This is a genomic window from Anaerococcus hydrogenalis, assembly GCF_002871895.1.
In the GTDB taxonomy this organism is placed as follows: domain Bacteria; phylum Bacillota; class Clostridia; order Tissierellales; family Peptoniphilaceae; genus Anaerococcus; species Anaerococcus hydrogenalis.
Map to the genome: position 1 here is coordinate 1 of NZ_PNHP01000005.1, position 57,671 is coordinate 57,671.

General features: G+C 31.1%; 50 protein-coding genes and 1 rRNA gene (1 of these 51 running past the window's edge). 29 read left to right on the forward strand and 22 right to left on the reverse strand.

The genetic code is table 11. The annotated features are described in order from the left end of the window. The 4 genes from CJ192_RS07160 to CJ192_RS07175 all read right to left on the reverse strand — a co-directional run. A 16S ribosomal RNA gene (locus CJ192_RS07160) occupies window positions 1-244 on the reverse strand; the annotation flags it as partial. A gap of 451 nt (window positions 245-695) precedes the next feature. Next, window positions 696-2,480, reverse strand: coding sequence for an oligoendopeptidase F (gene pepF / locus CJ192_RS07165; RefSeq protein WP_102198309.1), 1,785 nt, complete (start codon window positions 2,478-2,480; stop codon window positions 696-698). A 15-nt stretch (window positions 2,481-2,495) separates the two neighbouring features. Further along, entirely contained in the window at window positions 2,496-3,161 is a 666-nt protein-coding gene (locus CJ192_RS07170; RefSeq protein ID WP_102198310.1) for a rhomboid family intramembrane serine protease, read from the reverse strand. A 17-nt stretch (window positions 3,162-3,178) separates the two neighbouring features. Beyond that, window positions 3,179-4,285 carry a glycerate kinase gene (locus CJ192_RS07175; protein ID WP_102198311.1) on the reverse strand — a complete coding sequence of 369 codons (1,107 nt, stop codon included), beginning with the start codon at window positions 4,283-4,285 and terminating at the stop codon, window positions 3,179-3,181. A 330-nt stretch (window positions 4,286-4,615) separates the two neighbouring features. Here CJ192_RS07175 and ahpC point away from each other — a divergent pair, with 330 nt between their 5' ends. Both ahpC and ahpF read left to right on the forward strand, forming a co-directional pair. Then, window positions 4,616-5,185 (forward strand): alkyl hydroperoxide reductase subunit C, encoded by a 570-nt coding sequence (gene ahpC, locus CJ192_RS07180; RefSeq protein WP_102198312.1) that lies wholly within the window; start codon window positions 4,616-4,618, stop codon window positions 5,183-5,185. Next, window positions 5,185-6,711 carry an alkyl hydroperoxide reductase subunit F gene (ahpF, locus tag CJ192_RS07185; protein ID WP_102198313.1) on the forward strand — a complete coding sequence of 509 codons (1,527 nt, stop codon included), beginning with the start codon at window positions 5,185-5,187 and terminating at the stop codon, window positions 6,709-6,711. The genes ahpC and ahpF overlap by 1 nt, the downstream gene beginning before the upstream one ends. A 70-nt stretch (window positions 6,712-6,781) precedes the next feature. On the opposite strand, the gene CJ192_RS07190 is transcribed toward ahpF, so the two are convergent. Further along, window positions 6,782-7,285, reverse strand: coding sequence for a helix-turn-helix domain-containing protein (locus CJ192_RS07190; RefSeq protein ID WP_102198314.1), 504 nt, complete (start codon window positions 7,283-7,285; stop codon window positions 6,782-6,784). A 137-nt stretch (window positions 7,286-7,422) separates the two neighbouring features. Here CJ192_RS07190 and CJ192_RS07195 point away from each other — a divergent pair, with 137 nt between their 5' ends. Further along, on the forward strand, window positions 7,423-7,965 hold the full coding sequence (locus CJ192_RS07195; protein ID WP_102198315.1) for a TM2 domain-containing protein: 543 nt from the start codon (window positions 7,423-7,425) through the stop codon (window positions 7,963-7,965). A gap of 656 nt (window positions 7,966-8,621) precedes the next feature. On the opposite strand, the gene CJ192_RS07200 is transcribed toward CJ192_RS07195, so the two are convergent. The 8 genes from CJ192_RS07200 to CJ192_RS07235 all read right to left on the reverse strand — a co-directional run bounded on the left by CJ192_RS07200 (window position 8,622) and on the right by CJ192_RS07235 (window position 18,057). After that, complete coding sequence (locus CJ192_RS07200; RefSeq protein WP_102198316.1) at window positions 8,622-9,005, reverse strand: hypothetical protein; 384 nt, start codon at window positions 9,003-9,005, stop codon at window positions 8,622-8,624. A gap of 47 nt (window positions 9,006-9,052) precedes the next feature. Beyond that, window positions 9,053-9,298 (reverse strand): glutaredoxin family protein, encoded by a 246-nt coding sequence (locus CJ192_RS07205; RefSeq protein ID WP_004815703.1) that lies wholly within the window; start codon window positions 9,296-9,298, stop codon window positions 9,053-9,055. A gap of 58 nt (window positions 9,299-9,356) precedes the next feature. Then, window positions 9,357-9,545, reverse strand: a complete 189-nt coding sequence (locus tag CJ192_RS07210; RefSeq protein ID WP_004815704.1) for a hypothetical protein — start codon at window positions 9,543-9,545, stop codon at window positions 9,357-9,359. Next, a complete protein-coding gene (locus tag CJ192_RS07215) occupies window positions 9,542-11,158 on the reverse strand; it encodes an oligopeptide/dipeptide ABC transporter ATP-binding protein (RefSeq protein WP_102198317.1) in 1,617 nt (538 codons plus the stop codon). The genes CJ192_RS07210 and CJ192_RS07215 overlap by 4 nt, the downstream gene beginning before the upstream one ends. Next, entirely contained in the window at window positions 11,145-12,149 is a 1,005-nt protein-coding gene (locus CJ192_RS07220; protein WP_004815710.1) for an ABC transporter ATP-binding protein, read from the reverse strand. Before CJ192_RS07220 ends, CJ192_RS07215 begins: the two co-directional genes overlap by 14 nt. 8 nt (window positions 12,150-12,157) lie before the next feature. Further along, the gene (locus CJ192_RS07225; protein WP_102198318.1) at window positions 12,158-14,104 is read right to left on the reverse strand and encodes an ABC transporter permease subunit; all 1,947 of its coding nucleotides are present in this window, start codon (window positions 14,102-14,104) and stop codon (window positions 12,158-12,160) included. Window position 14,105: 1 nt separating this feature from the next. Next, window positions 14,106-15,068: an ABC transporter permease gene (locus CJ192_RS07230; protein WP_004816863.1), complete on the reverse strand. Its 963-nt coding sequence runs from the start codon at window positions 15,066-15,068 to the stop codon at window positions 14,106-14,108. An 862-nt stretch (window positions 15,069-15,930) separates the two neighbouring features. After that, window positions 15,931-18,057 (reverse strand): ABC transporter substrate-binding protein, encoded by a 2,127-nt coding sequence (locus tag CJ192_RS07235; protein ID WP_004816860.1) that lies wholly within the window; start codon window positions 18,055-18,057, stop codon window positions 15,931-15,933. Window positions 18,058-18,422: 365 nt separating this feature from the next. Here CJ192_RS07235 and CJ192_RS07240 point away from each other — a divergent pair, with 365 nt between their 5' ends. Further along, window positions 18,423-19,403 (forward strand): hypothetical protein, encoded by a 981-nt coding sequence (locus CJ192_RS07240; protein ID WP_004816874.1) that lies wholly within the window; start codon window positions 18,423-18,425, stop codon window positions 19,401-19,403. Between the two features lie 970 nt (window positions 19,404-20,373). Here the strand turns inward: CJ192_RS07240 and CJ192_RS07250 are convergent. The 9 genes from CJ192_RS07250 to dnaA all read right to left on the reverse strand — a co-directional run bounded on the left by CJ192_RS07250 (window position 20,374) and on the right by dnaA (window position 30,170). Next, window positions 20,374-21,144: a SigB/SigF/SigG family RNA polymerase sigma factor gene (locus tag CJ192_RS07250; protein WP_004816867.1), complete on the reverse strand. Its 771-nt coding sequence runs from the start codon at window positions 21,142-21,144 to the stop codon at window positions 20,374-20,376. A gap of 2 nt (window positions 21,145-21,146) precedes the next feature. After that, the gene (locus tag CJ192_RS07255) at window positions 21,147-21,479 is read right to left on the reverse strand and encodes an ATP-binding protein (protein ID WP_102198320.1); all 333 of its coding nucleotides are present in this window, start codon (window positions 21,477-21,479) and stop codon (window positions 21,147-21,149) included. Further along, a complete protein-coding gene (locus tag CJ192_RS07260; protein ID WP_004816363.1) occupies window positions 21,479-21,787 on the reverse strand; it encodes an STAS domain-containing protein in 309 nt (102 codons plus the stop codon). The genes CJ192_RS07255 and CJ192_RS07260 overlap by 1 nt, the downstream gene beginning before the upstream one ends. A 1-nt stretch (window position 21,788) precedes the next feature. Then, the gene (gyrA, locus tag CJ192_RS07265; RefSeq protein ID WP_102198321.1) at window positions 21,789-24,230 is read right to left on the reverse strand and encodes a DNA gyrase subunit A; all 2,442 of its coding nucleotides are present in this window, start codon (window positions 24,228-24,230) and stop codon (window positions 21,789-21,791) included. A gap of 8 nt (window positions 24,231-24,238) precedes the next feature. Beyond that, the gene (gyrB, locus tag CJ192_RS07270; RefSeq protein WP_102198322.1) at window positions 24,239-26,143 is read right to left on the reverse strand and encodes a DNA topoisomerase (ATP-hydrolyzing) subunit B; all 1,905 of its coding nucleotides are present in this window, start codon (window positions 26,141-26,143) and stop codon (window positions 24,239-24,241) included. Between the two features lie 14 nt (window positions 26,144-26,157). Continuing rightward, window positions 26,158-27,231 carry a DNA replication/repair protein RecF gene (gene recF, locus CJ192_RS07275; protein WP_102198323.1) on the reverse strand — a complete coding sequence of 358 codons (1,074 nt, stop codon included), beginning with the start codon at window positions 27,229-27,231 and terminating at the stop codon, window positions 26,158-26,160. Next, window positions 27,231-27,440, reverse strand: coding sequence for an RNA-binding S4 domain-containing protein (locus CJ192_RS07280; RefSeq protein WP_004816349.1), 210 nt, complete (start codon window positions 27,438-27,440; stop codon window positions 27,231-27,233). Before CJ192_RS07280 ends, recF begins: the two co-directional genes overlap by 1 nt. Before the next feature lie 8 nt (window positions 27,441-27,448). Next, window positions 27,449-28,561, reverse strand: coding sequence for a DNA polymerase III subunit beta (dnaN, locus tag CJ192_RS07285; RefSeq protein WP_004816347.1), 1,113 nt, complete (start codon window positions 28,559-28,561; stop codon window positions 27,449-27,451). Between the two features lie 232 nt (window positions 28,562-28,793). Continuing rightward, window positions 28,794-30,170 carry a chromosomal replication initiator protein DnaA gene (dnaA, locus tag CJ192_RS07290; RefSeq protein WP_004816343.1) on the reverse strand — a complete coding sequence of 459 codons (1,377 nt, stop codon included), beginning with the start codon at window positions 30,168-30,170 and terminating at the stop codon, window positions 28,794-28,796. Window positions 30,171-30,933: 763 nt separating this feature from the next. Here dnaA and rpmH point away from each other — a divergent pair. From rpmH to CJ192_RS07415, 25 genes are all read left to right on the forward strand, one after another. Then, window positions 30,934-31,068, forward strand: a complete 135-nt coding sequence (rpmH, locus tag CJ192_RS07295; protein WP_004815746.1) for a 50S ribosomal protein L34 — start codon at window positions 30,934-30,936, stop codon at window positions 31,066-31,068. Window positions 31,069-31,119: 51 nt separating this feature from the next. Next, the gene (gene rnpA / locus CJ192_RS07300; RefSeq protein ID WP_004815747.1) at window positions 31,120-31,470 is read left to right on the forward strand and encodes a ribonuclease P protein component; all 351 of its coding nucleotides are present in this window, start codon (window positions 31,120-31,122) and stop codon (window positions 31,468-31,470) included. Then, complete coding sequence (gene yidD / locus CJ192_RS07305) at window positions 31,460-31,672, forward strand: membrane protein insertion efficiency factor YidD (protein WP_004816342.1); 213 nt, start codon at window positions 31,460-31,462, stop codon at window positions 31,670-31,672. Before rnpA ends, yidD begins: the two co-directional genes overlap by 11 nt. A gap of 43 nt (window positions 31,673-31,715) precedes the next feature. Next, entirely contained in the window at window positions 31,716-32,474 is a 759-nt protein-coding gene (locus CJ192_RS07310; RefSeq protein ID WP_004816364.1) for a YidC/Oxa1 family membrane protein insertase, read from the forward strand. Continuing rightward, window positions 32,440-33,285: an RNA-binding cell elongation regulator Jag/EloR gene (jag, locus tag CJ192_RS07315; RefSeq protein WP_102198324.1), complete on the forward strand. Its 846-nt coding sequence runs from the start codon at window positions 32,440-32,442 to the stop codon at window positions 33,283-33,285. The genes CJ192_RS07310 and jag overlap by 35 nt, the downstream gene beginning before the upstream one ends. A gap of 104 nt (window positions 33,286-33,389) precedes the next feature. Beyond that, complete coding sequence (gene mnmE, locus CJ192_RS07320; protein ID WP_004816360.1) at window positions 33,390-34,754, forward strand: tRNA uridine-5-carboxymethylaminomethyl(34) synthesis GTPase MnmE; 1,365 nt, start codon at window positions 33,390-33,392, stop codon at window positions 34,752-34,754. Further along, a complete protein-coding gene (gene mnmG / locus CJ192_RS07325) occupies window positions 34,741-36,642 on the forward strand; it encodes a tRNA uridine-5-carboxymethylaminomethyl(34) synthesis enzyme MnmG (RefSeq protein WP_102198325.1) in 1,902 nt (633 codons plus the stop codon). Before mnmE ends, mnmG begins: the two co-directional genes overlap by 14 nt. Further along, window positions 36,635-37,264, forward strand: a complete 630-nt coding sequence (gene rsmG / locus CJ192_RS07330; protein ID WP_004815759.1) for a 16S rRNA (guanine(527)-N(7))-methyltransferase RsmG — start codon at window positions 36,635-36,637, stop codon at window positions 37,262-37,264. The genes mnmG and rsmG overlap by 8 nt, the downstream gene beginning before the upstream one ends. Window positions 37,265-37,315: 51 nt before the next feature. Next, a complete protein-coding gene (locus tag CJ192_RS07335; protein ID WP_102198326.1) occupies window positions 37,316-38,524 on the forward strand; it encodes a CinA family nicotinamide mononucleotide deamidase-related protein in 1,209 nt (402 codons plus the stop codon). Continuing rightward, window positions 38,502-39,545 (forward strand): ParA family protein, encoded by a 1,044-nt coding sequence (locus CJ192_RS07340; RefSeq protein ID WP_102198327.1) that lies wholly within the window; start codon window positions 38,502-38,504, stop codon window positions 39,543-39,545. Before CJ192_RS07335 ends, CJ192_RS07340 begins: the two co-directional genes overlap by 23 nt. A 2-nt stretch (window positions 39,546-39,547) precedes the next feature. After that, window positions 39,548-40,384, forward strand: a complete 837-nt coding sequence (locus CJ192_RS07345; RefSeq protein WP_102198328.1) for a ParB/RepB/Spo0J family partition protein — start codon at window positions 39,548-39,550, stop codon at window positions 40,382-40,384. Continuing rightward, on the forward strand, window positions 40,371-40,979 hold the full coding sequence (locus CJ192_RS07350; protein WP_102198329.1) for a cyclodeaminase/cyclohydrolase family protein: 609 nt from the start codon (window positions 40,371-40,373) through the stop codon (window positions 40,977-40,979). Before CJ192_RS07345 ends, CJ192_RS07350 begins: the two co-directional genes overlap by 14 nt. Continuing rightward, a complete protein-coding gene (locus CJ192_RS07355) occupies window positions 40,964-41,434 on the forward strand; it encodes a DUF4446 family protein (RefSeq protein WP_004815773.1) in 471 nt (156 codons plus the stop codon). The genes CJ192_RS07350 and CJ192_RS07355 overlap by 16 nt, the downstream gene beginning before the upstream one ends. 65 nt (window positions 41,435-41,499) lie before the next feature. Beyond that, on the forward strand, window positions 41,500-42,486 hold the full coding sequence (pta, locus tag CJ192_RS07360) for a phosphate acetyltransferase (RefSeq protein ID WP_102198330.1): 987 nt from the start codon (window positions 41,500-41,502) through the stop codon (window positions 42,484-42,486). Between the two features lie 94 nt (window positions 42,487-42,580). Continuing rightward, window positions 42,581-43,975: a DUF1538 domain-containing protein gene (locus tag CJ192_RS07365; protein WP_102198331.1), complete on the forward strand. Its 1,395-nt coding sequence runs from the start codon at window positions 42,581-42,583 to the stop codon at window positions 43,973-43,975. Continuing rightward, on the forward strand, window positions 43,975-44,571 hold the full coding sequence (locus CJ192_RS07370; protein ID WP_004816346.1) for a P-II family nitrogen regulator: 597 nt from the start codon (window positions 43,975-43,977) through the stop codon (window positions 44,569-44,571). The genes CJ192_RS07365 and CJ192_RS07370 overlap by 1 nt, the downstream gene beginning before the upstream one ends. 31 nt (window positions 44,572-44,602) lie before the next feature. After that, window positions 44,603-44,905 (forward strand): thioredoxin family protein, encoded by a 303-nt coding sequence (locus CJ192_RS07375; protein ID WP_102198332.1) that lies wholly within the window; start codon window positions 44,603-44,605, stop codon window positions 44,903-44,905. Further along, the gene (locus CJ192_RS07380) at window positions 44,905-45,744 is read left to right on the forward strand and encodes an NAD(P)/FAD-dependent oxidoreductase (protein ID WP_102198333.1); all 840 of its coding nucleotides are present in this window, start codon (window positions 44,905-44,907) and stop codon (window positions 45,742-45,744) included. The genes CJ192_RS07375 and CJ192_RS07380 overlap by 1 nt, the downstream gene beginning before the upstream one ends. A gap of 173 nt (window positions 45,745-45,917) precedes the next feature. After that, the gene (locus CJ192_RS07385) at window positions 45,918-46,385 is read left to right on the forward strand and encodes a MarR family winged helix-turn-helix transcriptional regulator (RefSeq protein WP_004816362.1); all 468 of its coding nucleotides are present in this window, start codon (window positions 45,918-45,920) and stop codon (window positions 46,383-46,385) included. After that, a complete protein-coding gene (gene ftsH, locus CJ192_RS07390) occupies window positions 46,386-48,419 on the forward strand; it encodes an ATP-dependent zinc metalloprotease FtsH (protein WP_102198334.1) in 2,034 nt (677 codons plus the stop codon). It abuts the gene before it with no gap. Window positions 48,420-48,684: 265 nt separating this feature from the next. Beyond that, window positions 48,685-49,686: a signal peptide peptidase SppA gene (gene sppA / locus CJ192_RS07395; protein WP_004816345.1), complete on the forward strand. Its 1,002-nt coding sequence runs from the start codon at window positions 48,685-48,687 to the stop codon at window positions 49,684-49,686. An 8-nt stretch (window positions 49,687-49,694) separates the two neighbouring features. Continuing rightward, the gene (locus tag CJ192_RS07400) at window positions 49,695-50,189 is read left to right on the forward strand and encodes an RDD family protein (RefSeq protein WP_004815800.1); all 495 of its coding nucleotides are present in this window, start codon (window positions 49,695-49,697) and stop codon (window positions 50,187-50,189) included. 203 nt (window positions 50,190-50,392) lie between these two features. Next, window positions 50,393-52,921 (forward strand): ribonucleoside-diphosphate reductase subunit alpha, encoded by a 2,529-nt coding sequence (locus CJ192_RS07405; protein ID WP_102198335.1) that lies wholly within the window; start codon window positions 50,393-50,395, stop codon window positions 52,919-52,921. Between the two features lie 356 nt (window positions 52,922-53,277). After that, window positions 53,278-54,336 (forward strand): ribonucleotide-diphosphate reductase subunit beta, encoded by a 1,059-nt coding sequence (locus tag CJ192_RS07410; protein ID WP_004815803.1) that lies wholly within the window; start codon window positions 53,278-53,280, stop codon window positions 54,334-54,336. Between the two features lie 596 nt (window positions 54,337-54,932). Further along, on the forward strand, window positions 54,933-57,671 hold part of the coding region annotated (locus CJ192_RS07415) for an FMN-binding protein (RefSeq protein ID WP_102198385.1) (this coding region is incomplete at its 3' end). 794 nt of the annotated region lie beyond the right edge of the window; 2,739 of 3,533 annotated nt are visible.

Consider the following 57,671-nt stretch of genomic DNA (forward strand, 5'->3'; position numbering starts at 1 on the left):
CATCTTACACCGATAAATCTTTGGTCTTTCCAGCATGTGCTGATTAGACTTTATAGGGTATTATTCTCCGTTTCCAGAGGCTATCCCCCTTGTGTAAGGCAGGTTACTCACGTGTTACTCACCCGTTCGCCACTAATCCACTTAAGTTCATTCCGAAGAAATCATCTAAGCTTCATCGTTCGACTTGCATGTGTTATGCACGCCGCCAGCGTTTATCCTGAGCCAGGATCAAACTCTCAATTAAAGTTTGATCTTGACTATTGTCATTTTTCGTTTTGGTTTACTCAAAGTAATTCACTTTACTTTTCTTGTAGTTTCTATATATTTTTTTGAGGTTCAATGTCGTTATCTCGTAACGACTATTATATAATACCACGCTCATTTTATCTTGTCAAGTATTTTTTTAATTTTTTTTATTAAATCTTTACTTTCGAGATGTTTTCTCTGAAGTGATATCATATACATTATATACTGTATTTTTTAGCTTGTCAAGTTTTTTTAAAAATTTTATTTTTTAATTTTTTTATCGCCTGACTGCTTCTTTAACAGTGCCTTTATATAATACTAGGATTTTTTATCTTTGTCAAATATTTTTTTAATTTTTTTAAAAATTTAAAAGAGCCCTTATTTTCAAGCTTTTCTTCTTTGTTTTTTTGCTTGATGGGCTCTTTTTTGTAATTTTTTATTTTATTTTTTTATTTTTCTAATGATTTTTTTAATTCTTCTAGTTTTTCTTTGCATACATCCATTGCTTTTTGGAGTGAGTCTTTTTTACTCATGTCTACTCCTGCCTCTTTTAATACTTCTAGTGGGTATTTGCTTTTTCCTGCTTTTAGGAAGTTAAGGTATTTTTCTAAGTCTTCTTTATTACCCTTTAATATTTTTTCTGATAGGCTTACTGCTGATGAAAAGCCTGTTGAGTATTGGAATACGTAGTAGAACATATAAAAGTGTGGGATTCTTGCCCATTCTGTTGATATATATTTATCTACTTCTATATCTTCTCCAAAATAGTCAACGTTTAGGTCGTGGTAGATTTGGTTTAATTTTTCTGCTGTTACTGGCATTGAATTTTCTACTAGCTTATTTGCCTCTAGTTCAAATTCTGCAAACATTGTTTGCCTAAAGACTGTTGATTTGAATGAATTTACGTAGTGATTTAGTAAATAGGCTTTTTCTTTTTCGTCTTTGGCTTTATCTATCATATAGTTTAATAATAGAAGTTCATTTGTTGTTGAGGCTATTTCTGCCAAAAATATTGAATAATCTCCGTAGATATATGGTTGGGTTTTTCTTGTGTAGTAGGAATGCATAGAATGACCCAATTCGTGAGCTGTTGTAAAAAGTGAGTCTAGGGAGTCGTTGTAGTTTAATAGAATGTATGGTTCTGTATCGTAGGATCCGGATGAATATCCTCCTGATCTTTTTCCATCATTTTCCATTACATCGAACCACCTATCGTCAAAGCCCTCTCTTGCTTTTTTGATGTAGTCTTCTCCAAGTGGGGCTAGGGCTTTTAGGATTAATTCTTTTGCCTCGTCGAATGTGTAAGTTTTGTTATAGTCTTCTACTAAAGGTAGGTAAATATCTTCAAATCCTAAATCATCTAGTCCCAAAACTTCTTTTCTTAGGCTAGTGTAGTCTCTGTGAATTTCTATATTGTCATGGATTACTTCTATTAGATTGTCATAAACTTTCTCGTCAATATTATTTGCAAATAGACTCATCTTTCTTGCCGAATCAAATTTTTTGAGTTTTGCTATGGTATTATTTGCTGTCATTTCTCCATCTAGGAGGGAGGCTGCTGTATTTTCAAATTGTTTATATACTGTGTAATATTTTTTGTAAACTTCTTTTCTAAATTCACGATTTGGATCTAGTTCTAGGTTTGTGAAGTTTGCGTCTGTGATTTGGATTTCTTCGTCGCCTTTTTTTACTTTTGGAAATTTAAGGTCAGCATTTGAAAAAATCATATAGGTATTTTGTGGATTTTGGGATAGTTTTGAAAATGATGCTATAATTTTTTCTTCGTTTTCTCCCAAGGTGTGATCTTTATTTCTAAATAAGTCCTCGAAATAATGCTCATAAATTTTTAATTCATCTTTTTCTTCTATATATGTTTGTACTTTTTTATAATCTTCTGACAATATTTCTGGTGTTATAAAGGAAAGTTCTTGGGCAAGGCTTGCAAATAAGTTGTCTGCAATTTTTGTCATTTCTTGGTATTTGGCAACTCTTGTATCTTCGTCAGATTTTAATGAAGCATAAACACCGAGTTTTGAAAATTTTCTTTCTAATTTTTCATCTGTCTTTAAAAAATCGTAAAGACTGTCGGCTGATTCTAAAATCCTTCCTTTATATGTCTTAGTTTTTTCTATTAGATTTTTTACTTCTTCTACGTCTTTGTAGAAATCATCGTCTGTCTTATAAATTTTTTCTGTGTCCCATTTTAGGGACTTGTCTATATCTTTTCTATCCATTTTTTTCTCCTTTTTTTATAAAACTTGTGCAACTGACCTATTTCCTATATATATAAAGCCCATAGCTATTAGGCCAAAGGCAACAATTGCTATAATTTTGGTACTTGTTGGTAGGGTCATGTTCATTATTGGGAAAAATCCTGCAAGGATAAAGCCTCCCAAAAGTCCGCCAATATGTCCTGTTATTCCAATTCCTGGAACCATAAAGGAATAAATAATATTTATAGCAACAATTCCTATAAAGCTTGAGCCAAATTGCCTTAGAAATTCATTGTCCCTATAGTTAAACATTATTCCAAGAGCAAGGCCAAACAAACCATAAAGGGATGTGGATGCCCCTGCTGAAACACTTGTAATTTCTCCAAAGGCATAGGTAAATAAATTTCCCATTACCCCTGTTAGTAAGTAAATAATTAGGAAATTTTTAGATCCGTACAAGGATTCAAAAGTATCTCCAACACTATTTAAAAAATACATATTCATCAAAAGATGAAAAACTCCAATGTGGATAAAAATCGGGCAAAATAATCTCCACCACTCTCCTTGGTATACATGGATTTTGCTCATAGCATTAAATCTTAAAAGATTTTCAATATTTTCGCTGCCGCCCGTTACAGTCATGAAAATAAACACTATGACATTAATCGCCATCAAAATTCTTGTCATTTTTCCCTTAGCCATAAATCCTCTTTCTTAAATTATTTTTTGGCAAAATTTTTATCAATAAAGTCCCTTGCCATAGACCTTATTTCCTTTTCGTAGTCACTTCTTTCAAGGATTGGATTTAATTTAAAATTATAGGTCTCATCTATATAAGAATTATCCTTCAATTTGGGATAATCTTCATCTTGTAAGAAAATTATTTTAATATCTTCCTTATATCTTTTGGCAAATCTTGCAAGATTAATAGAATTTTCTCCATTAAACTCATTAACATTTTCAGTAATAATCAAAAGATCCTTATCCTTAACCTGCTTTTCAAAATATACAAGAGATAAGATAAGCTCCATAGAATTAGAAATTTTCGCCTTAAAAAATATATACATAGCCCAAGAAACTCCACCGCCTGCGCCAAGGTATGGAAAATCAATTTCGCTAACCCCCAAAAACTCACTCACTTTTTTAGAAAAATGCTTGCAGGCTTTCTCAAGCTCTAAAATTTCCTCCTCGCTTGCTCCCTTTCTTATAGGCCTCTTATCCAAAAAAGAATTTTTTTGAAAAAGAGTAAGGGGAAGGCTAGTTGCGATTTCAATATTAGTATCCAAAATCCTCTTATCAAGACCACTCGCATCAATAGAATCAACCTTGATCATATTTTTGGCAACAGGATTTAAAGAATTAAGATTTTTATCAAAAAACCTCACTCCCAAGGCATAGAGCATGCCCATTCCCATATCATTAACAGCCGTATCTCCAATGCCTATAAAAAAATCCTCACAGCCGTTATTTAATCCATCGACAAGCATCTCTCCCATACCAATAGAAGATGATTCCATAACATTAAGCTTATCCTTATACATAAGCCTAAGTCCACAAGCCTGAGCCATCTCCATAATGCAGGAATTTTTTTTGATAATATATCTGGCAGTAGCCGCCTCTCCTATAGGATTATGTACATTAAGATAAGAAAAATCTCCACCTATTACTTCTTTCATAATCTCAACAGTTCCCATTCCCCCATCAATAAAGGGAAGAATAGAAGCCTTATTATTTTTATCTTTTTCTAACTCTTCTTTAAAATAATTTCCAATTTCAATAGAATTTTCAAAGTCTTTAATCGAATCTAAAGCTAGTAGTATATTCATAATTCACCTCAATTAAATTATACCCAAACTATGTGGATGAATTATTAAATATCTTTACCAATTGTAAATTCAATGATATAATTAAATGGAAAGTTTAGAAAATAAACTTTTACTGTTTAACTCATAGAAATCTTTAAAAAGATTTCGCCCATCAAAGAGCCAATTAAAACTTACAAGTGGCTTTTTAAAATGTCTTTTCAAAAATTTGGAAAGGCATTTTTTTTTATTTTATAATCTATGATATTGATTCAAATTTTATAATGAGTATAATTATCATATACTTTGTTTTTTATTTAAAATGAAGTAATTATTTAAATTATGGAGGATATTATGTCATTAATAGGAAAAAGATTACCTGAATTTAATTTGGATGCTTACGATCCAAAAACAAATGAATTTGTAAAGATAAGCGATAAGGACCTTGAGGGTGAATGGAAAGTTTTAATGTTTTATCCAGCAGACTTTACTTTCGTATGTCCTACAGAGCTTGAGGATTTACAAGAAAAATATGGGCAATTAAAAGAAATGGGAGCAGAAGTTTATTCTGTAAGCGTTGATACACATTTTGTGCACAAGGCTTGGCATGATGAAAGTGATGCAATCGGAAAAATCCAATACAAAATGATTGGTGATTCTAACAAAGAACTTACAAAAGCTTTAGATATTTTAACAGAAGATGGAAAAGCTGACAGAGCAACTTTTGTAATAGACCCTGATAATATCATTCAAACAGTAGAAATAAATGCGGGTGGAATAGGAAGAAAAGCAGAAAATAATATATACAAAGTTAAGGCTGGTCAATATGTAAGAAAACATCCAGATCAAGTATGTCCTGCAAAATGGAATTCTGAAGATGATGATACATTAACACCAGGTCTTGACCTTGTTGGAAAAATCTAATGTTAGACAGTAAATTAAAAGATCAGCTAAAGGCTTATCTTAAAATGCTAAAGTCCAATGTAACAATTGGACTTTCGCTAAATGAAGATGAAAATTCAAAAAAATTAAAATCTTTTATTGAGGATGTGAAGTCTTTATCTGATAAGATTAAAATAAGAGAAGAAAAATTAGATTTTACACCTGCTTTTAGCTTAAATGGAGAATTTGAACACGGGAAAATTGTTTTTGCAGGAATTCCTTTGGGACATGAATTTGAATCATTTGTCCTTGCACTTTTACAAGTTGGTGGAATCGAACCAAAAATATCCAAGGAAGAAAAAGAAAGAATAAAATCTATAAAGGAAAAAAGAAATTTTGAAACAATAGTTTCCCTTTCCTGCCACAACTGCCCAGAAGTTGTACAAGCTTTCAATATTATGGCAGTTTTGAACAAAAATATCTCTCACACTATGATTGAAGGTTCCATAAACCAAGATATATGTGAACAAAGAGATCTTATGGCAGTGCCAGCAATTTTTGAAAATGGAGAATTTCTTGACGGGGGCAAAAAAACTATGGCAAGTCTTTTAGACCTTGTAGCAGAAAAAGTCCAAAAAGATTTATCCAATTTCAAAAACTATGATATCTTGATAGTCGGAGCAGGGCCAAGTAGTGCTACATCTGCAATTTATGGAGCAAGAAAGGGTCTAAAAGTTGCAATAGTAGCAGACGAATTTGGTGGACAAGTAAACGAAACCCTCGATATAGAAAATATAACAGGAATCCCAAAAACAGAGGGGCCTAAATATATGTTATCAGTCAAAAAGCAAGTGGAAAATCTTGGAGTAGACATCATAGAGGGAGTAAAGGCTGTCGATTTTGAAAAAAATGACCATGAATTTAATTTAATCCTAGAAGATGGGGCAAAAATTAATAGTAAAACAATAATTCTTGCAACAGGAACAAGGTGGAGACTTCTGGGAATAGATGGAGAAGAAGAATTCAAAAACAAGGGAGTAGCTTTTTGCACCCACTGTGACGGTCCCCTATTTAAAGGAAAAGACGTAGCAGTTGTAGGAGGAGGAAATTCAGGAATAGAGGCGGCAATAGACCTTGCATCAATAGCAAAAACCGTTACAGTTCTCGAATTTTTACCAGAATTAAAGGCAGATAAAATATTACAAAAAAAATTAGAATCCCTTCAAAACGTAAAAGTTATAACATCTGCCCAAACAACAAAACTCCTTGGCGATACAAAACTAAGAGCTCTTGAATATATAGATAGAAATACAAAAGAAGAAAAAACAATAGATCTTGCCGGAGTTTTCATCCAAATCGGTCAAATTCCAAACACAGAGTGGCTGGAAGGTAAAATAAAACTCACAGATAGGGGCGAAATCGAAGTAGAAAAAGACGGTTCAACAAATATAGAAGGAATATTCGCAGCAGGCGATGCGACAAATTCTCTTTATAAACAAATAATAATAGCAGCAGGCTCAGGAGCAACAGCAGCCCTATCAGCCTTTAACTATTTAATAAGAAAATAAAAAGTAATGTGCAGAATAAAAATCTGCACATTTTTTTGCTTAAATTTACATAAACATCCTAAAATTATCATCATTCTTTTTTAAAAATATAATAAAAAACAATAAAGGGTGAAATTATAAAAATTATTGGCAAAACCAATTTTGAAAATGTAAAATAATCTATTTTCTCTAATCTATTTCCCATATTTTTAATAGCTTGGGGAAAGGCTATTACCGAAAAAGCTAGAAAAATTGTTAGTATTAAAAAGGGCATTTGTTTTGGGTCTTTATTTAAGGCCCCCTCCATTATGCCAAAATAATATATTAAATAAAAAACAAGGCCTATAGCTGCATATAAAAAATCCCAAAAAATTTTTGAAATAAAAGATTCATTTTCTTTCTCATCATTATTTTTAAAGTATTTTATATCTACCCCAAAAATTTCTGATAATTTCACAAGATTATCCATAGAAGGCTCACTAAGTCCCTTCTCCCACTTGGAGACAGCTTGCCTTGAAATATTTAATTCTTTTGCCAAATATTCTTGGGTTAAGTTTAATTCTTTTCTTTTATTTTTTATTTTTTCTCCAATCATAAATCCTCCTTTTTTATTATTGTAAGGAAATTTTTTAAAAAAGCTAGCAACTATAGGGCAACTTGGGGGAATTTTTCTTAATTTCTTTTATTTTTACTTACAAATAATGATATAATTATAAAAAATAAGGAGGAATTATGGGGGAAATTATTAAAATAGAAATTGACAGCATAGTTGTCGGTATGGACGATGGGTCTGTTGTTAGGGTTAACTTATCTGATGTAAATTTTCTTCCTCAAATTGGAGACAGGGTTAAGGTCTTTAAGGATGAAAAGGGAAATTTTGTAAAAAAAATAAAAGAGGACGAACTTGTTGAAAATAAAGAAAATATCTTACATAAAGAAGAAAATATTTTTCAAAAAGAGAAAACTTCTGATTACAATTTTGAGACAAACACAATTGATTACAGGAACAATGTTACCAACAATTACTATATAAATACTAGTATGCAAAATAAAAATAAGGTCAATAAGCTTTCTTATCTTCTTTTGGCACTTTTTTTGGGTAGCTTTGGTGGACACAAATTTTATTCTGGAAAAATCGGCAAGGGAATACTATATTTATTTTTTTCTTGGACTTTTATTCCTACCTTAATTTCTTTTGTAGAATTTTTAACAGCCCTTACAAAGCCTTCTGATGAAAATGGTAATATATATATATATATAAGGACTCAATTTTGAGTTCTTTTTTATTTAGAATAACTAAAATTTACTTAGATACGGGATTGTTCGGAAAAATATATTCATTCTAAAGTTAAATTATAATAATAAACAGCTAAGTTTAGAAATCTTTTCCTTTACTGTTTCTCTATATTTACTTAATCCATTAGATCTCTCCACCCATACTAAAACCCGTTTGCTAAGCAAACTTTCTCGTGCTTATGAAAACTCATTTGCTTTTCAAATTTTTCCGTGCTTTCGCACTAGTTTTCAGGATTTATAACCGAAATCAACAGTTATAAATCTGCACTTAGTTTTAGGGATGATTGTGCCAAATCAAGGCACAATCATCTGGTCGAGATGGGGAATTTTGGGATTGATTTTATCGCTGAAGTCTTTTTACATTTTTTTGTTTCATTATTTTTTATTAAGTCTGAGAAGGATAAGATGAAATTTTTTATGATATTTGATTTACAAATAATTTGTAATTTAAAAAATGAAGTTAAACCCATCTCGAGCCTGTCGAGAGATCTCTTTTTAATTTTAGAAATTAATTTTCTATATCCATCGAATTATCTACTTCTATTTTTTCTAAATACTTATTTTCCTATGAGATCTCTCCACTCATTTCATTCGCTCGAGATGGGTTTTATTGGATTAATTTTCTTTCTAAGGCCTTATTTTTCCCCTAATTTTTTTAAGGCAAAAAATATTGCCACAGCTAGACCCTCATCTTCATATATTTCCAGGGTGTTTTCTCCAAAGTTAAAGTTTGCTAGAAATTCATCCTCTTTTATTAGGGATAAGTTTTCTCCGTTTTCTATTAACCTTACTTGCCTGTTTATAATTTTAGCCTGGCTTATTGGCTCATCTTTCATTTTTTCTATTTTTAGATTTCCTATTACAGCTTGTTTTTTTCCTCTTAGGCTAAATAGGTTTTTTATTTTAAATCTTGCCACTAATTTTCCACTAGGACGTAATACATTGTACTTGCCTTCTAATTTGTAGGTCATTCTTTCGTTTTCAAAAATTTTTCCGTCTTTGTATTGTAATTTTTTCATTTTTTTCTCCAAATAAAAAGCCAGTAGGTAATCCCACTGGCATATTTTTAATAATTTTCTTTTAGATATTCGATTATATCGTCAGATTCATACATTTTTTTGTCACCAAATACCATAAATGGGATTTGATCTTTTCCACCAAGCTCTATTAGCTCTTTGGTGTTTTCTTTTCCACTTCTTCCATCTTTTACATTGTAAGATGTGAAGTCTAAAATTTTATTTTCGTGCATGAAGTTTAAAACTTTTAAGCAGTATGGACATTCTGGTTTAAAATACAAATCAAATTTACTCATAATACTTCCTTTCTTTTTTCTCTTATAATTTTTCTACCCTTAAATTTATTTTATAAACTTAAAAGAAAAATATTAAAGAGGTAAATAATAGTAGTATTAGTAAGACTGGTGGCATAAAGACTTTCATAGCTGCCAAAAACATGGCAAGTCTGTCGTCTTTTTCCAAGTTGTCTTTTTCTAAAAGTTCTTCTTTTTCATAGATTTCTTCTTTACTTTTGTTTTTGAAGGGATCTATTGGTCTTTTCATAGATTAGCTTCCTTGGCTAATTCGTGTTCTTCTTTGAGCCTTTTTTCTTCGTTTTTTTCAAAGGCTTCTTGTTTTGTTTTTTCTGATACATCCATCAAGTGACAAGCTACAAAATGACCTTCTTCTACTTCTTTTAATTCTGGTTCAAATTGCTTGCAAATATCCATGCAATATTTACATCTTGTATGGAAACGGCAGCCCTTTGGTGGCCTTACAGCTGATGGAATATCTCCATCAATTGTTTGTAATTCTTGTCCCTTATCAACATCTGTTCTTGGAATTGCTTGTAAAAGTGCCTTTGTGTAAGGGTGTTGTGGATTTTTGAAAATCCTGTCTGAATCAGAAAGTTCAACCATAACTCCCAAATACATTACCCCAATCCTGTCAGAAATATATTTTACTACTGAAAGGTCATGGGTTATGAAAAGGTAGGTTAGGTTTAAGTCTGTTTTTAAATCTTGAAGTAGATTTATAATTTGAGATTGGATTGAAACGTCAAGGGCTGATACTGCCTCATCGCATACTATAAAAGTTGGGTTTAAGGCAAGGGCCCTGGCTATTCCTATTCTTTGCCTTTGTCCACCGGAAAATTGGTGAGGGTACCTGTGAATGAAATATGGGGCAAGTCCACATTGGTTCATTACATCTTGGATATATTCGTTGTAGCCTGCTTCTTTTCTTGATTTGAAAAGACCATGGCCCAAGACACCTTCTCCAATTATATTTCCAACAGTCATTTTTGTATCCAAAGAACCATAAGGATCTTGGAAAATTATTTGAAGATCTTTTCTAAGCTCTCTCATTTCCTCATTTGTAAGTCTTGATAAATCTATTCCATCATCTACAAAACTTTCAAATTTTTCAAAGAGGTCTTTTGATTTTAACTCTTCTTTCTTAGCCTTTATTTTTTGATCTTTTTCCAAAACTTCCTTATCAAGTTTTTCTTTTTTACTTAAAAGTTCTTTGTATTTTGGATCATTTAGGATAGCATTTTTTAATTCTTTTTTATCCCTAATCCTTACTTGATCTTTTTCTTTTATTTTTTTGATTTGAAGTAAAACTTTTGATCTTTCTTTTATTTTTTTGTAATAATCATCTAAAATATTTGTAATTTCTTCTAAATTATCACTAGCAAGAAGTCCTCCTGCTATTCTCATCATATTTTCATATTCTTCTTGGAGAAGTCTTCTTTGGTGCATAGCAGCTTCGTTTAATTCAGCTTTTTTTTCTTCATCATTAGTTTTTTCTAAATCATCATAAATTTTATGAAGTTTTTCCACCTCAGCATCGTATGAAGGAAATACTTTTGGTATGTCTTTTATATCCTTTCCCATATAAGCTGGGGCAAGTTTATCAAGAGTTGTTCCATAATATAGGGTTGTTCCTTCAGTTTGTTCGTAAATTTGAAGAATAGTCCTACCAAAGGTAGATTTTCCACAACCACTTTCTCCAACCAAACCGAAAGTTTCACCTTCAAATATATCTATTGATATATTTTCGTTAGCATGGACATACTCATTTGCTCCCCTAGAAAAGATAGATTTTTTCTTGATTGGAAAATATTTTTTAAGATTTCTTATTTTAAATAAGACCTTTTTATTATTTTTCTCCATCTTCTCTCTCCTTTCTATTTGGGAAGTGGCACCTTATTTTTTGATTTTCATTTACAGCCACAAGCTCCGGCATTTCTTTCCTACATTTGTCACTAGCATACTTACACCTATCTGCAAATTTACACCCATCAGGAAGGTTTAGTGGATGTGGAACTGATCCTGGTATTATATCAAGTCTTTCGTTTCTATCGCTTGTTATTGCAGGGATAGAATTTAAAAGAGCAACTGTATATGGGTGGTTGTAATCTGTTATATCGTGTTTAAAAATATAATCTACTGGAGATTGTTCAACAATTTGTCCACAATACATTACAGCAACTTCATCAGCCATTTGATTTATAACTCCCAAGTCATGGGTTATAAATAAAATTGATGTGTTTTGTTTTTCCTTTAATTCGTTCATCAACTTTAGAATTTGAGCTTGAATTGTAACATCAAGAGCTGTAGTTGGCTCATCTGCTATTAATAATTTTGGTTCACAAGCAAGGGCCATGGCAATCATAACCCTTTGGTTCATACCACCAGAAAGCTCGAATGGATATTGTTTGGCAACAACATGAGGATTTGGAATTTTAACTTGGGCAAGTAGTTCTTCCACTCTTTTTGCAGCCTCTTTCTTATTCATTTTTTTGTGAAGGATTAAAACTTCTGAAATTTGTTTTTCAACAGTAAAAACTGGATTTAAAGAGCTCATTGGTTCTTGGAAAATCATAGAAATATCATTTCCCCTAATCTTTTCCATTTGAGATCTCTTGTAATCAGAAATCTTTTTGCCATCAAAAATAATTTCTCCATCGTAAATTTTTTGGTTTGGCTCAAAAAGTTGAAGGATACTCATGGCAGTTTGACTTTTTCCAGAACCACTTTCTCCAACAAGGCCTAAAGTTTTTCCTTCTTCAATTGTGCATGATACTCCATTTACAGCCTTTATAAGACCTCGTCTTGTTTTAAAGTAGGTATGGAGTTTATTTATTTCAAGTAAATTTTTCATTTTTACACCTATCTCTCATTTGATCTTGGATCTATTGCATCTCTTAGGGCATCTCCAATTAAGTTTACTGAAAATGCTGCCAAAAATACTGCAAGTGCTGGTATTACCCATCTCCACCAGTAAATATTAATTACATCTGATGATTGGGCACTTGTCATCATATTTCCCCAAGATGGCATAGGTTCTTGGACACCAAAACCTAAGAAAGAAAGTCCCGCTTCTGTAAGGAGGTTTCCAGCAAAACCAAGGGTAGCATTTACTATAATTATTGAAAGAATATTTGGAAGAATATGTCTTACAAGAATTGATGAATTTGTGACACCCAAAGCCCTTGCTGCTATTACATAATCTCTTTCTCTTTCAGCCAAAATTTGTCCACGAACAAGCCTTGCAATTCCTGTCCATCCAATAACTCCTAGTAAAACCATAATCATCATAAGTCTTGTATTTTGACTTGTATTTACAGGAAGGAGGGCAGAAAGTGTAATAATTAATGGATAAAATGGGAATGATTGGACAATTTCTGTAATTCTCATAAGAACATTATCAACACGTCCTCCAGCATAACCTGAAACCATACCAATAATTACACCAAGAACAACTTGGATTAGAACTGATACAAAAGAAATTACAATAGTCATCTTTCCACCGTGAATTAATCTTGTAAAAATATCACGACCTTGGTCATCTGACCCGAACCTAAATCCTTTTAGTCCCCAAGTATCAATTTTATTATCTTTACTTACGGCATAGTTATTAAAATATCCTGAAAATATTTGTTCATATTTTCCACTAGGACAAGAAGCCTCACCGTAATTATTATTTCCCCAAGAATAAAGTTTGCCGTTTTCATCAAGGGCTGTGAAGTGGTTTGTACCACCAACTATATCCTTAACTTTTCCCTCAAATTTAGGAACATTTTTTCCAGATAAATTATCCCTAGAAGGTCCCCATACATAAAGTTTTCCATTTTCATCAAGGGCTGCTGCAGAATTTGATGTTAAGGCAACTTTTTTAATTTTAACCTTATTATTTTTAATCTCATCAGGAGCCCCTACATCAACCTCAGCCCCCCTTACACCAAGAAGTTTTGTAGATCCATCTTTTAAAACAGCAAGAATATTTGAACCACTTGTATCAAAATCTACAACTTTTCCTTGAACTTCTTTTGGGATAAGGTCAAGTCTTGAGTTCATTGTTGAACCCCAAACATAAATATTATTTTTTTCAGTCAAAACGACAGAATATTGAACTCCACCGCCAAGTTTTTTAATACCTTCTGCTTTGATTTGGCTTTCTTGCATTGGTGGAAGTTCAGCTTGTTGGAAAGAATCATTTCCCCAACCATAAAGATCATTATCTTCTGTAGCTACAATAATATGTCTATCCCCTGCAGCAACATCTTTTATTTTTTTGCCATCAAGTTCTTCTTTAATATCATCAGGGATTTTCATAACATCATCTTCGTTATTTTTTCCCCAAAAATAGTAGTTTTTCTCCTTAGTAAGGCCTACACCAAAAGTATTTCCTACAGAAATCTTCTCAACCCCCTCTTTTTCCATTTGAGATGGGTATTTCATGTAGCCTGAACCTGGGGAAACATTAATAAGATTTCCCTCAGCTTGGTAAGGATTAAAAGGAATTATTGCTGACCCAATAAAAACAACAAGGATAATTCCAAGAAGTAGGACAAGACCAATAAGTCCAAGTGGGTTTCTAAAATAATTTTTAACAGCCATTTTTCCAGGAGAAGTAATGGCATCTTCCTTTAAAGATTCATTTTCATTTAGTCTAAGGTCTTCTAAATTTTCTCCACTTTGCTCATCAAGAAGATCTTGAGCCCTATCCTTAATCTTATCCTCTTCACTCTCATTATTTGCATTTGCACCAAAAGTAAACAAGGAAAGAACTAATTTTCCAAAAGATTTAAATGATTTTTTTAATTCATCTTTCATACTAAGCCTCCAATTTTACTCTAGGATCAACAAGTGCATAGGCAATATCCATAATCAAGTTTCCAAGAAGGGTTAAAATTGCATAAAACATTGTTAGAGCAAGAATAACATTATAATCTTGAGCCAAAACTGATTTTATAAGAATATTTCCAATTCCCCTGTAAGCAAAAATAGTCTCAGTTATAGCAGAACCTGAAAACATAGAAAGAATTGCCCAAGTCATAGCAGTTACAACTGGTATAAGGGCATTTCTAAAAGCGTGAGAATAAATTACAGTTTTTTCCTTAAGTCCCTTTGCCCTTGCAGTTCTAATATAATCTTCATTAAGTGAATCTAGCATAGAATTTCTAACATATCTAGAAATAGATGCCATAGATCCAAAAGTTAAAGTTAAAGTAGGTAAAATTAAATATCTTATCCACTCACCAAAAGTATTATTTCTAGGCATACCATTTGCTGGCAACCATCCTAGCCTAAAGGAAAATAAGAATATCAAAAATAAACCTATAAAAAATGTAGGCAAGGAAATACCAACCAAGGTAAAGACCTGGAAGAACTTATCAAAAGGCCCTCCCTTATGAACGGCCGACCTTATTCCTATAAGAACCGAGAGCACAAAAGAAACAAGCGTTGAACCAATATTAAGTAAAATTGTATTTTTAAGTGGTTCAGAAAGATATTCCTTAACAGGCCTTTTAACTTGGGTAGATTCTCCAAAATCTCCCTTCAAACTTCTTCCCATCCACATAAAATATTGTTCTGGCAACGATTTGTCATAACCATAACGTTTTTCAAGATTTTTATACATTTGTTCTTGTTGGGCCTTGGTCATTCTTCCATCCTTTGGCATCATAGCCAAGATAGGATCACCAGGCATGGATTTAGAAAGCACAAAAACCAAGATAGATATGATTATAGCTACTGGAATCAAATTAATGATTCTCTTTATTATGTATTTTAACATCTTCATCCCTTCCTTAATGTTTTAAAATTTACCCATTTACTTGTTCTTAACTTTAATTTGATAAAGATAAATAATTATTTTCACAAAATTTTATACAGAGGAAAACATTAACTATAAAAATTTATAAATAAATATAAAAATCTCAGTATAGAGTAAACTTATAATATCATAGTCCTAATAATAATATAAGATGAGTGATTTGTCAATGTGAAATTTATCATAAATTTATAAAGATTGATATATATTTTTAAAGATTCATTATTTATGAGCATAAATTTACATCAATGAATATTAATTAAAAATTATTTCTATAGTGCATTAATACTCTAATGTTTTTTATGTATAAAGGGAAATTTTGAAAATAAATAAAAATAAAAAGGGGGAATTTATAAAAAAAGAAAAATAAAGAAAACCATGTTATAAAAAAAACAAAAGAATAAATTTATTATTAATTCAAGGAAGAAAGTAAATTCCACTCTAAAGCTAATAAAGAGATTTCTCGATAGGCTCGAAATGGGTTAATACTTTATGCTCGATATATTCCTTCGGATTTATTTAATATCAAAATAAATTAATATATTGCTAAACGCCCTATAAATAGTAAGTTTATATTTATTTTTCTAATTATTTTATTTAAATCTTCACTTTTATTCTTATTAAATATATATTTCAAATGTAAATCTTTAAAAAATAACAAACTTCTTACTTTAGTCTAAAAGTAAATAAAAACTACACCCATCTCGAGCTAAGTCGAGAGATCTCTTTTTATGTCCATATTGTAATTAGTTTTGCTTTCACAAATAAGCTTGATAAAATTTTTCAATAAAAAAGAAGCCACTTTTTGTGACTTCTCTTAATTTAATTATTTAAGACTCATTTGGTTGATTTGGCAAGATGTTGCCCATTCTGGTGTTAAGCCTTCAAATCCTTTTACTCTTGTTGATGCTGATGAGTGGATTTGGTTTGAATAAAGTGGGATTTCTGGTAGGTAATCATTGTACCATTTTTGGAATTCTTCCCATTTATCTAGGTAAGCTTTATTTTCACCTGGTTTTATTCTTCTTAATTCTTCTGTGATTTTGTCAGCTTGTGGGTCATTTGTTTTTGTTTTATTATCATTTCCTTTGCTGTTGTATTGGTAGAAAGGATCAAATGGTGTTCCAAAGCCAAGTCCCATATTAAATGCTGTATATTCAGCCTTGTCTCCTTCTTTTGGATTTTCTCTGTAGTTTAGAAGGGTATTAAAATCACCTGCTTGAACATTATATTCAAGACCTGCTTGTTTAGCATTGTCTGGTAATTGGTTTGAAAGAAGGGTTGTTATTTCTGATTCTTTTGCACCAAATTGGTTAACTTGTAATTTTTTACCATTTTCGTCATATCTGTAATAATCAAATTTGTCTGCATTGCTCTTATATTGGTCAGCAGCTTTTTTTGCATCCCAAGGAGTTTTTCCGTCTTTTTCAAATTTGTATGGAGACTTATCTAATCTCTTATTAGCTTCGTCAACGTTTAAGGTATACTTTGTAAGTTTTCCTTCTATGTCAGCTCCTCTTTCTTTATACATCCATTGGCTTGAACCGTACATTCCGTTTGTTACTACTGCATATCCACCTGCATAGTTTTGTACGAAATCATCTCTGTTCATTAAGAAAGCTATAGCTTGCCTAACTTCTTTGTATTGAGTTGGTCCCCTATCAGTTAAGAATGATAGACATCCATATCCATTTCTGTCGAATGCTACATATTGTAATTTCTTTTCCTTTGCTGCCTTTCTCATTTGAGAAATTCTTGACCCGTTCATTTCTTCTTCAAAAACATCTATATCTCCATTTTGAACAAGGTCTACAGATATTTCTGGGTTTATTGCTTGGATAATTACATTTTTAATTGTAGCTTTGTGTCCTTCAAAATCTCCAGCATATTGGTCGTTAAGTTCCATTTTAACCATATTGTTTTTAAATGAAACAAATTTATAAGGTCCACATGTAACCTTTGGTGCTTTTCTGTATTCATTTGCATCAAAAAGCATAGCTTGTTCTACAAGCATTTCTGTTGGGTCTATATCTTTTCCACTTTCTGCAGATTTTTTCTTATCTTCAAGAGTTTTGATTTTTTCTTCGTGTTCTTTTTTAGCATCTGGATCTTCTTCGCCTGCTTCTTTTACAGCTTCATCATAAGAAGATTTTTCAGTTTCAATTTGCTTATCAAGTGATGCAACAAAGGCTTTTTTGTCATCATCTGATAATTTGTAGCCATCTTTAAGGGCAAATTTAGATCCATCAACTGTTAAGTTTGGAGCTATATAATGAATTGGTCTTGGTGTCATTGATTTTAGAGATTCTTCTTCAAAGTAAGGTAAGAAATCATTTGAAACTGTAATTTCAAAAGTTTGGTCGTCAATTTTCTTAACACCCTCAAATTCATCAGTTTTTCCTTCCCTAAAGTCATTGTAACCTTTTAGAGAATCTCCACCAATTTCGGTAGATCCTGTTATTAGAGCATAATCTTGTGGTGAGTGTAAAAGAGCTGTAAATAAATAATCATCACTTGTTACAGGCTTACCATCAGACCATTTTAAATCTTTTTTAATTTTAAAAGTGAAAGTTTTTGATCCATCTTCATTTTCTTTTGACTTAGGATCTCCATCAAGAACGGTTTTATTGATTACATATTTTCCGCTTCTGTCTTTTACATAAGTAGCATAACCAACAGAACCTTGAATTCCCATAAATTCTCTAGCTCTTACATCGTTTTGGCTGTTATTAAAACCTTGGATGAATTCTCCCCCAAGTGAATCAACACCCACTACTAATGTGTTATCATCAGTTTGTTTTTTAAATTCTTCATTAGCTTGTTCGTTACTAGCCTTATTGTCTGCTCCGGCATTTGATCCATTGTTGTCTTTGTCGCCACTACCGCCACAAGCTGTAAGTGTCAAAGCCAATCCAAGAGCAAAAGCTTGTGAGAAAACTTTTTTTACATTCATCCTTCTCTCCTCTTTTCTTTTTATTTTTTGATTTATATGGATTCATTATAATTTATATTTATATTTTTGTCAAACCTTATTTATTCTTGATGATTTCAATAAAATTTCAATTTTTTTGAAAAAAATATTTTTTACTTATTTATATTTATACAAAAATTAGCAGATTTATTGTCTAAATAAATTAAAAAAATCTATATTTTTTTAAGCTATCGCTTGAAATGATAACCTTTTTCTTCTTTGTATATTAATAGCATAAAGTTATAAATTATGAAAATTTTATTTTAAATTATTAAAAAATAAAATAATCTATTAAAAATCCCCTTAAACGGGTAAAATATAAGTAATAACAAAAATATGGAGGTTTTATGAAAAAGAAAATAGCACTTGCTCTTTGTTTATCTCTTGTTTTGACCTCATGTTCATTGAAAAGCAAAAACAATGATAAATCAAATAGCAACGAACTTAAAAGCCAATCTAATACTCAAAATAATTTGATAATAGGTGAAAGTAAGGACAACAAGTCTAATAATTTGTCAAAATCAAATGAAAAAATCGAATCACCTTCAAAGACTTTATCTATCAAGGATATTAAAAAAGCTATGGTAGATTTGGGTGGATTTGACCAAGCCTTTACTGATAAGTTAAGCGATAAGGAAATTAAATCTTACCAAAAAGATGCAGATCAAATTAGCAAAAAAACAGGTTTTTGGAACAAACTAACCCTAATGTTTAACCAAATTGCCAAAGAAAATCCTAATACTAGTAGATTTTATCCAGATTCTAGTATAGAAGATATTGTAAATAATTGGGTTTATTCAACAGATGAAGGACTTGACCATTACGCAAATGCCAGAGTTTATATAGGACAAAACGACTTTGATGCATCCCAAGTTCCAAACGGTGAGCTTAGAAAAATCTTTAATGAAGTTTATGATGAAAACAAATATGCAACTTATGATGAAAATATTGAAAAAGCTAGCCAAAAATTAAAGAAAAAATATCCAAACGGATATGAAGGAAAAGAAAATTCTGAAAAATCAGATACAAAAGTAGAAGAAAAGGACAATTCACAAGCTAAAACAAGCTTAGATCAAGGAAATAGACCAGTGGACAAATTCTCTGAAAATAAAAAAGATTATGATGCATTTAGAAAAGAATTGGTAGACCAATATAAATTTTCTAAAAAATCAGTTGAAAAAATTACAAATAACGACATAGACCTAGCCTACCTAAGAGCTCAAAAGAAATTAGAAGATGAAGGCTTTGGCGATATAGGTCTTGTAATAAATGAAATAGCAAAAATGTATCCAGGTTCATCATCAATGTACCCAGGAAATGAAAATTAGAAAATTTTCCCCATTATGGGGATTTTTTTGTGGAATAAACTATTTTAATTTCTCTAATAGGAAAGATTTAATTTTAATATAAAGAAAATTAAAGAGATCTCTCGACTTCGCTCGAGATGGATTATTTTGGGTATTTACTTTTACGCTAAAGTAGCAAGTTTATTGTTTTTTTATTTCGTTTTAAAAATTAAGCATAAATTTAATAAAAGTAAAGATTTAAATAAAATTAATTAGAAGAAAAATATAAAAGTCTTCATTTATAGCTAATTGATAAATTTCTTAATTCATTTTCAATATTAAATAAATTCTAAGAAATGAATCACTATAAAGGCAAAACCCATTTCGAGCCTGTCGAGAAATCTCTTTGTTAGATTTAGAGTGGAATTTACTTTCTTCCTCGAATTAATAATAAATTTAATACTAAGATAGGTCTTAAATTTCTCTGTAGCGATTATTTCTTTGTATGTATGTAATCTATAAAAATAAGTTTAACTTAAATATTACACTAATTCATGAGATCTCTCGACAACGCTTAAGATGGGTTATTTTTGGTATTTACTCTTATGCTAAAGTAGTAAGTTTAATTTCAATATTCTATAATTCATGAAATATATTACTTCGTCCGAGAAGTGGTGATTTTATTTACTTTTAAGCTAAAGTATAAGCTTATTTTTTTGAAAATTTGTTTTAAAAATTAAGATTTTTTTATAAAAAAGAGTAATGCTTTAAATTAATCCGTAGAAATAAATTAAGTATAATCACTTACCCATTTCGAGCCGATAAATATGCCTTGATTTGGCATATTTATCCCTAAAACTAGTGTGATAGCACGGAAAAATTTACCTAGTAAATGAGTTTTAGTGTCGAGAAATCTCTTTGTTGATTTTGGAATAATATTTATTTTATTGCTTGTATTAATAATAATTTTAATATTTTTTCCCACAAAAAAATCACCTATTTATTAGGTGATTTATTGCATTTTTTTCATTTCTATGGTGAATTTTTGTAGGATTTTTTTCTCTATTCTTGATACTGTCATTTGGGAGATGGATAGTTTTTTTGCTATGTCTACTTGGGTTCTGCCCTCGTAGTATCTTAATTCTAGGATTTGTTTTTCCAAATCATTTAGTCTTTCTGTAGATTTTTCTATTAAATCTTTTAATTCTATGGAATCAAAATTTTTGTCATCTTCTCCAATCATATCGGATAAGTCCACAGAGTTTTCCCCTTTTTGGACTTGATATTTCATATCTAAACTTTGAGGAGTATAGACCTTGCTTGCTTCCATTGTTTCTAGAATTGTTTCTTCATCTTCTCCAAGATAGGCTGCAATATCTTTTATTGTCGGGGTTCTTTGGAGTTCTTGGGGAAGAATTTTTTTTGCTACATTTATTTTTTTGTAGAGATTTTGAATTCTTCTTGGAACCCTTATTACCCAGCCCTTATCTCTGAAGTATCTTTTGAGCTCTCCCATTATTGTAGGAGTTGCAAAGGATGAAAATTCATATCCTTTTGATGGATCATACCTATCGATGGCATAGATTAGGCCAAGAGATGCCACTTGATAAAGGTCATCTTTTTCTATTCCCTTTCCAACGTATTTGTTAGAAAGGATGTCGACTATATACATATGATCTTCTATTAGTTCATTTCTTAGGTCCTTATCCCTTGTTTTATAAAATTGTTCAAATTTTTCTTTGATCTCTTTTTTTCTTTCAAGAGAAGCTTTTGTTTTTGCCATAATTATTTCTCTTTTGTAAGTATAATCTTATCTTCAACAACTTCTACCCTATCTGCCAATTGCTCAAGGATAATTTGTTTGATTTTTAGATTTTCCTCTTCAATTTCCCTATCTTTTCCTATTACTTCTACTTTCATTAGATTTTCTTTGATATAAAAATTTATTTTTATATCTTCATCGCTCATTTTATAATTTATAGCTTCTGAAACGACTACTCTAATATCTTCAACTTCTTCTATATCAAAACCCATATCGCTTGCAAGGCTTGCTGCCAAAAGTCTCATTGATTTTAAATAAAGTGTCTTTGGTGGAATTGTTAAACTTATGGTATCCATTATTCCTCCATTTCAAATAAATCACTTATATCTGTTATTTTGAATAATTTTTTGATATTTTCTTTAGCATTTATTATTTTTATAGTCTTATCTTTTTCTTTTTGGTCCTTGTATATATTTATAAACATACCAAGTCCTGTTGAATCTATATAATCAAGTTTTTCAAGATCTACTATCAAGTTTTCATTTTTATCTTTTAGTGACTTATCGCAAAATTTAGCAAAATCTTCTTTTGAATAAACATCTAAATCGCCAATCAGTTTTACCAATAAGTGATCATTTTTTTCTTCTATATTTGCCTTAAACATCTTATTCCTCACTAGTTTCTTCATAATATTTGGTTACAGAAACGATAAAATCTTCAGTATTTTCAAGATTTTTTAATTTAACACCTAGGGTATTTCTACCTGTAGTTGATATGTCTCTTGTTGATATTCTAATCATATCTCCCTTTAGGGAAACCATCATTATATCATCATCCAAATTAGCAGGAAGGGTAGCTACCACATCTTTTGTTTTTTCTGTAATCTTGTGGCACCTTACTCCCTTTCCTCCCCTATTTTGGTTATTGAAATTATTGAAGGATGTTTTTTTACCAAAACCATTTGCAGTTACAACTACCAAATAAACTTCATCCTCAACAATATTCATTGAAACAACCTTGTCATCTTCTCCAAGTCTAATTGCCCTTACTCCTCGGGCATTTCTTCCCATAGACCTGATATCTGATGAGGCAAATTTTATTGCCATTCCCTTTTTGGTTGTTACAATTATATCACAAGGCTTATCTATTTGCCTAATTGAAACAAGTCTGTCCCCATTTTCAAGTGAGATTGCTATAATTCCATTTCTTTGGATATTTGTAAATAATTCTGCATCAGTTTTTTTGATTTTTCCATTTTCTGTTTGAAATACTAGTTGGCTTTTTTCATTAAGGTTTGATAATTCCATAATATCTGTGATTTTTTCATCACTAGAAAGAGAAATCAAATTGATTATAGCTTGTCCCCTTGATTGCCTGCTTGCTTCTGGAATTTCATAACATTTTAATGAATAAACTCTTCCAAGATTTGTAAAACATAGGAGGGATTCGTGGGTATTTGTTGTAAGAATTTTTTGGATAAAGTCATTTTCTTTTGTATTTCCAGCAGAAATTCCCTTTCCACCCCTATTTTGTACCTTATAAGTATTTATTGGAAGTCTTTTTATATAACCATCGTGAGTTAGAGAAATTAATACATCTTCTTTTTCGATTAATTCTTCAATATCAAATTCTCCCTCATCTGGAACAATTTTTGTCCTTCTATCATCGGCATATTTTTCTTTTATTTCTAAAATTTCTTCTTCGATTACGCTAATTAATTTTTCTTCATCATTTAAAATTGATGTGAAATATTCAATTTTTTCAGCTAATTCCTTATCTTCAGCTTGTAGTTTTTCAATTTCAAGACCTGATAGTCTTTTTAATTGCATATCTAAAATAGCTTGAGATTGTGGATCTGTTAAGCCAAATTTTTCATTAAATATTTTTTTGATTTGGTCGTTATCATAAGATGATCTGATTATTTTTATGATTTCATCGATATTATCGATAGCAATAATCAAACCTTCAACTATGTGTTTTCTCTTTTGTGCCTTATCAAGGTCAAATTTTGTCCTTCTTCTTACTACCTCTTTTTGATGTTTTACATAGTATTTTATTAATTCTTTTAAGTCAAGAATTTTTGGAACCCCGTCAACAAGGGCAAGGTTTATAATTCCGAAGGTTGTTTCAAGTTGAGTTTGCTTGTAGAGATTATTTAGGACTATATTGGCATTTGCATCCCTTTTTACCTCTATTACAATTCTCATTCCCTTTCTATCGGACTCATCCCTAATATCAGAAATTCCTTCAAGTTTTTTATCTTTTACATATTCAGCAATTTTTTTAATTAAATTTGCCTTATTTACTTGGTAAGGTATTTCTGTAACAATTATTCTTTCCCTATTTTTTTTGAAAGGTTCAATTCTTGCTACTGCACGAAGTTTTAATTTTCCACGACCAGTCTTGTAGGCTTTTTTGATTCCAGCTTTTCCTAGAATTTGTGCTCCTGTTGGAAAATCTGGTCCCTTTATAATATCTGCTAGTTCTTTTACAGAAATTTCAGGATTATTCATGTAGGCAATACAAGCATCAATTGAATCTCCCAAATTATGGGGAGCCATATTTGTTGCCATTCCTACAGCTATACCATTTGATCCATTTACTAAAAGATTTGGAAATCTTGATGGTAAAACTGTTGGTTCTTTTTCTTCTTCGTCAAAGTTTGGAATAAAGTCAACTGTATCTTTGTTGATATCTCTAAGCATTTCCTTGGCGATCTTACTCATCTTAACTTCTGTATAACGCATAGCAGCTGCGTCATCACCGTCGATTGATCCAAAGTTACCTTGGCCGTTTGCCAAAGGATATCTAGTTGAAAAATCTTGGGCAAGTCTTACAAGGGCATCGTAGATTGCAGAGTCTCCATGAGGGTGGAACTTACCCATAACCTCACCGACAACTCTGGCTGATTTTCTGGTAGGCTTATTTGGATCAAGTCCAAGACCTTCCATTCCGTATAAAATTCTTCTATGAACTGGTTTTAATCCATCACGTACATCTGGTAGGGCTCTTGAAACAATTACTGACATGGAGTATTCCAAGTAGGCACTTCTCATTTGCTCTTCAAGTTCTACCTCTATGATGTTTTGATAATTTTCTTCTGTCATTTATCCTCCTAGACATCTAAATTTTCAACATATTGGGCATTTTCTTCGATAAATTCTCTTCTAGGTTCTACCTTCTCACCCATTAGCATTGAAAATGTTGCGTCGGTTGACATTTGTGAATCTTCTTTTTCATATACTTGAAGTAAGACCCTATTTTCTGGATCCATGGTTGTTTCCCACAATTGTTCTGCGTTCATTTCTCCAAGACCCTTGTATCTAGAAATTTTGTAATTATCTACCTTCCACTCTTTTACAATATCTTCCAATTCCTTATCTGTATAACAATATCTTTCTTTTTTTCCACTAGAAATCTTATAAAGTGGTGGTTGGGCTATATAAATATGGCCTTCATCTACAAGTGGTTTCATATACCTATAGAAAAATGTTAAAAGTAAGGTTCTAATGTGAGCTCCATCTACATCGGCATCTGTCATGATAATAATTTTTCCATAACGAAGTTTACTTAAATCAAATTCTTGGCCAATTCCTGTACCAAAAGCTGTAATCATTGATTTTATTTCTTCATAATTTAAAATCCTATCAAGATTTGCCTTTTCTACATTCATTATTTTTCCTCTTAGAGGAAGAATAGCTTGAATCCTATTATCACGTCCACCTTTTGCAGATCCACCAGCTGAATTACCCTCGACTATAAAAATTTCATTTTCTCCTATATCTTGGGATTGGCAGTCAGCTAGTTTTCCAGGAAGGGTTGTTGAATCAAGAATTGATCTTTTTCTTGTTAAATCTCTTGCCTTTCTTGCAGCTTCCCTTGCTCTTCTTGATGCTAGGGCTTTTTGAATTATTGATTTAGCGATTTTTGGATTTTCTTCTAAGAAGCTTCCCATATGTTCTGAGAAAAAGGCATCTACTGCTCCCCTTACTTCACTGTTTCCAAGTTTTCCTTTGGTTTGTCCCTCAAATTGAGGATTTGAAATTTTTACTGAAATAATTGCAGTAATTCCTTCTCTAGCATCATCACCTTGGAGGTTATCTTCATTTTCCTTTAAAAGATTATATTTTCTTGCATAATCATTTACACTCCTTGTTAAGGCTGACCTAAATCCTGATAAATGAGTTCCTCCTTCTACAGTATAAATATTATTTGCAAAGGTTAGGATATTTTCGCTATATCCGTCTGTATATTGGAAAGAAATTTCAACTTCTGTAGATTCTTGCCTTCCTTCAAAGTATGGAATTTCTTTAAAGATTGGAGTTTTATTCCTATTTAAATATTTTACAAATTCTTTTATTCCACCATCGTATTTAAATTCAACTTCGGATTCATCTCTTTTATCTTCAAAAATAAGTCTTACACCCTTATTTAAAAAGGCCATTTCCCTAAACCTATTTTCTAGGGTATTTTTGTTATAAACTGTTACATCAAATATTTCAGGGTCTGCCTTAAAGATAATTTTTGTTCCTGTTTCTTTTGTATCTCCAATTACTTCAAGATCTGTTGTAGTTTTTCCCCTTTCAAAAGTCATCCTATAAATATGACCTTCTCTTTTAACTTCTGCTATCAAATATTCACTAAGAGCATTTACAACAGAAACTCCTACTCCGTGAAGACCTCCTGAAACCTTGTAGGCCTTATCGTCAAATTTTCCACCAGCATGTAAAACTGTAAGAACTGTTTCCAAAGTTGACTTTCCAGTTTGGGGATGTTTTTCAATAGGAATTCCTGATCCATCATCTTCTACAGTTACTATATTATTTCCATCTATACTAATTTTTATGTAGTCACAACGACCTGCAAGAGCCTCATCTACTGAGTTATCTACAACCTCATAAACTAAATGGTGAAGTCCCCTTTCACTTGTTGATCCTATATACATTCCAGGTCTAAGTCTTACTGGTTCAAGTCCCTTCAAGACCCTAATGTTCGAAGCATTATATTGTGTATTATCCATAAGATTCCTTTCTATTATTTTATGTGGCCATCTTTTATTTTTCTAATTTTGGACTTATCTACCCTATCCAAACTTTTTGTATTTGTGGCAGTAATTATGGTTTGAAAACCGCCTAAATTTTCCAACAAAAAATTAGATCTTTTTTCATCAAGTTCTGAAAAAACATCGTCAAATAAAATTATGGCCTTATCTTGGCTGGTATTTTCTATTAAATTTACATTGGCAAGTTTAATATTTAAAATTGCAGACCTTTGCTGGCCTTGAGACCCAAATTTTTTGCTATCTTTTCCATTTATTATTATATCAATTTCATCTCTTTGGCTGCCTGATGTAGTCCTATAATATTTTAGGTCGTCGGATAAATTTTTTGAAAATTTTTCCCTATATTCTTCTATATCTTTAGCCACAATATCTGGCCTATATATTATAGACAAGTCTTCCTTATTTTCTGTAAGATTTAGGTGATTTTTTTTGGCATAGGTATTTATAAGGGAAATATATTTTTCCCTATACCTATAAATTTTATAATTTAGCCTAATAATTTGCTGATCAAAGGCCATAAGTTCTTCCTTAAAATATTTTGACCTTTGATTTTTTAGTACTTTATTTCTTTGACTAAGGACTTTGTCAAAATCTTTTTTCAAAGCCTTATAACTAAAGTTAACACTAATTATTATATCATCAATTAAGTTTCTTCTAAAATTTGGCCCATCTTTTATTATAGTTAAGTCTTCCGGGGTAAACAAAACTAATTTAAAAAGAGATTTTAAATCCTTGTTTTTGTCGTATTTTATATCATTTACAAAAATTTCTTTCTTATTTTCATTGACCCTTATTTTTACATTTTTGAAAGACTCATTTTTTCTAATAAGTCCATCAAGGGCCATTTCTTTTTCATTAAACATAATAAGGTCTTTGTCTCTAAAAGACTTAAAACTTTTTGCATTTGCCAAATAATATATACTTTCAAGTAAATTTGTTTTTCCTTGGGCATTATCTCCCAAAAAAATATTTATATTTTCATTAAATTCTATATTTTGGGAAAGATAATTCCTAAATTTACTTAGCCTTAAACTTTGAATCCACATTATACAAGTCTTATTTCAAATTGATTGTTAAATTCTACCAAATCGCCCTTATAAAGTTTTTTTCCTGCTTGAAAATATTCTTCTCCATTTACCAAAATTCCATATTCTTTTATAAGATGTTTGGCTTCTCCTCCACTTTGGGCTATGTCTGTTGCCTTAAGAAGGTCTTTGGCTAAAATTATTTCACATTCAAACTCTATCTTTTCCATAAAAACTCCTATTCTGCAAGTCTAACTGGTAGGGCAAGATAGGTAAATTCTTCGTCCTCGTATTTTGACTCATTCGGATAAATTAGGCAAGGGTTTAATGAAGATTTTAAGTTCATTTTTATAGACTTTGTATCACAAGCCTTGACACCTTCTATCAAATACCTAGCATTGAAGGCTATTTTTACATCTTCTCCCTCTTTTTGAATTTGAATTATCTCTTTTAAATCTCCAATCTCAGAATTTGATTCTATTAGACACTTATCGTCTTCTATATTTATTTTTATAAGATTTGCCCTTTGAGTATTGTTTAATAATTGAGCTCTTTCCAAGGAATTAATAAGCTCTTGCCTATCAACTACAAGGCTTGTTGTAGATATATCTGAAATTATATTTGTATAGTCAATATAATTTTTATCTATTACCTTGCAATACATGGTAGTATCGCCAGATTCAAAAATTATATCCTTGTCATCCTTATAAATTTTTGTAATTTTTTCATCATCAATTATCCTAGTCCATTCTGATATAGATTTTCTAGGAATTATTAGCCTAGATTTATCCATTGATGAAGGATAGGATAATTTTAATTTTTTAAGGGCTACCCTGTAGCCATCAAGGGCAACAAAGTTTAAGTATCCATCCATTAATTCAAACAAGATTCCGGTAAGAGCAAGTTTGGTTTCATCTAGGCTTGTTGCAAATTCTGTTTGTGATATAGACCTTTTTAATTTATCATTTTGAATTTCTAAATAATCAACATCTGGAACTTTTAAGTCTTTCTTTTCATAGTAATCAAAGGCTAAGATATTAAACTTAGACCCGTTACATTTTATTTTTATTTTTGAATCAACTACTTCTATTTTTATTAGCTCATCTGGTAATTTTCTTACTATATTAGAGATAATATTGGCATTTATTGCCATTTCTCCTTCTTCTATTACATTACAAGAAACTTTGGTAAGAATAGATATTTCTCCATCAGATGATGTTAGAGTAAGGCTATCATTTTTTGCTTCAAAGTATATTAATTCATGAATTTGTATATTGGTTTTTCTTGACACAGCTTTTAGGGCTATGGAGATTTTATTTGATAAGTCTTTTTGTTGAATTTCTATTTTCATGTTGGCTCCTAACATATTATATAAACTTAGTAGTATTAGTAATAGGGGACTAGTATATGTGGATAAGTCTTATTAGCATTTATTTTTGAACAAAAAAGTCAAATAATATCTTGGGGATAATTTTTTATAAGTCATCCACTTTTCCACACAATCCACAAGATAAAATAAAGATTTTTAAATGTTAATCTTATAAACAGGCTTATCCTCAAACTTATACACATTTTGTGGATAACTAGGATTTTATTTCTTTTATTAATTCCTCGATTTCTTGCCTAAAATCTTGGTCCTCTTCTATCATAGCTTCAATTTTATCATGACCATGCATAATTGTTGTATGGTCCCTATTAAATTCATTTGCAAGGCTTACTAGAGATATAGAAAGTAGGTACCTGCAAAGATACATGGCAATTTGCCTTGGCATAACTATTTCTTTTTTTCTAGATTTACCCCTAAGATCTGTTAATTTTACATGATACCTATCAGAAACTTTTTTTTGTATATCCTCTGCGCTTATTTGTTTTTTATCCTTGTGGACTCTTGAGCTAACCCCAAGTCTTGCATCTTCAAGGCTTACATAGGACCTATTATTTGATTTTGCACAGGCAATAGAAGTTGCAAGGGCTCCTTCTAAATCTCTTATATTTGTTTCAATATTTTCTGCTATATATTCTAAAATCTTATAATCAACAACAGCCCCCAGTTCATCTTGTTTTTTTTGTAAAATTGCAACCCTTGTTTCAAAATCAGGTTTTGAAATATCAACTATAATCCCCCAACCAAACCTAGAAACAAGTCTTTCTTCCAAGTGTTTAATTTCCTTTGGAGGCCTATCAGAAGAAATTACTATTTGTTTTCCCTGATTGTATAAATCTTCGAAAGTATGGAAAAATTCTTCCTGAGTACCTGTTTTATTTGCAATAAATTGAATATCATCAATTAAAAGCATGTCAACCGAACGGTATTTTTTTCTAAACTCTTCATTGGTATTATTTCTAACAGCAGAGATCATTTCATTAGTAAATTTTTCACTAGAAAGATACATTACATAGCAGTCGTCTCTTTTTTTAAGAATTTCATGGGCTATAGCTTGCATCAAGTGAGTTTTACCAAGTCCACTAGACCCATAAATAAAAAGAGGATTATAAACTCTTGATACCTTATAGTTTGCCATATTCTCAGCAACAGATTGGCTAGCTGCAAGGGCTAGTTGGTTGGATTTACCTTGGACAAAATTTTCAAAAATATTATTTTTTTCAAGAAGTGGTTTGGGATACCTGTTTACATTATTAAGTCTTAGTTGACCATTATCATCAACATTTCTACCAAGAGTTAAAATATCTTCGTAATTTGGCCCATCTTTTGCAACTATTTCAACCTTATAGCTTGTACTTTCTCTCTTATTAATATCATTTAAAATAGCTTGCAATTGAGGAACCCAAATTTGGTCGAATATAAACTTGGTATCATTTTTTGGAATTTCTAAATAAATAGTATTATCATACTTATTTAAAGGTTTTAAAATACCAATCCAAGTTTCATACTGTTGAAGATCTGGAACATTCATTTTCATTTTTTCTTTTAATTCATTTGTTATGTATTCTAGATTCATCATTTTGGCTCTCTTTCATAAAATATTATCCACACAAAATAAATCAGTAAATCAGTAAATGTTAAATATATTTTAAAACTTATCCCCAAATTTTGGATAAGTTGTGGATAAGTCTAATGTGGATAGGTTAAATACTGAAAAATACAGGAGATTTTTCTAAATTTACAAGAAGATATCAGTAATCAAAAAAATTATCCACATCAATAAGCAAAAATTTATTAAAAATTCGACTTATCTTCATCTTTTACACAAGAGATTATACACTAATATAGCCATCTTGTAAAGTTATCCACAGATTGTTGATAATTTTGGGATAAGACAAAAATTTTTAAATTTAGCAATATTAAAACCATGTGGATTTTGTGGATAAGTTGATAATTTATAAAAAATATCTTATAATTAACTCGGTAAATCTGTATTTTAAGGAAATTTTCAAAAAATACTTACAAAAAATTAAAAAAATATACATATAAAAACTTATCCATGTGTCTTGTGCATAAAATATACATAAAAATACTTATCCACACTTACATAAAAATTTAGAATTAATGAATATTTGTATATTTTAGAAAAACTACTATGCATTCTTATTAAATATTTCTTAAAAATTCAAAATCGGAAATATTTAGATATTTTTTCTTGAGCCTATATCAAAGCTTAAAAAAATTAAAAAAATTTTTAATAAATTCATATTAAAAACCTTGACTTTCTACCATTATTTAAATATAATAAAAGACAGCGTAAAATAATAGGAGGTGATAACATGAAGAGAACTTATCAACCAAATAGAAGAAAAAGAAAAAAAGACCATGGCTTTAGAAAAAGAATGTCAACTCCCGCTGGAAGAAGAGTTTTAAAATCCAGAAGACAAAAGGGAAGAAAGAAATTATCTGCATAATAAAAAAGCTGCGGCTTTTTTATATTGTAGATAAGGTTAGGTTTTATTCTTATGGAAAAACAATTTAGTTTAAGAAAGAATGTAGACTTTGAAAGGGTTTATAAAAAATCTAAGCACTACTACAATAGAGATTTTACCGTATTTATTAAAAACAACGGTGTTAATAGGCCAAGGTTTGGTTTTTCTATTTCTAAAAAAATAGGTAAGGCCAACCAAAGAAACAAACTTAAAAGAAGACTTAGGGCAATAGTTTATGATAATTATAGAAACATCAACAATGTTGATATAATTATCATTCCAAAAAAACACACTACAGATTTTACTTACCAAAAACTTAAATCTTCTTTAGGCCATGTACTTAGTAAAGCCTTTAAGGACAAGAAAATTAGATATGTTAAATAAACTTTTTCTAATAATTATTAGATTTTATCAATTGTTTATTTCTCCACTCTTAGGCTCTGGAAAATGTAAATATTATCCTTCTTGTAGCCAATATGCTATTGACTGTTTTAAAAAGTATAATTTTTTTAAGGCCTTTTTTAAGGCTAGTTGGAGAATTTTAAGGTGCAATCCTTTTTCTAAAGGGGGATATGATCCGGCCTAACAATTGATTTTTTTTATATTTACACTTGAGATTAGGAGAAATAATGTTAAATTTTATAGCACAATTATTGGGTAGCTTAATGAAACTTATTTATGATTCTTTGGTAAATAATTTTACTGAACCATCTAATATGAGTTTTTATGCTATATCAATTATTTTAATGACAGTCTTGGTTTCTTTAATTACAATACCAATGACTATGAATCAACAAAAGCAAGCTGCAAAAAGTGGGGAAATTCAACCTAAAATTGAAGAGATTAAGAAAAAATATGCCTATGACCCTCAAATTATGCAACAAAAAATGCAACAACTATACAAAGAAGAGGGAGTAGGACCAGGACTTTCATCATGTCTTGTTATGATTTTTCAATTATTGATACTTTTATCTTTATATAGGGTAATACAAAGTCCTGATAAATATATTTTCCAAGGATCAATGCACCAAGTTAAGGATAATTTTTTATGGGTTCCAACCCTTTCAAAAGCAGATCCTTTATTTTATGGTCTACCACTTTTAACAAGTATAAGCCAGTTAGCGGTTCAAGTTTTTACTATGAAAACTTCACCACAAAGCCAGGCTCAAAATACTCCAGGCATGGGTTCTATGAACAATATGCTTATGATTATGCCAATTATTTATTATTTCGTATTTAGAAATCTACCAGCAGGTTTGCCACTTTATTGGACAACAAGTTCACTTGCAAGACTTATAATCCTTGGTGGTCAATACTTAATTGGTCTAAATAAAAGAGATAAAGAGGAAGAAAATGAAAAGATCAATAGTAAAAACAGCAAAAACTAAAGATGAAGCTATAAAAGAAGCTTTAAAAGAGATTAATAAATCAATAGACGAAGTTGAAATTGATGTTTTAGAAGAAGAATCAACAGGATTTTTGGGTCTTATTGGTCAAAAGGATGCTGTTGTTAAGGTATCTTACCAAGAAGATATTAATGAGGGAATTGATTCTTTGATCAAAGAAATCGAAGAAGACACTAAAAAAGACCTTGAAAAAGAATTTGATGTAAAAAAAATATCAGAAGAAATTCAAGAAGAAAATAGAGAAGATATTGAAGAAAGTAAGTCCTTGGAACCTAAATTGGAAGATGAAAAAGAGTCTTTAGATCTTGAGGTTAAAAATGAAGAGGATAAAGAAGATGAAGTTAGCCTTTATTATAAGGCCAAAGATCTTTTAGAAAAAATCCTTATTGATATGCACTTTGAAGATGTAAAAGTAATTGGAAACCTTGAAGATAATATTATTAAGCTTGAAGCTAAAATTGATCCAAAAGATACAGGTATTGTAATAGGCAAGGGTGGTAAAACACTTGATGCAATTGAAACTGTAATTAGAAAAATCATAAAGGCTAGGTCAAACAAGGTTAAGCTTAATATTGATATAAACAACTACAAAAAAAGAAGAGATGAAAAGATAATCATGCTTGCAGACCAAGCTTGCAAAAAAGTTTTGAAAACCAGAAAAAGTTGGAATTTAAAATATATGAATTCATATGAAAGAAGACTTGCTCACGAACAAATTTCAAAATATGATAAGCTTGATTCCCACTCAGAGGGAGTTGAACCAAAAAGATTCGTTGTGGTTGATTATAAATAAGAGATGTTTCACGTGAAACATCTTTTTTTATTGGTAAAATTAATGTATAATATTTAAAGAATGTTTATGTCAAAGGTAAACAGTCATTTAAGAAAGGATGAATTATGAGTGAATCTACAATAGCAGCAATTTCTACACCCCAAGGAAGTGGTGGTATATCTATAGTTCGTATGAGTGGCGATAAATCTTTTGACATTATAAAAAAGATTTTTAAGCCAATTAATGAAAGGGCTTTGGATAGGGATAAAGATAATAGGATGATGAGATACGGGCATATTGAAAAAGATGGCCGTATTTATGATGAGGTTATGATTAACTTTATGAAAGGACCAAATACCTATACTAGGGAAGATATTTGTGAAATAAATTGTCACGGATCAATGATTTCTGTTAGGGATATTTTAAACCTACTATTAGATTTAGGATGTGAACTTGCAGATAGGGGAGAATTTACCAAAAGGGCATTTCTTAACGGAAGAATAGACCTATCTCAGGCTGAGGCAGTTTTAGATATTATAAATTCAACAAACGAGATTTCACAAAAACAAGGCTTAAAACAATTATCAGGTTTGTTGAGAGAAAAAATAGAAGAAATAAGAAAAATTGAGCTTGAAGCCTTATCAAGAATTGAATATTCAATTAATTTTACAGAAGATGGGGAAGATCTTCCTCTTGATGATATAGTTGAATATATGGATAGGGCAAATGATGAAATTACAAAGCTTTTATCAACTGCTAATAAGGGAAAATTGGTAAAAGATGGGATAGAAACTACAATTATAGGTAAACCAAATGTAGGCAAGTCTTCTCTTTTAAATGTCCTATTAAATGAAAATAGGGCCATAGTAACTGATATTCCTGGAACAACTAGGGATTCTATTACAGAGTATATTAACCTTGGAAATTTAACATTAAAGATAAATGATACAGCAGGTATTAGAGAAACTCACGATGAGGTTGAAAAAATCGGGGTACAAAGGTCAAAAGAATTGGCTAAAGGTGCTGATTTGATTATAGCAATTTTTGATAGGTCAAGAGAGATTGATGAGGAAGATAAGATTATTCTTGATTTATTGAAGGGAAAAAATGCTATTATTATTTTAAATAAAATTGACCTAGATTCAAAAATTTCAAAAGAGGATTTTGATAAAGATTTTACAATAATTGAAACATCTATGGTTTCAAGGGATGGAATTGATAAGCTTGAAGGAGCTATTTTTGATATTTTTGATTCTAAGGAATTAAATAAAGAGTCTTTGATGATTACAAACTTAAGACATGAGAGACTTTTAAATTCTTCAAAAGAAAAACTACAGTCATCTTTGAAGGATATTAAATCTTTTGTTCCTATTGATTGTGTAGAGGTAGATTTGAGATCTTCTTATGATGATTTGGGACTAATTATAGGTGAAACTGTTTCGGATGAAATAATGGATAAAGTATTTAGGGAGTTTTGTGTTGGAAAGTAATAAAAAATATATAGATGAATCTTATGATGTTGTAGTTATAGGAGCAGGTCATGCAGGATGTGAGGCAGCCTTGAGTATTGCAAGACTTGGTTTTAAGACTCTGGTTTTAACTACAAGTATGGAATCTGTGGCTGATATGCCATGTAATCCAAATATTGGTGGAACAGGAAAGGGCCACATAGTTAGAGAAATTGATGCTCTTGGTGGAGAAATGGCAATAAACATTGATAAGACCTTTATCCAATCAAGGATGCTAAATACATCTAAGGGTCCTGCAGTTCATTCTCTAAGGGTTCAAGCTGACAAGATAAAATACCACCAAGAGATGAAGAAAACTCTTGAAAGCCAAGAAAATTTGGACTTATTCGAGCAAGAAGTTGATAAGATTAATGTAGAAGATGGAAGGGTAAAAAGTGTTGAAACAGTCCAAGGGGCAATTTTTCCAACCAAGGCTTGTGTAGTTTGTACAGGAACCTATTTAAATGGAAAAATCCTCATGGGAGATTTTCAAAAAACATCAGGACCCCATGGTCTTTCAGCAGCAACCCATCTTTCTGATAGCTTAGAGGACTTAGGTTTTACATTAAGACGTTTTAAAACGGGAACTCCTGCTAGGGTTGATAGGAAAAGTTTGGATTTAACAAAGACTGAAATTCAAAAAGGTGATGAAAATATTGTTGCTTTTTCATTTTTAAATGAAGGCAAGGATTTTTCTGACAAAAAGCAAGAAGCATGTTATTTGACCTATACTACTGAAAAAACAAAAGAAATTATCATGGAAAACTTGGAAAGGTCTCCTATGTATGGAGGTCTTGTAAAAGGAATTGGACCAAGATATTGCCCATCCATAGAAGATAAGATGGTAAGATTTCCTGACAGGGACATCCACCAAGTATTTATTGAACCTGAAAGTCTTTCAACTGACGAAATGTATGTTCAAGGAGTATCTTCAACCCTTCCCCAAGAAGTTCAAAAAGAATTTTATAAAACAATAGAAGGTCTTGAAGATTGTAAAATTATAAGACCAGCATATGGGATAGAATATGATTGCTTGGACTCTACAAATCTAAAAAGAAGTTTGGAATCAAAAGAAATTGAAAATTTATTTTTCGCAGGACAAATAAATGGGTCAAGTGGATATGAAGAAGCAGCAGGTCAAGGGCTGGTTGCAGGAATAAATGCAGCCTTAAAATTAAGGGGGGATGACCCTTTGATTTTAGATAGGTCTGATGCCTATATTGGGGTCTTGATTGATGATTTGGTAACAAAAGGAACTAATGAGCCTTATAGGATGATGACATCAAGATGTGAATATAGACTTACTATGAGACAAGATAACGCTGACTTAAGACTTACTGAAAAAGCCCACGAAATTGGTTTGGTTACAGATGAGCGTTACCAAAAAATGATTGAAAAAAGAAAAAATATAGAGGATGAAATAAATAGACTTCAAAAGGTAATGGTTAGTCCAAGCCAAGAAAATAATAAAATAATGGAAGAAATTGGATCAAGTCCTTTAAAAACAGGTTATAGTTTATTCGACCTAATAAAAAGACCAGAATTAACCTACGAAAAGCTTGAAATCCTAGATCCAGATAGACCTTCCTTGCCAAAGTTCCAACAAATACAAGTCCAAACTGAAATTAAATACCAAGGCTATATAAAAAAACAAATGGCAGATATTGGAAAGTTCAAAAAACTTGAAAATAAAAAACTTGACCATGACACAGACTATACAAAGATAAAGGGACTTAAAAAAGAATCTGCAGAAAAATTAAACAAAATAAAACCTGATTCAATAGGTCAAGCATCAAGAATATCTGGTGTTTCCCCAGCAGATATAAATGTGCTTTTGATTAGATTAAAGGCAGGAGATTTAAATGGATAAGTTTGAAAAATATGGGCAAATGCTAATAGAAACTAATAAAAAATTTAATTTAACAACGATTGATGAACCAGATCAAATAAAAATTAAACATTTCGAAGACTCCCTTACTATAAAGTCATATATTAATGAAGGCATGAAGGTTTTAGATATAGGATCCGGGGCAGGATTTCCTGGAATCCCATTAAGGATAGAAAAAGACTTTGACCTAACCTTGATTGATTCTGTAAATAAAAAAGTTAATTTTATGAATCAAGTCATAGAAGAGTTGGACCTTAAAAATACAAGAGCTATCCATGTTAGGGCAGAAGACTTTGCAAAAGAACATAGGGAAGAATTTGACATGGTTATATCAAGAGCTGTGGCAAATTTATCCACACTTTCAGAGTATGCCCTACCTTTTTTAAAGGTAGGAGGAATTTTTATAGCTATGAAAGGACCTAAGGCTGAAGAAGAATATGAAGATGCTAAAAATGCCTTAAAAATCTTGGGTGGGGAGCTTATAAATATAGATAGTATGGACCTTCATGGAAATACAAGGAAAAATATCTTAATAAAAAAAGTAAGGTCAACAAAAAAGAAATACCCAAGAGGTAAAAACCTACCAAAGAAAAACCCATTATAAAAAATGTTTCACGTGAAACATTTTTTTATTGAATTATAGAAAAGAGGTTTTATGAAAGCACAAATAATTTCTGTAGGTACAGAAATTTTACTAGGAAATATAACTGATACTAATTCCAAATTTCTAGCTAATAAACTAACTGAATTAGGAATAGATGTTTTTAAAATGACTACTGTTGGGGATAATCCTGATAGGTTGTACAAGGCCTTGAAAGAAGCTGTAGAGAATGTTGATTATGTTTTTACAACAGGAGGGCTTGGACCAACAGAAGATGATATAACAAAGGAAATAGCTATTAAAGTATTGGGTCAAGAAGACCAAGTTATTGTGGATCCAAGATCTAAAGAAAGGCTGGAGTCTTATTTTGCAAAAAAGAAAAAGGCTATAAAAATAAATTTAAAGCAAGCAAAATTTCCCAAAGATGCTATAATTTTGGATAATGATCGTGGAACAGCCCCAGGTTGTATTTTAAAAAATAAAATAATTCTTCTACCAGGTCCACCAAGAGAGATGGAGTATATGTTTGAACATAAACTTAAAAACCACCTAAGCCATGATTCTATCATTAAGTCTAGAAATTTAAAAATCGCCTTGTTGGGTGAATGGGATATGGCTAGTAGGATAGACCTATCTACTAAAAATCCTACAATTTCTCCTTACTTTAACAATCAGGGTGGTTATTTGAGAATTACTGCCAAAGCTAAAAGTGAAATTGAAGTAGATAAGCTTTTGGATGATAAAGAAAAAGAAGTTAAAAGTATTTTTAAAGATCTTTTGATTTCTGATGATAGCCTCAGAAAAGAAGAAACATTAATAAATTTATTAAAAGAAAGAGGAGAAAAAGTCTCAACTGCTGAATCAGTTACAGGAGGTTTTATTGCTTCATCTATTATAGATATAGCAGGAGCAAGTGAAGTAATAGAAGAAGCTTTTGTAACCTATTCAGATAGGATAAAAGAAAAAACCTTAAATGTTTCACATGAAATATTAGAAAAGTATGGGGCTGTAAGTCATGAATGTGCCATAGAAATGCTAGATGGTTTGTATGAGCACACATTGGCAGATCTTTGTATTATTTCAACAGGCTATGCCCACAAGGGAGAAATAATTTTAGGCTTAAAATATAAGGATAAGAAAATTATTAAAGAATTTAATTTTTCAGCTGATAGGAATAAGGCGAGACTATTTGCAAAAAATAGGGCTATGGATCTTGCCATATTAATGATGAGAGGAAAGTATGAAGACAATATCGATATTTAATCAAAAAGGGGGAGTAGGCAAAACAACTAGTGTTGTAAATCTTGCTGTTGCCCTTTCAAAGTTAGGTAAAAAAGTTTTGGTAATTGATTTTGACCCTCAAGCAAATACCACAACAGGACTTGGTCTCGATAGAAACCAGGTCGAAAAATCTATTTATAAGATGTTTTATGAAGAAGATTACAAGGATTACATAGTAAAAACCGATGATGGTCCTTATTTGATAGCAAGTGAAAATTCCTTATCAGGTTTAGAAGTTGAACTTGTAAGTTTGGATGAGGAAGAAAGATTAAAAATGCTATATCAAATAATAGAAGAAATAAAGAAAGACTTTGATCTTATTTTAATAGATTGTCCTCCTTCTTTGGGACTTTTATCTTTAAATGCTCTTGTTGCAAGTGATTCAATAATAATTCCTATTCAAACTGAATATTATGCCTTGGAAGGGGTTAGTGAATTATTAAAAACTTACAACACAGTAAAAAATTCCATAAAAGAAGACTTAGAAATAGAAGGAATCTTACTTTGTATGTTTGATCAAAGAACAAATCTGTCTTACGAGGTTGTAGAAGAAGTTAAGTCATATTTTAAGGACAAAGTGTTTGCTACAATGATTCCAAGAAATATAAAACTCGCTGAGGCACCTTCTTTTGGGAAAAGTGCAATTGTTTATGATGAAAATTCAAAAGGAGCTAGGGCCTATATGGACCTTGCAAGAGAGCTTATAGATAATAATTCTAAGGGAACGATAAAAAAACCTGATAAATCTGATAAATCTGAAACAAAAAAAGTTTCACAAGAAAATTCTGAAGAGCTTTTAGAAAATAATCCAGAAGATAAGACAGAGGATAAAGAAATAGTAAAAGATAAGTCTGAAGATAAAGAGATAGTAAAAGATAAAAAAGAAGATAAAAGCGTTAAGGATAAGATAGAAAAAAGTGAAGAAGCTGATCATGGATTAGTTCATAAAAATAAGTTTTCATTTAACGAGAACAAGTTATTAAATAATGAGAAGAGGGATTAGCTATGACAAAAAAATCTTTGGGTAGGGGACTTGGATCTCTGATTCCAGAAAATAATAAAAGAAATAAGACCATAGTAAGAATTCCTATGGAAAAAATTTATACTAGAAAAGATCAACCAAGAAAAAATTTTGATGATAAGGCTCTTTTGGGGCTTAGCCAGTCAATAGAAAAATATGGCTTATTAAATCCCATAGTCCTTAGGAAAAATGGGATTAAATATGAAATAATAGCTGGTGAAAGAAGGTATAGGGCAAGTAAACTTTTAGGACATAAAGAAATTGATGCAATTATAAAAAATGTTGATAACAAGAATATAGATATTCTTTCTATAGTTGAAAACGTGCAAAGAGAAGATTTAACAGGTCTTGAAGAGGCAAATGCCTATAATGAATTATGTCAAAACTATAATATGACCCAAGAGGAGGTTGCAAAAACTGTTGGTAAATCAAGGTCTTATATAGCAAATAGCCTAAGGCTTTTAAAACTTGATGAAAATTCAAAAAGAGAACTACAAGAAGGAAATATTTCATCATCTCAGGCAAGAACCCTTCTTTCTATAAAAGATGAAGATGATAGAAAAAAATCTCTAGATGATTTTAAGAATAAGAAAACAAATATAAGAAAAGTAGAAAAAAAATCTAGAAAAATCAAGTCTATTAAAGATGATCAAAATTTAGACCAAATACTATTCGAAGATTTTGAAGAAAAATTTATTGATCTTTTAAATTCAAAAGTAGAAATTAAAAAGAATAAGGAAGGATATAGGGTAAGTATTGACTGTTTTTCTATAGATGATATAGAAAATTTATATTGGAGTATAAAAAATGGAAAAAAATAAGATAATTGATTTTACAGTTAAAAATCTAATTGATAATACCAGGAAAAAAACTGCTAATCCTGGTGGTGGAGCTATTATAAGTTTGGTTGGAAATCTTGGCTTAAATTTAATATTAATGATGGCAAAAAAAGATTATGGGGATGAAAAATTAAATAAAAAGTCTCAAAAAATAGAAAAGAAATTTAAAAAATATTCATCAGAATTAGAAGAATTGATGCAAGAAGATATAGATAAGGTTAATCTTTTAATAAGGGCCTATAAAGATGAAAATATCTCAAATTATGATGATTATATAATTGAGGCAAATAAGGCACCAAAAAGAACCATTGAACTAATGATAATTATCCTACAAGATTGTGATTTTATTCTAAAACATGGAAAAATCGAAGCAATAAGTGATGGGGAGATTGGACTAAGGCTTGTTAAAGAAGCTATTCATTCTTCTTTTATAAATCTTACTATGAATGAAGACAACTTATCAGATGAAAAAATAGAAAAAACAAATTACAAATCTATCATAAAATTTTGTGATAAGTTGTACAAGGATAATATTAAAATCATCGATGAAAGGAAAAAGAAATGGGACAAACAATAGCCATAATTATCTTATTTATTCTTGTTATCTTTGAATATTCAATGATAAAATCAAACAACAACAAATTAAGAAGACAAAAAAGAAGATATGACCACCTACTAAGGGGAAAAAATCCTGATATAAATATGGAAGAATTAATTTTACAACTTAATGACCAAATTGAAGAGTCCAGTAGAGAAATTAGGTCTCTTGACCAAAGGGCTTCAGATACGAAAACTTCATCAATGGGAGCTGTAAGTAAGATGGCTGTTGTACATTTTGATGCTTTTGATAGCCAAAGAGGAAAAAATTCATTTTCCTTAACCCTCCTAGATTCTTACCATAATGGAATTGTTTTAACAAATCTATATTCCCAAGATGGATCAAACACCTACCTTAAGGAAATAGTAAATGGAGAAAGTTTACAAGAATTATCTGATAGGGAAAAGGAGTGTTTAGAAAAAGCAAAATTATAGAAGAAAATTTCTTCAAATAGGGTATAATAGTAATGCTAAAATCGATTTATGATTAGGAGGTTATTATGGCAAACGATGGAGTTATGGAACTCGCTACTGAAAATATTAGGGGTAAAAACCGTACAATAGTATTTCCAGAAGGCGATGATTCAAGAGTATTAAGGGCAGCTATAAGACACAATGAAGATGGACTTGTAGTTCCAATATTACTTGGTAACAAAGATGAAATTCAAAAAGTAGCAGATCAAGAAGGGGTCAAATTAGGAGATATCCAAATTATTAACCCAAGAGAAAGTGAACTACTTGATGAATTAGTAGATAGATATGTTGAGCTTAGAAAAGGCAAAAACACAAGAGAAGATGGTGAATATCTTCTTAAAAAAGACAACAACTATTTCGGAACTATGCTTATTGAAACAGGAAAAGCAGACGGAATGGTTTCAGGTGCAGCTCATCCAACTGGAGATACAGTAAGACCAGCTCTACAACTTATCAAAACAAGAAAAGGTGTAAACAGGGTTTCTGGTGTTATGATTATGCTTGGACCTAATGGAGAAAAATTATTATTTGCAGATACAGCAATTAATATTACTCTTCAATCTAATGAACTTGCAGAAGTTGCAGTAGAAGCTGCAAGAACAGCTGAAGAATTTGGTATAGAACCAATAGTTGCTATGCTATCATTTTCAACAAAAGGATCAGCTAAACACGAACTTGCAAGAAAGGTAGAAGAAGCTACAAAACTTGCAAAAGAAATGGATCCAGACTTAAGAATTGATGGAGAAATGCAATTTGATGCAGCTATTTCACCACAAGTAGCAAGAAAGAAAATTCCAAACTCAGACGTTGCAGGAAGGGCAAAAGTATTTATATTCCCAGACCTACAAGCTGCAAACATTGGATATAAAATTGGTCAAAGACTTGGAAATTATGAAGCTTTAGGACCAATACTTCAAGGGCTAAACAAACCAGTAAATGACCTTTCAAGAGGATGTAACGAAGAGGATGTATATAAACTAACAATTCTAACAGCTAACCAAGTTAGAGATTAAGAAAAAATAAAAGAGACAGTCATTTGATTGCCTCTTTTGTTATACAAAAAAATTAACTATAAAACATATAGACAATGAAACACAATAAAAAGAGGTGGCAATTATATTTAAAGACGAAGTAAAACAAAATGCAAAGGCAGTTGTGCCTATAGCAATTTTAGTTTTAATATTAAATTTATTTAGACCAGTAGACAATAAATTAATAGGAAATTTTTTGCTAGGATGCCTGGGAGTAATTTTAGGTCTTTCCATTTTCCTAACAGGAGTAGACTTATCCATATCAAAAATAGGATCTTTTATGGGAGATTTTATAGCAAAATCTGAAAATATTTTAAAGGTAGTAATATTTGGAATATTCATAGGATTTATAATTTCAGTTGCTGAACCTGACCTTTTAATTTTAGCAAACCAAGTAAGTAGTGCAGTTGGATTAGTATCATTTTTGATAGTAGCCATAATTTCAGCAGGAGTTGGAGTAATGATTTCAATTGGTCTTTACAGGATATTTAAAGAAATTAAACTTTCAAGCCTTATGATAGTAGTATATGGGGTAATTTTTATCCTCATGCTCATAACAAATGATTTAGGTCATGCTATAGCTTTTGATGCATCTGGAGCTACAACAGGGGCAATGACAACTCCCTTTATTATAGCCCTAGGACTTGGTGTAAGTAAATTAAAAGGGGAGAGTAAGGGGGAAGAAAACTCATTTGGCCTTGTAGGAATTGCATCAGCAGGACCAATCCTTGCAGGATTATTGATGAGCCTTTCAATTGATTCATCAAATGTTTTAATAGAAGAAATGGCTCACACATCAGCCATATATTCAGGATTTAAATCAGCAACTTTTGCAATAGTTCCTATTAGTTTGGTATTTTTTGTAATGGATAAATTAGTTTTTAAAATTAAAAATAAAAAAAACATAAATCTGGGTTTAATCTACACTTACCTAGGCCTTATAATATTTTTGGCAAGCGTTGAAGGTGGATTTATGGAACTTGCAAGAGTTATGGGAGAAAATTATGCAGATTTTAAACTTGTACCATTAATTGGATTTATCTTAGGACTTTTGGTTGTTTTGGCAGAACCAGCTGTTTTTGTATTATCAGAGCAGGTAGAAGAAGTTACAGGAGGATCAATTCATAAGTCTTCAATAATGAAGGCCCTTTCACTTGGAGTTGCCTTTGCAGTGATGCTTGCTATGTTTAGGATAAAAATTGAAGGGTTTAAATTATGGATGCTAATAGTACCAGGATTTTTGCTTGCCCTAATCTTATCAAGAAATGTTCCTCAACTTTTTGTTGGAATTGCCTTTGATTCGGGAGGAGTTGCATCAGGCCCAATGACAGCAACCTTTATCCTTGCCTTTTGCCAAGGTGTTGCAGGAAATGTAGCAGATGGATTTGGAGTAATAGCCTTTGTGGCATTAATGCCAGTAATAACAATAATGATAATGGGATCTTTTTATAAGGAGGCCATAGAAGGATAATGAAATATTTAAGAATAATAACATCAAGATCAAAAGGATCTAGGTTTATGGACCAATTAGAAAAACACGGTGCTAAGTCAATTTCTTGTCTTTTGGCAGAAGGCTCTGCAAATGACCATATTTTAGAAGTCTTGGGAATTAACAAAGAAAAAAAAGAAATAGTATCAGCCCTTGTAAATGACGAATTGGTAAAGGACTTGTTATATAAGTTAAAAGAAAAATTCGATAAGAAAAATACATCTATAATGTTTACAACACCACTGGACTTAAAAGGAGAAGTTAATATGGAATATGAAGCTTTGTATGTAATAGTTAACAAAGAAAATGCAGATAAGGTTATAGAAATATCCCAAAAAGAAGGGGCAAGAGGAGCTACTGTTGTCCATGGAAGAGGATCAGGTATTCAAAAAAAGTCAGTATTTTTAAATATGACAATTGAACCTGAAAAAGATATTGTCATAATGTTAATCAAAAAAGAAATATCTGAAAAAGTTAAAAGCTCCATTTATGAGGCTATGAATCTGGAAGAAAATTCTCAAGGAATACTTTTCTCCTTGCCAGTTTCAGACGTTCGTGGACTTGTTGAGCAAAATTAAGACGGTATAATTATAAAAAATGGAGGATATTATGAAAGAGATAAATACAAGCGAATTTGATACACATGTTTTAGAAAATGATGGAATAGTTTTGGTAGATTTTTCAGCAACTTGGTGTGGACCTTGTAAGATGCAAAAACCAGTTCTTGAACAAATGGAAGACCAATTAGAAATATATTCTGTAGATGTTGACCAAAGTCCAGAACTTGCAGGAAGATATAATGTAAATGCAGTCCCATCTTTGATGTTATTTAAGGGTGGAGTATTAAAAAATACCCTAGTAGGTTTCCAAGCTAAAGAAGTTATTCTTGAAGAAGTAGAAAAGCTTAAATAATGGATTACGACTTAATAGTTGTTGGATTTGGACCTGCAGGAATAGCTGCAGGTCTTAATGCAAGTATAAGAAAGAAAAAAGTTTTAATAATAGGAAAAAAATCAAAGGCCATAGAAAAAAGTCCCTCAATAAAAAATTATTTGGGCTTTAAGGACTTGGAAGGTAAGGATTTATACCAAAGATTTATAGACCATATAAAGGAGTATCCAGTAGAAATAATGGATAAAAAAATCAAGGCAGTTTATGCCTTGGGTGATTATTTTTCAGTAGATCTTGGAGATAAAATGCTTACATCAAAAACTTGTATCTTAGCTTCAGGAGTTGATATGGGAAAATCCATAGAAGGTGAGGATAAATTTTTTGCCAAGGGAATTTCCTACTGTGCAACCTGTGATGCAAGTTTATATAAAGGAAAGAAAGTTGTCCTAGTAGGCTTAAATGATGAGGCAATAGATGAGGCAAACTTTATAAATAAGCTTGCAAAAGAGACTATTTTTATAAATCCAAAAAATGAGGACCTAAAGCTTGATTCTGGGATTAAAATTATAAACAAAAAACCTAAAGACTTTATTGGAGATATGAAGGCATCTTCTTTAATTTTGGAAGATGGGGAAAAAATTGAGGCTGATGGATTTTTTATTATAAAAAATTCTTCAAAACCACAAAGCCTAGCCCCTTCAGTAAAAATTGAAAATGGCCATATAAAAGTTGATTCAAATATGCAAACAAATATAAAGGGCTTGTTTGCCTGTGGTGATATAGTTGGAAGACCTTATCAAATCAACAAGGCAGTTGGCCAAGGACAAATTGCTGGCTTAAATGCAGCAAGTTATAAATAATGTTTCACGTGAAACATAAAATGTCATACCTTAGGGTATGGCATTAATTTTTTGAAAAACACAATTAATACATAATTAAAATTAATTATCAAAAATATTCTTTATTTTTACTTGAAATTTGTTCTAATATATGTAGAATAATATTTAAGTAGAATAAATTGTAGGAGGCTTAAATGACAAGACACATAGATTTTTTTGAATTCAATAACTCTATATTTTCAATGATTAGAGAGATATCACATAAGATAGATTTACTTTTACAAGAAACAGCTCAAGAATTGGGTGTAACAACCCTACAACTTAAGATGATTATGACCCTTTCAGCATCAAAGGATGCAGTTTCTATAGGAAATCTTGGCAAATCCATAGGTGTAAATGGGGGAAATATTTCTAATATTTGTAAAAAATTAGAAAAACAAGGCTTTGTTGACAGAAACAGGTCTGATGAAGATGAAAGAGTTGTTAATGTAAAATTAACAGATAAAGGATTAGATGCAGCAAGCAAGGTTAGCAAATATTTTGATAAAATCAAACCAGAAGTTGATGAGAAAAATATAAATGCTAATTTGAAAACTATAATAGATGAATTAGGTTCATTAGATAATTTATTAGATGAATATATTGTTAGGAGTGGTTTATAGATGCCATCAATAAAAAAGGGCAAGAGACCTCTAGTCTACTATTGGATAATTGCCATAGTCGCCTTTTTGGTTATCCAACAGATATTACAACCAATTAGGGCAGAAGGAAAACCAAAAGAGATAACATATTCTCAATTTGTTTCCATGATTGATAATGGACAAGTTAGGGAAGTTACAAAGGATGATTACAACTACACTTTCACAGCCGTAGTTGATGGGGATAAGCAAAAATTTATTACAGGTTTGTGGCCAGATACTGACCTTACTGAAAGATTATTAGAAGCTAGTAAAAAACACAAAAATTTAACCTTTACCAAGGAAGTTGAAACAAAAATGAGCCCATGGCTTACACTTTTTGTCACAAGTATACTTCCACTTTTATTCTTGCTTTTAATTTTTTATATGGCAAACAGGTCCCTATCAAAAACCATGGGAGGCCGTGGTGGTGGAGACTTTATGAATTTTGGAAAGTCAAATGCCAAAATTTATATGGAAAACAAAACTGGAAAAACTTTTGCTGATGTTGCAGGCCAAGAAGAGGCAAAGGATAGTTTAAATGAGGTTGTAGATTTTCTTCATGGACCTCAAAAGTATAAGGAAATTGGTGCTGTTTTACCAAAGGGTGTCTTACTTGTAGGCCCTCCAGGAACAGGTAAAACTTTACTTGCAAAAGCAGTTGCAGGTGAGGCTAATGTTCCATTTTTCTCAATTTCAGGTTCTGAATTTGTTGAAATGTTTGTAGGAATGGGGGCAAGCAAGGTTCGTGATCTTTTCAAACAAGCAAAGGAAAAGGCTCCTTGTATAGTATTTATAGATGAGATAGATGCCATTGGTAAAAAACGTGATGTTTCTGGATATTCTGGAAATGATGAACGTGAGCAAACCCTAAACCAATTGTTAAATGAAATGGATGGATTTGATGCGACTGAGGGAGTAGTTTTATTATCTGCAACCAACAGACCTGAAATCCTAGACCCAGCTTTAACAAGACCTGGAAGATTTGACAGAAGAGTTCAAGTAGAACTACCTGATTTAAAGGGTCGTGAAGATATATTAAAAGTTCATGCCAAAAAAATTAAGCGTGAAAATGACATTGACTATGAAGAAATAGCAAAAAGAACTGCAGGAACCTCTGGTGCTGACCTTGCAAATATTGTAAACGAGGGTGCTCTAAGAGCTGTTAGGGAAGGACGTAACAAGCTAACCCAAACAGACCTTGAAGAATCTATAGAAACAGTTATAGCAGGAGCACAAAAGAAAAATGCAGTAATTTCAGATGATCAAAAGAAAATTATAGCTTACCACGAAGTAGGACACGCTTTAGTTGCAGCTATTCAAACACAAAAAACCCCAGTAACAAAGATCACTATAGTTCCAAGAACTGGAGGAGCCTTGGGTTATACAATGACTGTCGATAAGGATGAGAAATTTATAATGACCAAGCAAGAATTGTTTGATGAAATAGTGACCTTGGCAGGTGGAAGAAGTGCAGAAGAGTTAATCTTTAATGCAAAAACCACTGGAGCAAGTAATGATATAGAAAAGGCTACAGCCATAGCTAGAAATATGGTAACAATTTATGGTATGGATGAAGACTTTGACTTTATGCAACTTGAACAAATCCAAGGAAGATACCTTGGTGGTCAAAGGTCTATGATAGTTTCAAATGGAACTGGAGATAAGATTGACCAAAAGGTAGGAAAAATTATCGCTCAAGCTCACATGAGAGCTATAGAAATTCTTAAAGATAATCTTGATAAACTTCATGAAATTTCTGACTTCCTTTTAAAAGAAGAAACAATTACAGGCGAGCAATTTATGAATATATTAAATAAAAAACCTGTGGAAAATGAAGAAGTTAATTCTGATAAAAAATTAGAAGAAAATCATGATAAAAAAGACCAAGATTCTAGTGAAAACTCAACCGATGATTTGAAAAAAGAATTGGAAGATACATTAAAGGAAAATGAACCTGACAATGTAATAGCCCTAGGATCAGAAGAGAAAGATGATAAAGATAAAAAAGAAGATTAGTAAAATTAAAAGCCCCTCGGGGCTTTTTTTTTATAAAAAAAAAAATGGATTTTCACCTGCACATTTAAGCTTTTTGGTAAAAATCCTCTATGTAAATAGCCTCAATTAAGAGACTATACAAAAACAATTTCTCTAGTGTTAACGATAATTGTCTTGCCTTTTCATTGTACTCAATTGTTAGGAAAAATCAAAACTTTTCCTTGAATCTTTAAATTTAGAATAATATAGTATAAATATTGAAAGAAAAAAATTTAAAGGAGTAAATATGAAAAAAAACAAGAGCAAAAGATGGATAGCTGTGGCTATTGCCCTACTTTTGTTTGTGGCATCTACTATTGTATCAAATAGGGGTGAAAAGCAAGCTGAGAAAAAAAGTGAGGAATTGAAAAACCAATATTTTGACCAATTCAATCCTTTTTCTGCAACTGCAAATAAAAAAACTCTTGAAAAGGGAGATAGTAAAAATAAAATAGCTGTTTTATCTTATGAGGGAGCAATTGGGGATGGACAAGTTTATGATGACTTTATGGACCAACTTGACGATGTATATGATGATGATTCTGTTAAGGGGGTTATTATGCAAGTAAATTCTCCAGGTGGAGCTGTTTATAATTCTGAGCAAATTGCCAATAAAATCAAAAAAATCCAAAAGGATAAAAAAATCCCAGTATTTACTGTTATGAAAACAATGGCAGCAAGTGGTGGATATTATATTTCTGCCCCAACTGATAGGATCTACGCCTCAAATGAAACTCTTACAGGTTCAATCGGTGTAATTATGTCATCAACATCCTTCCAAGGTCTCTTCGAAAAATATGGAATTAAACAACAAAATATTACAACAGGAAAAATGAAAGATGCAGGATCTGCTGGAAAAGATATGACAGATGAGCAAAAAAAATATTTCCAAGACCTCATAAATTCTTCCTTTGATAGGTTTGTAAAAATTGTATCTCAAGGTAGGTCTATGAAGGAAGATGAAGTTAGAAAACTTGCTGATGGTAGGGTTTATGATGGGGCCCAAGCCAAAAGCAATGGCCTTGTAGATAAGATTGGTGACTTGGATTTGGCTATAGAAGATATGAAAAAAGATTTCAAATTAAATAATGCTGAAGTCTACCAATATGATAATGACATGGCTTCATTTTCTAGATTTTTCTCCAAAGCAGAAAATCTTTTAAATAAAAATTCTTCATCAGACCTTTCAATCATAAAAGAGCTAATGGAAAAAGATTCCCCACTACCAATGTATTATTATGGAAAATAGGTGATAAAATGGAAAATATGGAAGTAATTGAAAATAATACTTTAAATAATCAAAAAACAATATCCATACCTAAATTTGCCTATGCAGGATTTTTCCTAAGACTTGTAGCCTTTACTATAGATTCAATAGTTGCCTATTCTTTTTCAAATATTATTTTGAAAATTTTTCAAATAAGTCCGGATTTAACCTTTATGAATATAGAATTAAATCCTTTTATAGAAACGGGAATTTGCCTGTTGTACTTTTTCATCCTAACTTATTTGAACAATGGTCAAACTTTAGGAAAAATGGCTGTAGGAATTAGGGTCATATCCCTTAGTGATGAAAAATTATCATTTTTTGATTGCTTGGTTAGGGAAGTTTTTGCAAGATACATTCAAAATTTCATAAAAATTTTGTATTTAATAGTAGGCTTTAGCCCAAACAAACAATCCTTGGCAGATATGCTGGTGGATACTGTAGTAATAAAAGATGATGTGGTAGATTATCTTTTTGAAAATTAAATAAAATATAAGGATATATTTTGATTTTCAAGATATATCTTTTTTTTTGGAAGTTTTTAAAATTTTATTATATTTTTTAAAATTATAAGTATTTTATACTTTTTAAAGGTCAGATCTTGTGGTATGATTGTTAGGTAGAAAATTTGGAGTAAACACAATATATAGTGTATTAGATATAAAAATAACAATATTTAGGGGTGGACATGGAAGTTAAAAAAAGAGATGGAAAAGTTGTTGACTTTGAAAGAGAAAAGATAAATCGTGCAATCTTTAAATCTTTTAGGTCAGTTGATTCTGTAATTAGCGAAGAAAATTTGGATAAAATTTCTTTAAATATAGAAAATACAATCAAGGAAAGATATCCCAAAGACCACGTGGTTACAGTTGAGGAAATTCAAGACTTGGTTGAGCTTGAATTAATTGAAAATAATTATTACAAGGAAGTAAAATCTTATATTCTTTATAGGGCAAAACACAATATGGATAGGAAAGTCTTAACAGATTTTGAATCCTATATAGATGATGACTATACCCTTTCTATTATTAAGGATATTAATGAAGAATATGATAATCAAAGATACCCAATAGAATCCTTGTATTTAAAATTTGAATCATTTACAAAGGCAAATATGACCAAGGAGGCCTTGCTAAACGCCCTTATCAAGGCAGCAAGTGAGCTTACAAGTAAGGAAGCCCCAGATTGGGAATTTATTGCAGCAAGATTTATGATTCATCTTATAAATTTAAAAATTAGCCTTAGCGAAGAAAAATATGAAATTGTTGATTTTAGGTCAAAAATCCAATATCTAACTTCAGTTGGTCTTTATGGAGCATATATTTTAGAATCTTATACTAACAAAGATTTAGAGGAGTTGGGAGCTTATTTAAAAGAAGAAAGAAATAAGCTTTTTACCTATTCAGGTCTTGATTTAGTTGCAAAAAGATATTTAATAAAAACTTTTGAAGGTGAATACATTGAAAGCGTCCAAGAAATGTTTATGGGAATTTCAATGCACCTTGCCATTGGCGAAAAAGATAAGGTATCTTTTGCCAAAAAATTATATGATATCTTATCCCAACTAAAGGCAACCATGGCAACTCCAACCATGACCAATGCAAGAAAGCCCTTCAACCAACTTTCTTCATGTTTTATAGATACAGTTCCTGATACCTTAAAAGGAATCTACCGTTCAATCACAAACTTTGCCCAAGTTTCAAAACACGGTGGTGGAATGGGACTATATTTTGGAAAAGTTAGGGCCCAAGGTTCTGATATTAGGGGCATAAAAAACGTAGCAGGTGGAGTTATAAGGTGGATAAAACTTGCCAATGACACAGCAGTTGCCGTTGACCAATTAGGGGTTAGACAAGGGGCTGTGGCTTGCTATTTGGATATTTGGCACAAGGATATGCCAGAATTTTTATCCTTAAGAACAAATAACGGTGATGACAGGATGAAGGCCCACGATATTTTCCCAGCAGTTTGTGTTCCAAATCTTTTCTGGAAAGAATGTAGGGATAATATTGGTGGAGATTGGTACATGTTTGATCCTCACGAAGTTTTGGTAAAATATGGCAAATCAATCGAAGATACCTATGGGGAAGAATTTGAAGAATTTTACCATAAGCTTGTAAAGGATAAGGAAATTTCAAAAAGAGTAATCGCAATCAAAGATTTGATTAGACTTTTGATAAAATCATGGACAGAAACAGGAACACCTTTTGTATTTAATAGAGATGCAGTAAACAAGGCAAATCCAAACAAGCACAAGGGGATTATCTACTCCTCAAATCTTTGTACAGAAATTGCCCAAAACATGAGCCCATCAGAGACAGTTAACGAAGAGATAAAAACTGTTGACGGGGAAACAGTAATTGTAAATACAACCAAACCTGGAGATTTTGTAGAATGTAATCTCGCAAGCCTAACTCTTGGAAATATTGATGTAAATGACAAAAAAGAACTAGAAGAAGTTGTATCAACAATAGTAAGGGCTCTTGATAATGTAATAGACTTAAATTATTACCCAACTTCATATGCCAAGGTAACTAACAAAAAATATAGGGCAATAGGACTTGGAACAAGTGGTTACCATCATATGCTAGTTAAAAATGACATAAAATGGTCAGAAGAAGACGCCCATCTTGAATTTGTGGACAAGGTTTATGAAGATATAAATTATTTTGCTATCAAGGCATCAAATGAAATAGCCAAAGAAAAAGGATCATATTCTTGTTTTGAAGGAAGTGATTGGGATAATGGAGATTATTTCACACAAAGAGGATATGAAAGCGAAAGATGGGAAAAATTAAAGAAAGACGTTCATGAAAATGGTCTTAGAAACGGATATTTATTGGCAATAGCTCCAACAGGATCAACTTCAATAATTTCAGGAACATCTGCAGGAGTTGACCCAATAATGAACAAATATTTCCTAGAAGAAAAAAAGGGAGCAATAGTACCAAGAGTGGCCCCAGGACTAAACACAAAAACTTTCTGGCTTTACGAAAATGCTTATACAATTGACCAAAATATTTCAATGAGAGCATGTGGTGTAAGACAAAGACACATCGACCAAGCCCAATCAGTAAATGTTTATATAACAACAGAATACACAATGAGACAAATTTTAAATATCTACCTAACAGCATGGGAAGCTGGAGTAAAATCCCTATATTATGTAAGAGGAAAATCTCTAGAAGTTGAAGATTGTGATTCATGTGCGTCATAAATTTATTTTTTAAATAATATAAAATTAATTACTTCGGATTTGGGGGAAGAAAGGGGGAGTTTCGATTCTCCCCTTTTACTACTCTAACTTACTTTTTAAAATTAAAAAAATCTTAAATCAAAATTCAATTTAGAATTAAAACTACGAATAAAGTCCGCGGTATAATTATTGAAATTGTACCACTGGCACAATTTCAATAATTATATCCCCAAGCCCTTACTTTATTAACCCCCTGCAACCGACCGCTGCGCGGGCTAATTTTGCAGGAAGCTTCGCTTCTTTCAATTTAGTATTAGGATTTTATAGAAAAAATTGGGTAAATAAGAATTAGGACTTATTTTAATAAAGGAGATAATATGGAAAAAAAATATAAGGAAGAAGTTTCTAAAAGAGGAATTTTTAATGAAGAAGGGGATATTGACCTTTCTAAAAGAAGAATTATCAATGGAAATACAACAAACCTTAATGACTTTAACAATGTAAAATATACATGGACAAATGATTGGTACCGTCAAGCTATGAACAACTTTTGGATTCCAGAAGAAATTAATTTAAACCAAGATATAAAAGATTATAGAAATTTATCAAAAGCAGAAAAAAAGGCTTATGATAGGATTTTGTCATTTTTAACATACCTTGATTCAATCCAAACAGCAAATTTGCCAAATCTTCAAACCTATATAACAGCAAATGAGATAAATCTTTGTCTTGCTATTCAAACCTACCAAGAGGCAATCCACTCACAATCTTATTCCTACATACTAGATACAATCTGCTCTCCTGATGAGAGAACAAGAATTTTGTATTTGTGGAAGGAAGATGAACATCTTTTAAAAAGAAATAAATTTATTGGCGACCAATACAATGAATTTATAAAAGATGATAGTGAATTTAATTTGATGAGAGTTTTGATTGCAAATTATATACTTGAAGGAATTTATTTCTATTCAGGATTCTCATTTTTCTACAATCTTGGAAGAAATGGAAAAATGCCAGGAACTGTCCAAGAAATAAGATATATTAACAGGGATGAAAACACCCACTTGTGGCTATTTAGGTCAATGATAAATGATCTAAAAGAAGAAAGACCAGACTTATTTACTGACGAATTGAAAGAATTCTACCTATCCTTATTAAAAGAAGGAGTAGAACAAGAAATTGCCTGGGGAAAATATGCCATTGGAGATGAAATCCAAGGATTAAATTCACAAATGATTGAAGATTATATAAAATATTTGGGAAATCTAAGGGCAAAAGGCCTTGGCCTTGGAAAAATTTATGAAGGATATGAAGAAGAACCCCAATCAATGAAATGGGTAAGCGAATATTCAGATCCAAACCAAGTAAAAACAGACTTCTTTGAAGGAAAAGTTTCCGCTTATTCTAAGTCTTCAGTTATTGAGGATGATTTATAAAATATAAAATTTTAAATCGAAACTGACTCTTATAAGTTAGATTAAAAACTAACTTATAAGAGTCATTTTTTTATTTTAAATGCTTATAGAAAGTTAATTGTAAAAGATTTTACACTTTTCAAAAATCTAATAATACTTATTGTTTTTTTTTATACAATTTTGTATAATAAAAAACGATAGTGATAATCGATATCGAGATACCCGTTTTTTTGTAAAGTACTTTATGAAAAGTAATAATTTTAGAAGGGAGAGGATAGAAAAAAATATTAGTTGATTTTGGAAAAAATAACTAGAGCATTAAATGAATAAAATCGATTTATATGAGAATTATTGTATTTATTGATAAATCATTGCTAATACAAAAAATTTAAGAAAAACAAGCATAATATCAAGTTGACTTTTCTTATTTTGTAAAAATGCAGTAAATATAGAAAAGCTATGGTTATTTTCACCAATATCAGACATAAAAATCGAATATTTTAGATGAATTTTTAAAATAAGACTTTGTAGTCAAAATAATATTTAAGATTTTTTATCTTAAAAAATCAAAGGCCTAGGTAACTTTATAACCTAAATATACTTTATAAAGAGGAAAGATGAAAAATACATTTTTAAAAAAAGCCCTGACCTTATTTATCGTAAGCTTGGCATCTGTAGTAATGATAAAGTCGTCAATATTTGCTTTTGAAAAAAATCAAAGGCTCAGTGCAATTAAAGAAAAAAATATTCTACATAGTAAGGTTAGAATTTCAAAAGATTTGAAAGATGGACAATATGAGGCAAGTTCAGAAGGCTATGGTGGTCTTTTGACTGTTAGGATAAGTATTGAAAACGGGAAATTAACTGATATTAAAATAATATCCCACAATGAAACAGAAGAATATTTTAAGAAAGCCCTAGCAGTAATAGATGAAATTTTAAGAAAAGGAAGCGTAAATGTTGATTCGGTTTCAGGAGCAACTATATCATCAAATGCAATAAAAGATGCTGTAGCAAAAGCCCTACAAAAAGCTGGGTCTAAGGAAAAAATAAAAGTAAAAACTAAAAAGAAAGACAGAAAAAAAGTTGAGGGACTGAAAGATGGTGAATATCTTGGCAGTGCAAATGGTTATGGTGGAATCTTAACTGTAAAAGTAACTATAAAAAATGGAAAGATAAGTGCAATAGATGTTATTTCTCAAAATGAAACTCCACAATATTTTAGAAGAGCTTATGCAGTTATAAATCAAATTTTAAGCACAGGAAGTGTAAATGTAGATTCCATTTCAGGAGCTACAGTTTCATCAAATGCACTAAAAATGGCAGTTGCTGATGCAATCCAAAAAGCTGGTTCAAAACAACAAGCCAAGGTGCAAGCAGTAAACAATTCATCAAATGCAAATAATAGGAGAGGTAATCTTGCAGGAAGCGTTACAATAGGAAATGAGGACCTTAAAGATGGAGTATATACAGGATCAGGCCAAGGATACAATGGCCCTATAAATGTAAGAGTTACCATATCAAATGGATTGATAAAAAATATAGAAATCCTATCTTACAGTGATGATAACCCATACTTTAATCGTGCAAGAAGTGTTTTATCAAGAATATTAGGAAAACCAGGAAAAAGTGTAGATACAGTCTCTGGTGCAACCTACTCAAGTAGGGGAATAATTGATGCAGTAAACAATGCAATAGCAAAAGCTGGATCAAAAAATCAAAAAGTAAAACAAACGAAACCTAGTCCTTCAAAGAATAAAAAATCAAATAAAAATCAAAAGACAGGAAAGTCTATAGGAATAGGTAGTAACAATAAGAATCTAAAAGATGGTATCTACGAAGGAATATCAGAAGGTTTCAATGGCCCAATAAAAGTTAGGGTAACCATATCAAAAGGTTCAATAACAAATGTAGAAATCCTATCCCACCAAGAAGATGACACATACTTTGCCAGGGCACAATCTATAATAACAAAAATATTAGGAAAACCAGGAAAGAGTGTAGATACAGTATCTGGTGCAACCTACTCAAGCAGGGGAATAATTGATGCAGTAAACGATGCAGTATCAAAAGCTGGAGGAGAAACAATCCCTTCAATTCCTGATAAAAAACCAGAAGAAAAACCAAATGTAAAACCGGATGAAAATCCTGGTAAAAAACCGGAAGATAAACCAGGTAAAAAACCTGAAGAAAATATAGATGATGCCCTCAAAAAATATTACAACAACCAACCACTCAAAGATGGAGAATATACGGGATGGGGAATAGGTTATATTAATACTAAAAAGACAAAAACATATATAAGAGTTGAAAATGGAGAAATTTCAGAGATAAAAGTAGGATTAAACTCAGAATATGGTGACGATATGGGACCATTTAGAAAAAAAGCAGAAAAAATACTTTCTTTCTTAAAAGGAAAAGAAGCTAGGTTAAATATTGCAAAAATGGGACTTTACAGAGAATATTTTGAAACAATTAGAAATAGCAAAAATCCTAAGGAGAAAGTAGCTGATTTATTTGGAAAAGAATATCTAAATCATTTAAAAGGATTTAGAGGTGATAATTCAGAATCAGACCTAACCTTACTTTCAAGAACTGTAAAATCATATATGTCAAATCGTTATGGTTCAAAAGACTTATTTGATAGTATTTCTGGAGCTACTGTAAGTGCAAGTGGAATTTCAGCAGCAACAAGAGAAGCGGCAGAAAAATCCTCAAATGATTACAAAACAAATACCAATGTAAAAGAAATTTCAATAATTTCACCTAAAAATAAGAATATAGAAGTAAACAAGGGCGAAGGGGTTGATTTTTCTGAGCTTAAAGTAAAAATTACAAAAAAAGATGGAAGTTCAAAAGAATTAGGATGGAAAGATTTCCAAGCTAATGGAATTAGCATAAAAGATTCAGATGGAAAAACAATTGAAAACGGAAATGACCTAAAGAAATATGGCGATACTAGAATTATTAAGGCAAAAGTAGTCCATGAAAAATCACTATCTTATGATGAATTTAGAATACTAGTTGGAAACTATAGTAAAGATTATATAATTGGTTTGGAATATAGTGCTGACGGTAAAAAATGGTACAAGATAGATAAGGTAGATATGGATTATGCAGATAGCCGCAATATAGCAAGCCACCAAACAATTGATGCTCCAAAATCATTTGAATTTGAAAAAGTTAAAATTCGCCTAGTATCAAAGAAAGGTAATCGCTATGAATATGTGACAGACAAATTGCCTGTAAATAGACAAGTCCAATACAAATTACTAGAGGGAGATAATCCAAACCTACCAAAGATTATATATGCAAAATTCGAATTATCTGGAAAAGAATCAGATAAACATTTGGTA

Bases quoted from the DNA above. Each gene is read 5' to 3' on its own strand.
- pepF (WP_102198309.1), bottom strand. From the start codon at position 2,480: ATGGATAGAAAAGATATAGACAAGTCCCTAAAATGGGACACAGAAAAA.
- CJ192_RS07170 (WP_102198310.1), bottom strand. From the start codon at position 3,161: ATGGCTAAGGGAAAAATGACAAGAATTTTGATGGCGATTAATGTCATA.
- CJ192_RS07175 (WP_102198311.1), bottom strand. From the start codon at position 4,285: ATGAATATACTACTAGCTTTAGATTCGATTAAAGACTTTGAAAATTCT.
- ahpC (WP_102198312.1), top strand. From the start codon at position 4,616: ATGTCATTAATAGGAAAAAGATTACCTGAATTTAATTTGGATGCTTAC.
- ahpF (WP_102198313.1), top strand. From the start codon at position 5,185: ATGTTAGACAGTAAATTAAAAGATCAGCTAAAGGCTTATCTTAAAATG.
- CJ192_RS07190 (WP_102198314.1), bottom strand. From the start codon at position 7,285: ATGATTGGAGAAAAAATAAAAAATAAAAGAAAAGAATTAAACTTAACC.
- CJ192_RS07195 (WP_102198315.1), top strand. From the start codon at position 7,423: ATGGGGGAAATTATTAAAATAGAAATTGACAGCATAGTTGTCGGTATG.
- CJ192_RS07200 (WP_102198316.1), bottom strand. From the start codon at position 9,005: ATGAAAAAATTACAATACAAAGACGGAAAAATTTTTGAAAACGAAAGA.
- CJ192_RS07205 (WP_004815703.1), bottom strand. From the start codon at position 9,298: ATGAGTAAATTTGATTTGTATTTTAAACCAGAATGTCCATACTGCTTA.
- CJ192_RS07210 (WP_004815704.1), bottom strand. From the start codon at position 9,545: ATGAAAAGACCAATAGATCCCTTCAAAAACAAAAGTAAAGAAGAAATC.
- CJ192_RS07215 (WP_102198317.1), bottom strand. From the start codon at position 11,158: ATGGAGAAAAATAATAAAAAGGTCTTATTTAAAATAAGAAATCTTAAA.
- CJ192_RS07220 (WP_004815710.1), bottom strand. From the start codon at position 12,149: ATGAAAAATTTACTTGAAATAAATAAACTCCATACCTACTTTAAAACA.
- CJ192_RS07225 (WP_102198318.1), bottom strand. From the start codon at position 14,104: ATGAAAGATGAATTAAAAAAATCATTTAAATCTTTTGGAAAATTAGTT.
- CJ192_RS07230 (WP_004816863.1), bottom strand. From the start codon at position 15,068: ATGTTAAAATACATAATAAAGAGAATCATTAATTTGATTCCAGTAGCT.
- CJ192_RS07235 (WP_004816860.1), bottom strand. From the start codon at position 18,057: ATGAATGTAAAAAAAGTTTTCTCACAAGCTTTTGCTCTTGGATTGGCT.
- CJ192_RS07240 (WP_004816874.1), top strand. From the start codon at position 18,423: ATGAAAAAGAAAATAGCACTTGCTCTTTGTTTATCTCTTGTTTTGACC.
- CJ192_RS07250 (WP_004816867.1), bottom strand. From the start codon at position 21,144: ATGGCAAAAACAAAAGCTTCTCTTGAAAGAAAAAAAGAGATCAAAGAA.
- CJ192_RS07255 (WP_102198320.1), bottom strand. From the start codon at position 21,479: ATGGATACCATAAGTTTAACAATTCCACCAAAGACACTTTATTTAAAA.
- CJ192_RS07260 (WP_004816363.1), bottom strand. From the start codon at position 21,787: ATGTTTAAGGCAAATATAGAAGAAAAAAATGATCACTTATTGGTAAAA.
- gyrA (WP_102198321.1), bottom strand. From the start codon at position 24,230: ATGACAGAAGAAAATTATCAAAACATCATAGAGGTAGAACTTGAAGAG.
- gyrB (WP_102198322.1), bottom strand. From the start codon at position 26,143: ATGGATAATACACAATATAATGCTTCGAACATTAGGGTCTTGAAGGGA.
- recF (WP_102198323.1), bottom strand. From the start codon at position 27,231: ATGTGGATTCAAAGTTTAAGGCTAAGTAAATTTAGGAATTATCTTTCC.
- CJ192_RS07280 (WP_004816349.1), bottom strand. From the start codon at position 27,440: ATGGAAAAGATAGAGTTTGAATGTGAAATAATTTTAGCCAAAGACCTT.
- dnaN (WP_004816347.1), bottom strand. From the start codon at position 28,561: ATGAAAATAGAAATTCAACAAAAAGACTTATCAAATAAAATCTCCATA.
- dnaA (WP_004816343.1), bottom strand. From the start codon at position 30,170: ATGAATCTAGAATACATAACAAATGAATTAAAAGAAAAAATGAAAATG.
- rpmH (WP_004815746.1), top strand. From the start codon at position 30,934: ATGAAGAGAACTTATCAACCAAATAGAAGAAAAAGAAAAAAAGACCAT.
- rnpA (WP_004815747.1), top strand. From the start codon at position 31,120: ATGGAAAAACAATTTAGTTTAAGAAAGAATGTAGACTTTGAAAGGGTT.
- yidD (WP_004816342.1), top strand. From the start codon at position 31,460: ATGTTAAATAAACTTTTTCTAATAATTATTAGATTTTATCAATTGTTT.
- CJ192_RS07310 (WP_004816364.1), top strand. From the start codon at position 31,716: ATGTTAAATTTTATAGCACAATTATTGGGTAGCTTAATGAAACTTATT.
- jag (WP_102198324.1), top strand. From the start codon at position 32,440: ATGAAAAGATCAATAGTAAAAACAGCAAAAACTAAAGATGAAGCTATA.
- mnmE (WP_004816360.1), top strand. From the start codon at position 33,390: ATGAGTGAATCTACAATAGCAGCAATTTCTACACCCCAAGGAAGTGGT.
- rsmG (WP_004815759.1), top strand. From the start codon at position 36,635: ATGGATAAGTTTGAAAAATATGGGCAAATGCTAATAGAAACTAATAAA.
- CJ192_RS07335 (WP_102198326.1), top strand. From the start codon at position 37,316: ATGAAAGCACAAATAATTTCTGTAGGTACAGAAATTTTACTAGGAAAT.
- CJ192_RS07340 (WP_102198327.1), top strand. From the start codon at position 38,502: ATGAAGACAATATCGATATTTAATCAAAAAGGGGGAGTAGGCAAAACA.
- CJ192_RS07345 (WP_102198328.1), top strand. From the start codon at position 39,548: ATGACAAAAAAATCTTTGGGTAGGGGACTTGGATCTCTGATTCCAGAA.
- CJ192_RS07350 (WP_102198329.1), top strand. From the start codon at position 40,371: ATGGAAAAAAATAAGATAATTGATTTTACAGTTAAAAATCTAATTGAT.
- CJ192_RS07355 (WP_004815773.1), top strand. From the start codon at position 40,964: ATGGGACAAACAATAGCCATAATTATCTTATTTATTCTTGTTATCTTT.
- pta (WP_102198330.1), top strand. From the start codon at position 41,500: ATGGCAAACGATGGAGTTATGGAACTCGCTACTGAAAATATTAGGGGT.
- CJ192_RS07370 (WP_004816346.1), top strand. From the start codon at position 43,975: ATGAAATATTTAAGAATAATAACATCAAGATCAAAAGGATCTAGGTTT.
- CJ192_RS07375 (WP_102198332.1), top strand. From the start codon at position 44,603: ATGAAAGAGATAAATACAAGCGAATTTGATACACATGTTTTAGAAAAT.
- CJ192_RS07380 (WP_102198333.1), top strand. From the start codon at position 44,905: ATGGATTACGACTTAATAGTTGTTGGATTTGGACCTGCAGGAATAGCT.
- CJ192_RS07385 (WP_004816362.1), top strand. From the start codon at position 45,918: ATGACAAGACACATAGATTTTTTTGAATTCAATAACTCTATATTTTCA.
- ftsH (WP_102198334.1), top strand. From the start codon at position 46,386: ATGCCATCAATAAAAAAGGGCAAGAGACCTCTAGTCTACTATTGGATA.
- sppA (WP_004816345.1), top strand. From the start codon at position 48,685: ATGAAAAAAAACAAGAGCAAAAGATGGATAGCTGTGGCTATTGCCCTA.
- CJ192_RS07400 (WP_004815800.1), top strand. From the start codon at position 49,695: ATGGAAAATATGGAAGTAATTGAAAATAATACTTTAAATAATCAAAAA.
- CJ192_RS07405 (WP_102198335.1), top strand. From the start codon at position 50,393: ATGGAAGTTAAAAAAAGAGATGGAAAAGTTGTTGACTTTGAAAGAGAA.
- CJ192_RS07410 (WP_004815803.1), top strand. From the start codon at position 53,278: ATGGAAAAAAAATATAAGGAAGAAGTTTCTAAAAGAGGAATTTTTAAT.